Here is a 48107-nt window from a genome sequence, read left to right as displayed (position 1 = left end):
TCTGTATATATACCAGAATATATCTATAACAAATGCCAAAAGCGGAATTTATTAAAAATTATAACAACTAATATTTCAAACGTATTACTGATGTCATTTTTCAGTAATCATTTAATAAATGTAATATTTGAAACTTGCATTAATCGAAACAACACCAGGGAAAATCATTAAAAAAGGCTTATGTTTAAATAAGCTGCAGAAAGGGTTTGTATACTATGTATAGTAATATAATGTCTTCAAATGAACTGTTGGAAAATGCAAACTGTATCATTGGTAGTGAGATTGACAATCATCCCCAAAGACTTAGAATAATATCTTCCAAAAAACACTCTATACCATTTTATAACGGAAAAGAAAAATCGGTATTTCACTTAATTTCAGGTGAAATAGAAATACGTAATATCCAAAATGANTTAATTATTGTTAATGTAGATGCACCCGCTATCCTCGGACTTTCGAGTATGTCTTCAGATGAGGACTGTTACTATATTCATACTGTAACGAATGTTGAACTCACTTCCATTCCCCTTTCCGATTTTATTGATATGGCTGATCATAAAAGTCTTTGGCGACATATATCAGTAATACTTTCGTTTTATATCAATATTTATTACCTTAGAGATATGATGCTCTCGCAAGCAAGTGTCTACACTATTATAAAAAACCATCTTGAAATAATGTGGTCGTTAAAAAAGGATAAGCTTGAAGAAATATCAGTATTTGACTTCATCCTGAACAGAACCCCAGTTTCAAGAAGTTCACTAAATAAAGTATTGAAAGATCTTTCTGCCGGTGGTTATATTGAAATAAAAAGAGGGCGACTGGTTTCAATGAATAAACTACCATTGGGTTACTGATGAATAATGTCTATTTTTAGAATGGGGGTAGATCGGCTAAGAACAATATCACTGACGACATGGTATGAACCACGATGTCAGATACAAAGCCGACCGTCAGACACTGGCAAATTAATGAATAAATCTAATAAACCATAGCTAATTAGCCTACCTAACCAGATAAATCAGTATACGTTATGCTTTTCCCCGACAATAGCGGGAGGAAAACATCATGCAAACAGTAAATCGACATAACGGTATTGTGAAATGCCCCTGCTGGGCTTTGGTGTCTTCCAGATGACGGATGCTGCGGAATGCGAAAGAGCCGTTATTGATACCATCGAAACGGGATAAGCCGACGCAGAAGGCTTTCATTGAGCGCTTTAACCGGGCATACCGTACGGAAATACTCGATTTTTATCTGTTCAGAACGCTGAATGAAGTGCGGGATATCACGGAAAAATGGTTGTCAGAATGTAACTGTGAACGCCCGCATGAATCACTGAACAATATGACGCCGGAGGAATATCGACAACACCATTATTTGGCCGGGATCTCAAAAAATGCATGGAACTAATACGGGTCTATTTACAGAAACACCATCAATAAGGCGCAGCGCACGATGCCCTGTAGCGCTCTGTAAGCAGGGCCGCGGCAACTTTAATAGTTGGTATCTTTACCTGAATTATCACGCTTGTTTCTCTTGTCTCATGTATTATTGCTGCGGTTCAATTATTAAGAATAAATACAAAAGAATCAGGAGAAATTTCAGAAATAATTTATCTACAATGTTAACTATTAATGAAATTAAAGTAACATTTCGTAAAGCTGGAGTTTTTATTTCTCATAGACGAGAATTTACATATCATGATATAATGTGACAGAAAAACACGCAGATTATTAATCTGCCAGTAATGTAAATAAATTTTTGAGGAGACTATTCCAGTGGGACGTAAATGGGCCAATATTGTTGCTAAAAAAACGGCTAAAGACGGTGCAACGTCTAACGTATATGCAAAGTTCGGCGTAGAAATCTATGCTGCTGCTAAACAAGGTGAGCCAGACCCTGAATTAAACTCATCTTTAAAATTCGTTATTGAACGTGCGAAACAGGCACAGGTTCCAAAGCACGTTATTGATAAAGCAATTGATAAAGCCAAAGGTGGCGGAGATGAAACGTTCGTGCCAGGCCGTTATGAAGGCTTTGGACCAAGTGGTTCAATGATTATCGCTGAAACATTGACGTCAAATGTTAACCGTACGATTGCTAATATACGCTCAATTTTCAATAAAAAAGGCGGGAATATCGGTGCGGCAGGTGCTGTCAGCTATATGTTTGACAATACCGGAGTGATTGTATTTAAAGGAACAGACTCTGACCATATTTTTGAAATTTTGCTTGATGCTGAAGTTGAGGTTCGTGATGTAACCGAAGAAGAAGGCAATATCGTTGTTTATACTGAATCTACAGACCTTCACAAAGGAATTGCAGCGCTAAAAGCAGCTGGAATTACTGAATTTTCAACAACAGAATTAGAAATGATTGCTCAATCAGAAATTGAACTTTCACCAGAAGATTTAGAAATCTTTGAAGGACTTGTTGATGCCCTTGAAGATGACGATGATGTTCAAAAGGTATATCATAACGTTGCTAATCTCTAATTATAAATTAAAAGAATCTGTCATTATGGCAGATTTTTAACTTGTGAAATTGTTATAAAAACATATTTAGCCAGGTTTTTTGATTATGAAAATAGTTAAAAATACCATCTCCAAAAAGAGATTACATTAATTGGAATTCCTGGCCATAGCCATCTAATGGTAGACGGAAAAGGCGTGTTCTCTACTCCTGACTCCAGTGTTAGCATCGGCAGTTCGCTTAAAACGGCCAGTTTACCCCTGGAGTGGCTTGATTTCATTGGCATGTGGGGGATTTTTACATCGGTAGTAACATCGATGAAAATAATCCACAGCCGTCCGATTACGGGACTGCTGTGGATTCAGTGAGCCGTTATTTACGCAATACCGCGTGTGAAGGTCAGTATGCTGGTAATTTCAGTCGGTTGATCCGGTGTGGTCAGATTAACCTGGTGGCTGTTAATGCCATTGGGTCGATCCGTCAATGTATTCACGCAGGTCGCATCAGGTTGTTTATCAAATACCGTCAGATAATGGCCAGTGCTGGAGATATTGAGGGTTAATTTACTTCCCCAGTATAATGAAACATTAGCCCCGCAATTAAATCCAAAAGTATCATCCCACGGCCCATTTCCTGGTGCTACCCGGTTTCCGGTCGGGACTTCATTGTTTCCAGGCTCTTCCTGCCAGTCGGCACGGAAATTTACCAGCAACTGATTTTCTTCAGCGCCATCCAGTTGTTTTTTGAACCATGGATGCCAGCCAGCACTGGCAGGGAACGCACGCTCAGCGGTAAAAATACTGAGTTTCATGATGACGTTATTGCCTTCCAGACGAACTTCATACAATACGCTGCCTGTAAACGGCCATGGGTCACTCAGTTCAATACGGAACAATGCTTGTGTTTTTGTTGCGTACAGGACTTCCCAGCGCTGCATACAAGCGATACCGTGCATCGCATGCGGAAATTTATTCTGCGGTAATTGATAGCGTATGCCTTCGTGGTTAAAAACCCCGTTTTCTACACGACCGACCCAGGGAACCATAGGGAAACATCCATACTGGAAGGCACGCTTTCCCTGCTCCCAGGGACGCAATGTTTCCATCCCAAAGGCCTGCATGGAGCGGATACGACAACCATCATCCGGATAAATACTCAGTGTCAGATCCTGGTTACTGAGTGTGATGACAGGACCAACAGGGCCTGGCCAATCGGTCGCAAAATCTTGTTGAAGGCGGGTAAAATGTTCAGTCATAGGGCTTCCTGTTATATTTTCGATTCAGAAATATGTCTGTTAATTAAATGGACGCACATAAAAGAGATTGCAGAAATACTGACGACAAAGGCAGCAATGAGCCACGGTTGTCCATTATTTTGATTAAGCAGCCAGGTACAGATAAAGGGCGTCATGCCGCCAAGAATGGCAGAAAACTGATAGGCAACCGAAAGCCCAGAATATCGGACGCGGGCGCGGAACATATTCGTAAACATCGTTGGCTGGACAGCGAACATCATTGTTGGCCCAAGGTTATAAGCCAGAATCATGGCCAATGTGATGAGCATGGCATCGCCGGTATGCAGCATATAAAAATACGGGAACATTGCGATAACTAAAAATCCGGCCCCCCATTTATATATGCGTCGTTGACCGTAATGATCAGACAACCACCCCGCAAGTGGGCAAATAATTATCCCCACCGCTGAAGCGATCATGATGGCCTTTAAGGGTAAATCTTTCCCCATCGCTAATTGAACAGCGACATAAGAAATCGCGAATGCATTCACGGTATTTGAAGATACTGTTTCAGCAAGACGGGCGCCAAAGGCAAGAAAGATATTTCTGCGGTGATGCTTGAATAGTGCGACCAGCGGTTTGGCATCGTCCGGATGCGGCGCATCTTTACACAGATTCAGGGTTTCAACCGAATGAGCACGTATATACATGCCGGCGATAGCCATGACAGCCGAAAGTAAAAAGGGAATACGCCATCCCCACGCCATCATCTGCTCGTCAGTCAGGAACTGATACAACAGCCAGAAAATGGCGGTTGCCAACATGATCCCGGCGGATGCCGCGACTTGAGGCAATGAACCGATAAATCCGCGACGGTGCTCTGGCGCGGCCTCAATGGAAATCAGCGCCGCACCACCGTATTCGCCGCCAAGGCCAAAACCCTGAACAAGGCGCAATACGACCAGCATTATCGGAGACAAAATTCCGATTGCCTCATAGGTCGGGATCAGGCCAATCAGAAACGTGGACAAACCCACGATGGAGAGCGTCCAGATGAGGGTGACTTTTCGTCCAACTTTGTCACCGAAATGACCAAATACAACGCCACCCAGTGGGCGAGCCAGAAAGCCGACGCCAAAGGTTGCAAACGAGGCCATTGTCCCGAATATCGGATCGGATGTGGGAAAGAAGATTGGGCCGAAAATGATACTGGCTGCAGTTCCGAAGATAAAAAAGTCATACCACTCCAGCAGTGCACCAACAAAGCTACCTGCAACGATTCTACGCAATTTGAGGTGACTAACCGGACTATGTCTCTTGTTATTGTCATGCATATGTAGGGTCTCACAATGGATGGCTAATCCAGCCGGGGTTGCCCCCGGCTATTGAGATCAAGATTTATGGAGGTAATTAATCACTTCTTCATCTTCAGAATCGACATTGGCTTTTTCATAATCCCAGCGAACGAAAAAGCAGGTTATAGCGCCAATGAAAGGGATTGCTGCCAGAATAAAGAAGGCATCCGTACGCCACGCGCCCCAGGCCATTGGCCAAAGTACCAGCCCTGCAATTGCACCTGCACGCATGATAGCTCGTGTAAAACCAATCGCTGCGGTACGAATGCTTGGCGGGAAGGATAAGGTTGCAATGGTCATTCCCAGTCCGCCTGGCCCGGCTGAATGGCAGAAAATAATCATGCCGAGCAGCATCAGTGAGATCCATGGGTTGGCTCCGGCCAACAAGCCCAGTGCGCATAACGCGAAGGTTACGAAGGCAAAACCCCATCCAGCCTGAAAACGAGCGCCAAATTTAGCGACCAGAATGGAACCCAGCCCGCCTCCTGTGACACCACACAGCAGGTTCACCAGTGCCGACCCCCCCAACGCATACGAAAGACCACCAGAGAAAATACCCGCCAGCGTTAGCGGTAGATAAACCCCAACGGCGTTGTATTGCCATGCCTGCATCGTCGCGACGACACAGCCGAGCATAGTGCGATAACGGTATTTCGGCGTGAAGAGCACACCATACGCCCCTTTGATTGACTGGCTTTTCGGCGAGGTGGTCATCGCAGTCGCGTTTGGCGAGATAATGGCGTTAATGTTGTATTGTTCGCGCAGTAGCTTTTCAGCAAGAGAAAACTTACCAACGCGAGCAGCCCAGGTGGCAGATTCGCCGATAATGAAATATCGCAGGACCATGACCAGAATGGCGAATAGGCCGCCAGCAAAAATCCCGTACCGCCACAGATGCGGCTGATCGATAGCCGCAGCATTGAGCAGCATCAGCACCAGATAAACTATTGTGGTGGAGACATACCAGCCCATCTGCCAAAGGTTAACGGAACTGCCCGTTTTCTTAGATTTTGCGCCTTTTAACTCGCTAACTGCGGTCGTGGCCAGCGGGAAATCAATCCCCAGTCCCACCCCCATCAGGATACGGCATAACAGTACAACCCAGATATTCGGGGCAAATGCGACGGCCAGAGCACCGACAGTACACAGTCCCATACCGATCAAAAACGTTTTCTGCTGACCAAAGCGGTTTGCAATGGACTGCGCGTACAAGCCGGCGATCAACGCAGAGACCAGTACAGACGCGTTGACCAGCGCAGCAAACCCAGGAGAGATCCCAAATTGCTGAGCAATGTAACTGTTACCAAAACCCACCATTGTCGCCTGATACGCATCAACCAGAATCCCGCCAAGCGCGACAAAAATTATAAACAGATTAGATTTACGACTGCCTTTATCATTGATTGCATTGACGACATCCTGAGATGTACTGATATGCACTGCTGCTGTAGACATCATAAGACTCCTTTGGAGGTCAGCGAGCATTGCTGACCTCCGGATAAATGATCAGAACTTAATCAATACTTTGATTGAATCAGCGTCCTGCGCACGCTGATAGGCACTGGCGGCCTCATCAATTGTGAATACATCCGTGATCATATCTTCGGTTTTAAACAGACCCTGCTTTAACCACTCAACAGCAGTATCCCAGTCCTGCGCCACATACATCCCGGAGCTACGGATATCGCGTTCGAACCGCTGAACCGGACCAAGATTAAGCTCTACCGGTTTGCTGGGAACGCCCATAATCACGACAGTTCCACCTGCGCGCACCTGGGTCAGCGCCTGGTTCAGGGTGACCTGAGCAGAAACCACATCAATGACGGCGTCGAAACGCTCGCTTTCAGGTAATTCACCGATACCGTATGTCGCAACAGCACCGTATTTTTCAGCCAGCTTGCGTTTACCTGCGTCGGGTTCAATCACATGGATCTCATTAATACCCTTGATAAACGCGGCCTGGACTACGGACAATCCAATGGTACCGGCACCAATGATTAACAGCTTGCCGCGGTTCTCTGGCGGAATTCGATCAACGCAATGCGTTCCGCAAGCAATGACTTCAGCCAGGGCCAGTTGCTCCAGAGGAATGGTTTTACAGGCTACATGCACGTTATGCGCTGGAACAATTAACTCTGATTTGCCGAAACCCGGCGCGCGGAAGCCGGCGACCTGAGGAGGTTCGCACAGGTTATATTGACCACGCAGACAAGCCGGGCAACGCATACAGGCCATGATGGGATCGAGCACCGCATGATCGCCGACAGAGATCCCTTTTACGTCAGCCCCTACTTCCAGAACTTCCACACAAACTTCATGCCCTGGAACCATTGGCGGTTTTGCAAACGGGTGACCACCGTGCAAAACATGAATTTCTGAACCGCAGACGCCCATAAAGCGGGTTGCGACTCGTACTTCATGAGCTTCAAGCTCATGCGGCTCGAGAGTAACCATCTCCATTCTGACCGAATTGATGGCGTCAAATTTTACTTGTTTTAGGATAGTCATAAGGTTGCCCTCAAATTTCGGCGTCAGAGAGTAAAGAAGCGGCCTGATTTTCACTTCCGAACAGTTTGATTTTTTCGATAACGGTTTCTTTCATACGGGTTTTTCCTGTATTCATCAGGAAAGCCAGGGTGAAGTCCTCAGGGTTTTTGCTCATGAATTCGCCGACGCCGCCGATAAAGGCCTGTCTTAACTCGGTATCTACGTTCACTTTGGCAATACCGGCCTTAATCGCTGCTTTTACCTGATCGTCCGGAATACCAGACCCGCCATGCAGCACCAGTGGTGTGCCAGTGGCTTCTTTGATATCAGCAAGGCGCTCCAGCGCCAGTTTAGGTGCCTGGGTGTAAACGCCGTGCGCTGTGCCGCAGGAAACCGCCAGATAGTCCACACCGGTGGCATCAACAAAGGATTTAGCTTCTGCCACGGTGGTGATCAGGGCATCTTTTTCATCCACACTAAGATCATCTTCAGTGCCGCCGATCTTGCCAATTTCGCCTTCAACACCCAGGCCCAACGCATGACCGATTTCGACTACCTGACGGGTAATTCGAATATTTTCCTGATCATCAAGTTGCGAGCCATCAAACATGACCGAATCAAATCCAATACTTACTGCTTTCACGATTTGCGGATATTTGTGGCAATGATCCAGGTGAATACAAACCGGAATGTTGTAATTCGCAATAGCCGCATCAAAAACCCGTTTTACCGTTTCGATACCGTGGGTATTAATAACCCGCTGGCCAATCTGAATCATGACCGGAGACTGAGTCTCCTGAGCTGCGTCTAAAATAGCCTGTGCAGTTTCTAAATTATGAGCACTGAAAGCACCGACTGCGTAACCGTGCTTAACTGCATGGGCGATCATTTTTTTACCGGAGACGTAAGACATGGTTTTCCTCTATAACGGATTTTACTGAGCTAATGATTTAATTAATTTTTGAAGGAACGGCTGCGGCATCGCGGATTTCTTCAACGATGGCGGTCCAGTCCTGTTTTTCACGGCCATGAGCTTTGGCCTGGGTGTATACCATAGTGGCCGCGGCGCCCATCGGCATCGGCATATTCAACTTGTTGGCGACATCCATCACGATGCCCAGATCTTTTTGCGCCAGACCGAGCATAAATACCGGCGACAGATCGCCTTTCAATAATTTATTCGGCCATGTGGTGGTGAAATGCCCTTTACCAGCAGGTGTTCCGGAAAATACTTTTTCTACAATCTCGTATCTCAGCCCTAATTTTTCGGACAGGACGACAGCTTCTCCCGACAGCGCATTAAGTGCCGCTGACATAAAATTGTTAACCAGTTTGATAGCGATCCCCATACCCGGCCCACCGGCGCGAATCACTTCATTGCCCATACACAGCAGCACATCGTTTGCACGATCAATCTGCTCATCGGTTCCACCAGCCAGAATTAATAAATCGCCGGTGACGGCATGTTCTGAAGTGCGGCCAACCGGGGCATCCATAAATTGCTTGCCGTTGGTTTCGAGTCTCTGGCGGATTTTTTCTGACTCAAGCGGGTGGATCGTGGACATATCAATTAACAGGGCATCGTCGCTCAGGGTATGAATTACGCCCTGCTCATCAAAAATCACACTTTCCACTAATTGCCCGTTAGGAAGCATAGTGATCACGAAATCAGCACCTGAGGCAGCCTCGCGTGGACTGCTTTTTGCCACCGCACCGAGATTTGTAACTTTTTTTACAACTTCGCAATCAATATCGAAAACTGACACCGCATGGTTTTTTTTCAACAAATTGCACACCATGGGAAATCCCATCTGACCAAGACCGATAAACCCTATGTTCGCCATGTAAGCCTCTTTACCAGGATGTATGATTTATTACATTGGAAAATCATATATGAACAAATTTGTAATTTTGGTGACATTGATCTTCTTTTTGAAAATCAGCTTTTCTTACAATGTCAGCATCATCTACAGGAGAGAGTTATGAACAAAGTTGCCTGCGTGGGGATTGCTGTACAGGATCGGATTTACAATGTGATGCAGTTACCGAGCGAGGGAGGGAAGTACATTGCCCACCATTATCATGAAGTGGGCGGTGGGCCGGCAGCCACGGCCGCAGTCGCCGTGACCCGACTGGGTCTTCCTTGCGATTTTATCGGTCGACTGGGTGGCGATGATGTGGGTGCATCATTACTCAAAGAGCTCAGCGAAGAATCCGTTGGCACCAACTATGTAAAAATGTTTACAGGTGGCCGATCAACGCAATCCGCGGTCTTAGTCGATAGCCAGGGCGAGCGTATCATTATCAACCATCCCAGCCCTGATTTGGCGCCAGACACGGACTGGATGGAACACATCGACTTCAGCCAGTATGGTGTTCTTCTGGCGGATGTTCGCTGGCATGAAGGCGCAGTCGAAGCGTTCAAACAAGCAACCAAATATGGGATCCCGACGGTATTAGATGCGGATCTGACTAACCAGGATATTACCGAACTGGTCGCCATGGCCGATCATGCTGTTTTTTCTCAACCTGGTCTGAAAAAGTTTTCCGGTTCAGATAACTATCTTGAAGGTCTGCTTAAGGCGAAAGAGGTTTGCCGGGGGCGGGTGTATGTCACGCTCGGCAGCGCCGGTTGCGACTGGCTTGAGGACGGGGAGTTACGGCATTTCCCTGCGTTTTCTGTCGAAACTGTTGATACCACCGGTGCCGGAGATGTATTCCACGGAGCCTTTGCCGTTGCCGTTGCCCGTGGTCTTGATACCCGCGCCACGGTTGAGTTTGCGTCTGCGGTCGCCGCACTCAAATGTACCAGACCAGGAGGACGTGCCGGTATTCCTGATTCTTCGCTGGTGGAAGAATTTATCAATAAGAGCGCATGATTTAATTTTAATTAATTGATTAATATAATAAATGTTGTGCATTTTGAGGGCGGTTGACGACGTTAAAACCTCCCTCTCATTCACTGCTTGGAAGGCAAATAGCACGCATCATTATTGCCATCCGATTTAAAGAAACAGTGTGATGCGCGCCTGTATCGGGCACCGGTGCTACATTGTCTGAACGCGCTTTTTTATCGGTTGCCCCGACAGCGAGGAGTGAAAGACGTAACTCTCTGACTGGTTTTGGATGCAGAGGTTATGACGCCAAAGACGGCGTTATGGATGACCGTAGAAATGTCAGCGTTCTTAGTTTATAGAATGCGATCAGAGTATTAGGATCTGGCGGGAGCTAGAATGAGAGTGTTAATCTACAGGCTACGCTATGCGTAACCACGTGATTCAGGAAACAGAACAACGTATATGAACGATAAAAAAATCCACAACGCCCCCCGTCTGAACAAAATTCTGGCGATTATAGAAGAACATGGCGCGTGTAGTCAGGATGAGTTAGCGAAACTGTTTGATGTTTCGGTACAGACCATACGTCGCGACTTTGCTACGCTCAGAAATAGCAATCTCATTAATGTCAAAAGTGGCGTTGCTTACATCAATCACGCCGACACCATCATTAATACCGATTTTTCGATGCGTCAGACCACTCATATGGCTGAAAAAGAGGCCATAGCGCTACGTATCGCCCGTGATATACAAGATGGTTCAACTATTTTTCTGACTGCCGGCACTACCATCGAAAAGATAGCGGCTGCGTTATTGAATAAAAAAGATCTGACAGTCATTACCAGCAGCATTCGCGTCGCCAATATTTTATGTTCATCCGAAACAATAAATGTGTTCATCCCGAAGGGAAAAATCAGAAATAACAATGGCGCCATCATCGGTTCCAGCGTTGTTGAAGATATCAGTCAGTTTCATGCTGATTACACCATCACCAGTGTTGGTGCGATAACCGAAGAGGGAGTGCTGCTGGAATACAATATTGATGATGTGGCGATCGCCAGAACAATGATAGGGCAAAGTGAAAAACTGATTGTGGCGACAGATTATTCAAAATTCAGCAGAAAAGCCGCCGTCGTGTTGTGCAAGCCATCTTCGATTGATGCGATTTATTGCGATCAATACCCTTCAGCAGAGTTACAACGTACTTTAGAGGATAATGGCGTCGTTTTTAATAAAGTGGATGTATTGATAAACATGGACGGTGTTGATAGTTAGGCTTGCCAGTCAACCACCGGGCATTGCGCTGTCTATAATCCATGGCAGATGCAGCATGACAAAGAAGGATGCTCCCACAGTGAAGGCGAGAGCATCGGGAAAGTTTACTGTTCTTGCGCGTGCTCAACGGATATCTGAGCCTGAAGTTGCTCACGCATATAGGCGGAAAATATTCAGGTTTTTTAATCAGTAGACGCTCTCCGGATGCGATTTTTTTCAGCCCATCCGATCAATTTTTCCGTAAACCCGGCATTCCATCCCTCATGCTTATCTCTCGCCGCTACCTCTGCTGCACTTGTAATCCCACCCTTTTTAGTTCCACGCATTTTTTGTGACCCCGGCCAGATTGAGAAACCATTACCGTACTGCGCCTTTGTTTTTTAGGCGATCAGCGAATTCAGCGTCTTACCTTGTGACTGCATTTTCTGCGAATAGAAAGCGGTGCTCAGGCGTTTACTCCTTGTTCACCTGCCACACTCATCCAGGAGTTGAAAATGAACGCAAACGCTTTTTCTCGTCGTCATACCCCTTTTATGGTCCTTCCTCTGTTGCTCATTTGTCTGCAAACGCCACAGGTGCTGGCGATGGGCAATAATGATAGCAATAGCAAAACGCCTGACTGCCCGTCAGGGCAGGTCTACGACAGTGTCAGCAAGCAGTGTGTGCCCGAAAAGTCCGGTAGCCTGAGTGACGAGGATAAAACGAATTATGCTTATCATCTGGCGAAAAAAGGCGAGTATCAGGCGGCGTTAAACCTGCTGGATACGCTCAAAAATGGCAATACGGCGGAGGCCTGGAACTATCGCGGTTACGCCACGCGTAAACTTGGTCGCACGGATGAGGGCATTGGCTATTATCAGCGCTCGCTGGCGCTTGAACCCAACTATGCTAAAGCACGGGAATATCTCGGCGAGGCCTGGATGGTGAAGGGGCGTCCGGATCTGGCCAAAGAGCAGCTTAAGATGATTGCCGGTATTTGCGGCCAGGGTTGCGAAGAGTATCGCGATCTTCAGGCCGCGATCAACGGTCATCCCGAATCCTGAACATTGAGGGCAAAATCATTACCACCAGCGACGTTCGCCAGCAGCTTGCCGCTCATCTGACGCGTCTTTGGCGTTATGGCCTGGTATTGTCGCGCGACAGAGATCTTGCTGAAGAACTGGTTCAGTCCACCTGCGTACGCGCGCTCGAGAGGGGCGCGCAGTACACCCCGGGCACACGTATCGACAGATGGCTGTTTTCTATTCTTCATTCAATCTGGATCTCTGAACTGCGCTCGCGGCATGTGCGAATGGGGAAGGGGTTCGTCGCCAGCGAAGAGTTAATTGCCCCGGATTACCGTGAGCAGGATGACGCTCGTCTGCATTACCAGACCATCATGCGGCGGGTAAATGCGCTGCCGGAAGCGCAGCGCAATACGGTATTTTTAGTCTATGTTGAAGGATTTACTTATCAGGAGGCGGCCCAGACGTTAGCGGTTCCTGTTGGCACGATAATGAGCCGACTGGCGGCGGCGCGGGCAACGCTGGCTAAACCCGCCGAGGCGCAGTCTCCGGAAAGGGAGAAACGTTCATGAAGCATCCTCCGTATAACGACGAGACGATTGTTGCCTGGCTTGACGGAGAGATGAGCCAGGACGCTGCGCGTAAGTTCGAGGCGCAGTTGCGCAGTGATGAGCAACTTTCCGAACGTACCGCGGAACTGATGAAAAGCAATCAGGACTTTAAACGCGCGTTTGCCCCCTTGCTTGATGAAGCTCCGCTCGCGCGGATGCAGGATAATCTGGAAAGGCATCTGGATAAAACCCAGGCGCCAGCGTCCGGTATCAGTCGACGCGCACTGGTGGCCGCTTCTGTCAGTTTTCTGGTGATGGGCGCGGGAGTGGGTTATCTGGTGCGTCCGTTGAACAGCGAACAAAGTGAAAACGAACATATTCGCGATCTTGAGGCGCAATATATGGCGCTTTACAGTGCTGAGACGCTGCTGGATATGGACAGTTCAGCGCCGGTTTTACAGCGCGGAATTGCCCGCGTCGCTCAGGATATCGGGCTGCAACTGCGTGAGCAGCAGCTTGAACTGCATGGCGCGGAGTTGAAAATGGTGCGGATGCTGCGTTACGACGCGATGCCTATTGCTCAGATAGCCTGGGTGCATGTCGACTACGGCCCGATGGCGCTGTGTATTTCACCGCAGGAAGACGGGAATTCGACGGAGATTACCCGTGAGAAACGCCACAGCATGAATATTGCCTGGTGGAGCCGAAAGGGATATCAATTTGTCCTGATTGGTCGAAACCCGGAGTCACAACTACAGAAAAGCGCGCGTCAACTGTACGCAGCGCTTTCTCAATGAGGCCATTAAAACGCGGAAGTCCGTTGTCTCTGTGCGGTGCTTTTGCGCCCCGCGTTCAGCTGAATCCCTTAAACCGACGCGTAAAATTGTCTGGCGAAATCCTCCATGGGGATAGGCTTACCGTATAAATATCCCTGCAGATAAGTCACGTTACGCGCTTTCAAATACGCGGCCTGAACGTCATTCTCTACCCCTTCCGCCACGGTTTGCAGATGTAATCGGGAGGCCAGATCAATGATATTGTCGATGATATGGACTGAGTGCGAATCAATGCCAATATTGCTGACAAAGCTCTTGTCGATTTTAAGGACATCCACGTTGAAGCTTTGCAAATACTTCAGGCTGGAGTTCCCCGTGCCGAAATCATCAATGGCGATCAGTACTCCCAGTTTGTGCAGCTCGGCCACCAGTCTTTCTGTCGCGCCATCAGTGACCAGTAATTCCCGCTCGGTGAGTTCCAGAACCAGCTTAACTGGATTGTCACTGAATGCCTGGATGAAGGCCCGGCAGTCCTCCACCAGATTGAAGTCTTTTAATTGGCTGGCGCTGATATTGAAAGCGAAATGGAAATCCTTCGGCAGCAAATGGACCAGCGGTACAAACTGTTTGCGTACCTGGGCCATCAGCATCCGGGTCATCGGCATAATGAGATTACAGCTTTCAGCCAACGGGATGAAACGGTCCGGTGGAATAATGCCGAGTGTGGGATGTGACCAGCGCATCAAAATCTCGCAGCCGATCCAGTGGCTATGCTCTCCGGAGACCACTGGCTGGAAATAGGGAACAAACTCCTGGAGTTCCAGAGCCTGACGCAATTCATGTTCTGGCGTGATAAATCGACCTGACCAGCGAAAGACGCCAAAACCGACAATAACGGCCAGTAAGAACCAGGCGAAAAGCGTGAACCGGGAGAAAATCCAGAAGTAGTGGGCATAATTTGCAGGGGAAATCACGGTTACTATCTGGAAAGGATATCGGGTTGAGGCCTGCTCCAGATATCCCGACATGCTGGATGAGAACTGAGGAACCGTAGATGTCTGCCACTGCTGTTGGCCCACTGCCAGGCCCAGCGGTAAATTGATGCTCATCACATTGAGTTCGGAAAGAATATGATCGCCATAGAGCCTGACCACAATACTGTCAGTGCCAAGGACCATCCGGTAGATAATTAATGGCTGCCCTTTCCTGACCCGGGTGTCGCTCATCAGATAGAGCATCCCGTTGGTATAATTATCAAAACTGATATTTTCTTCATTGCTACCATACAGTGATGAGCAATAAATTTTGTTTCCCCGAACCAGATTGACGCTACGCACGTCTTGCGAGTAGGCCACCTGCGTTCTGAGCTGGAACTCCACAGGTTCAAGACAGGGTTTGCCGAGATTGTCTTTTACGGCTAAAGCCGCATATTTGGCGCTGTCCAGCGTCCCTTCGACCAGTTGCCGGGCATGGGTCATCCGCAGGAGGGTGGTTCGTTTGAGGTTGGATGTTGTCTGCCAGAAGGTACTGATTAACCCTAACAGGATACAAAATAAACTCACCAGAATGGCGCGAACCAGTCGGTATTTGAATCGACGCTTCTTTAACAGACCAAACGGCATAATATTGCCTCTGTACCTCAAGTTAACCGTATAGTTTTACCATTTTGACAGCAAAAGCAGGTGACAGAAGCTGTTATTGCTGAACAAACATCATCAGTACGAACCTACAGTGGCAAGAACGCTGCCACGCATACGACGGTATGTGAAAATGCCAGCATATCAGTAACGTCAGCAACGAAAAAAACATGTTTTGTCCTTTAACGGACAGCTCCTTCGTTAAATTCAACGAATAAGGGGGGAGCCACTCTGCTCCCCCTTATTCAAACGATAGCGGTACCTGACGGCTTTTAATGTCTGGAATAGTCAAATTGACGTGGGTTTTCAGGTGAAGAGGGTAGTGGCCAGGATGAAGCGACACGCTTCAAAAACCACCAGAATAAGAACGAGTTAACCGATACCGGCAATTACTTTTTTATCATCGTCTGCGTTTTTTCAACATCCTTCAGACCGCCTTCATTCACAACATGGGTATAACCCATATCTTTAAGCATGACTTCGGCTTTGCTGGAGTTATTGCCCGTATTGCAATACAGATGCAGGGTGTCGTTTTTATTCTGAGTGACTTCACTGATGCGGTGGTCTATCTGGGAAAGGGGAATATTCACTGCACCACTGACATGGTTTTCCTGAAACTGCGAGGCATCACGAACATCTATCCAATGCTCAGCCGCGTACAAGGAAGTGGACGCTATCAGTAGCGTGCTGGCAAGCAGCAGTTTTTTCATCATTCGAGTCTGGTGAACCATTTTAACGGGTTTCCTTATTGTTCAGGTGACATATTGTCATCATATGCAATTGTTAAGCCATGACAACTAACGGGCTCAATTCTGACGATGAAAACATTACAGGAACAAAAAAGAAAAAACGTTGCCACTACCCGGATTATTTTAAATCACTTTTCTGGGCTGGACTGACCCACGACGGCAGACATTTTTTCTCCCCACATCAAGGCCACTTTTTACCCCCGGAATAAAAAAATCACATTCCGTACAGCTCCTGTTAGGCATGTGTAATTCAGAATTTATCGATTTTAATATTGCAAGTTGCACCCAAGGCATTGCGTGGTGGTAGGTATTTTGATGTGTTTTTTATCAGTTCAATCACCTGACATTGTTCATGTACAGGGCCCTAAGCAATAAACATTTCTTAAAAGACAGAAACGCCCTGCCGAATGAGGTTCACAAGGCAGATTTGCGTTTTTAAACCGTCCCGCGTCGAACTCAACAGCTTCTGGTTGCAGAGCGACGCGCGGGTTTGCTGTAGCGCCTGTACATGAGGCTTCAAAGTCAAAGAGGAATGGGAGTGTGTATTCACGTCTAAAACAGCGAAAACTCGCCGGTTATCCTCCTGAATTTATGGGTATTGCAGACTCATTGTTAATGATAAGTAAACTTCATGGCTAACAAGACACAAAAGAAGAAAGGTCACGTCATTGCACCTGAGCAAGGCAATCTTTACCCCACGATAGAGTTAGGGCTGGTACAGGAATTCCGCTTATTGCACACCTATGTCGACGGCACTATGGAGAGGATTTCAAGGCTACTGGAGCAATTTTTGCGATCCGTTGGCTGTCTTCGGGTTGAACCGCTTGAGCTGGCGTTTCGTGAATTATCCCCCGCCGAGCGAGAGCAGTGGGTGTGGTGCGCCGCACTCGCGCCGCACGGCGGCCGTGCCAGAAAAATGTTTCGCTTTGGCGTACATCGGTCAGCAGTCACCGCGATGACGGAAACGGCGCTGGGCCTCAAGCCGGGAACGCAGATTGAGGTGAACGGCGATCAGCCGCCCAGTGAAACTGAGCGACGTTTTCTGAATCGGATGGGACAGGCTCTGACCCAGGGGGTCAAAACGGAATACCCCGCTTTGCACGATCTGGACTGGCAGCAGCAACCTACGGACGCCCCGGAAAAAAAAGGGTTATGTCTGACGTTGCGCCTGGTTTTTCAGGAGCAATCCTGGCCGCTGACTCTCCACTGGCACATGGCGTTTTCTGAACTTCTGGAGAAGGTGACTGACCAGAAGCCGATGGCATCTCCCATTACCAGAGCGCAACTGGAAGCATCATTGCGAAAAATCCCGGTCCAGCTCAGGACGACCTTATTCAGTACCAAACTGACGATGGTCGAGCTGGAGCAATTCCTGCGCGGGGAGGTGCTTCCCATTGCGCCGCTGGAGCGGGTGTCGCTGGGCTGCGGGAGTTTCTCAATCGGTGGCGGTCAACTCTATGACCGCAATGGGCACCTGGCATTTCAACTGCATGACGTGTCTCAACAGACACCTTAAATACCCTCTGGAGGTTTTGAATGGCTAAAGAATCGAAAATGGATCTGGATATGGCCGGATTGGATGTTGAGGGATTTGACGATCTGTTTGCCAGCGAAGGCGACGCGCTCAACGAGAGCGAACCCGAAGAGAAAGTCATTGAAAAGCGCCCTTTATCTTTCTTCCATCGCTTGCCGGTAACGCTTTCTCTCGAAGTCGCAAGCGTTGAGATCTCGCTGGAAGAGTTGATGACGCTGGCGGAAGGGGCTGTCGTTCAAATGAATAAGTTGAGCCACCAGCCTCTGGACGTGAAGGTCAATGGAGTGTTGATTGGCGCCGCCGAAGTGGTGCTCGTCGAGGGGCACTACGGATTACGAATGACCGAGTTGTTTGATGACATCAACTGGTCAAAGCTGGCGTGACGTAATGAAAACAGCGCTTCTCCTGTTGTTCATCCTGGCGCCAGCGTCAGCCTTTGCCAGCGACGTCCCTCTCCTGACCATTACCGGTGGCGAGGGGCAGCAGGATTTTTCGGTCAAGTTACAGGTCCTGCTGTTGATGACCGTGTTGGGGTTGCTCCCCTCCATGCTGTTGCTGATGACCTGTTTCACCCGAATCATTATTGTGTTGGGGATCCTGCGCCAGGCCATTGGTTTGCAGAGTTCTCCACCGAATCGTCTGCTGATCTCTATCGCACTTAGTATGACGTTGTTGCTGATGAAACCCGTCTGGCAGGATATTTATCAAAATGCTTTCGTCCCTTACGACGAAGACAAGATGACGCTGATGCAGGCGGTCTCCAGAGCTGAGCAACCGCTGCGTAAGTTTATGCTGGCGCAGACGAGAAAGACCGATCTGGATCTGATGCTGAGGGTGGCGGGAGAGTCGCGTACGACCTCGGCACAAGAGGTCAATTTCTTTATTCTGATGCCCGCATTCGTATTGAGCGAATTGAAGACGGCATTTCAGATAGGGTTCATGCTGTTCATTCCGTTTGTGGTTATTGACATGGTGGTGGCCACAGTACTGATGTCGATGGGGATGATGATGCTTTCGCCCATCATCATCTCTTTGCCGATCAAATTGATGGTGTTTGTCCTTGCTGATGGCTGGAGTATGGTGGTCAACACCCTCTCGATGAGCTTCGGGGGGATTCAGTGACGCCCGATAACCTGATGGCGATGATGGTGGAAGCAACCTGGACTATCATCATGCTGGTCTGCATCATTGTTCTGCCGGGCATGCTGGTGGGGCTGTTGGTGAGCATTATTCAGGCGGTGACCCAAATCCAGGAACAGACCCTGAGTTTCCTGCCCCGCTTTGTTGTTACGATGCTGATGATCGTCTTCGCGGGACAGTGGATGGTCAGACAATTGCTGGAGCTCTTCTCCAGTATCAATCAGTACATTCTTTATTCCCTGCGCTGACCATGCTTGAGATATCTGCTGCGGAATTATTGCAGGCATGGGGGCGTGTCTGGTGGCCATTCTTACGGATAGGCAGTGCCTTTGCCGTCCTGCCGTTGCTGGGATACCCACTGATCCCCATACAGGTTCGCGTCTTACTGGCGTTTCTGATAGCCGTACTGGCGGCCCCCTTGTTGCCAGCCATGCCCGCAGTCGATCCTCTGTCGTTGAATGCCGTTTTGCTGAGCCTGGAGCAGATCTTTCTCGGGGCAATGATGGCGCTCTTTCCGGTGTGTCTGATTCAGGTGCTGGTCATGGCCGGCGAACTGCTTTCCATGCAGATGGGCCTGAGCATGGCGCGGATGAATGACCCCGTGAATGGCCTTGCCATACCAGTGCTGGGGAGTTTTTTCAGCAATATGGGGTTGCTGCTCTACGCCAGTATGAATGGCCATCTGGTGATGCTGGAGGTGCTGGTCGAGAGTTTCAGGGTCTGGACGGTCGGTTCGGGTCCGTTCAGTGTGGATTCTGCCAGCGTGATCCAGCTGTTTTCCTGGCTGCTGGCGGCTGCGTTGATGTTGTCGTTGCCCGCGATGGTGGCGATGTATCTGGTCAACTTCACCTTTGGGGTGCTCTCAAGGGTCGCGCCGTCCCTCAATATCTTTGTTCTGGGTTTTCCGATGGCCCTGTTATGCGGCTTATTTTGTATTTTGTTAATTATCAGTGGATTACCGGATCGATTTGCCGATCTGGCGCACAGCATATTCCTCAGCGTGCGTCACTATTACGGGGGTGAAGGATGAGTGCGGAAAAAACCGAAAAACCCTCGTCGCACCGGCTTGGCAAAGCCCGCGACAAGGGGCAAATCCCACGCTCCAAAGATTTGGGTATGGCGATCATCCTGATCGTCATCGCGTCTCTGGCGCTGCCGCTTTTTGCCCGGTTGGGTAACGCGTTGAGTCAGATCCTGACGTTTAATTTGTCTCTGACCCTTGAAGAGGTGAACGACCCCGCTCAGATGCTCAGCCACCTGGGTCAAAGTCTCATTGAAACACTGCTGGCGTTGTTACCCCTTGCGGGCCTCATTATTGCCGTCGGCATATTGGCTCACATCGTGATGGGCGGATGGAATTTTTCCCTGGAACCTCTGCTTCCCCAATTCTCCAGGATAAGTCCAATAAAGGGATTTAAACGGATCTTCGGTGTGCAGTCGTTGGCCGAATTTACCAAGTCGGTACTGAAGATAGTCGTGATTTCCGCCACCATTTTGCTGTACGTCAGGACCGAATCCGACACCATAACCGCCCTCTATTATATCGGGTTGAAGGATTCCGTCAGAATGGGAATGGAGATCCTGGTCGATGGCATCTTTTATATGGCGCTGGCGATGTTGGCGATCGGCGTACTGGATGCTCCCTACCAGCAGTGGAACCACCTGCGCGGCCTTCGGATGAGCAAACAGGAGCTGAAGGAGGAGCACAAAAATCTGCAGGGGAACCCGGAAATCAAAGGGCGTATCCGGCGGATCCAGATGTCGATGGCGATGCGTTCAATGCGTCGAACCCTACCGGATGCCGATCTGCTGCTGATTAACCCGACCCACTATGCGGTGGCTATTAAATACGATCCGGCGCGTTGTGATGCTCCCTTTGTGATTGCCAAAGGGGAAGACTATATGGCGCTACAGATGAGAGCGCTGGCTCAGTCATTGGGTGTGGAGGTCCTCGAGATACCGGCCCTGGCCCGTTCCGTGTATCACACAACCCGTGTGAATCAACAGATCCCCCCCGGCCTTTACGTCATCATGGCGCAATTGCTGCACCATGTATTGCGTCTGAAAGCCTTTCGTCAGGGCAAGGGCGACCAGCCAGCACCGCTCTCGTCAGTCGAGATCCCTGACTCATTAAGATATTGATGGTGACCCCGTGAAACGTTTGATCCCGCTTTTTTCCGGTACATCGCGCAGTTTTATTGCGATACCGCTGCTTATTCTGTCGCTGATGGCGATGATCGTGCTGCCATTGCCCGCGTTTTTGCTGGATGGTTTTTTCACCTTCAATATCGTGCTTTCCATCATCGTGTTGCTGGTCGCGCTGTCTGTCCGGCGACCGCTCGATTTCTCGATCTTTCCGACCGTACTGCTGATTGCCACGTTGCTGCGTCTGTGTCTGAACGTGGCATCAACCCGCGTGGTGTTGCAGTTTGGTCATGAGTCTCCCGATGCCGCCGGTAAAGTTGTTGAGTCTTTCGGTAAGGTGGTGATTGGCGGTAACTATGTGGTGGGGATGGTGGTGTTCTTCATCCTGATGATCATCAACTTTATTGTTATCACCAAGGGCAGCGAGCGAATCTCGGAAGTCGCCGCCCGATTTACCCTTGATGCTTTACCTGGTAAACAGATGGCCATCGATGCCGATCTGAATGCCGGGATGATTGATCAGCGCCAGGCCAAGGAGCGCCGGGACGAGATTGCCAGCGAAGCCGACTTCTATGGCTCAATGGACGGTGCGTCTAAGTTTGTCAAAGGGGATGCGATAGCCGGTCTTTTGATCCTGTTTATCAACCTCTTCGGTGGGGTTGCCATCGGGGTCTTTCAGCATGGACTCAGCTTCTCTGAGGCCATGGGCGTTTATAGCCTGCTCTCCATCGGTGATGGTCTGGTCGCGCAGATTCCTTCGCTGATGCTGGCGGTGTCTGCGGCTATCGTCGTCACCCGCGTCTCCGATTCTGACGAAGATATCACCGTCCAGTTCGGTGAGCAGTTGCTGGCTTCTCCGCCGGTGATCATGACTGCCGCCGCCGTGATGCTGGTGATGGGGCTGGTGCCGGGGATGCCGACGCTGGTCTTCTTGTTGTTTGCCGGTATCCTGGGCTATGCCGCCTGGCGAAGTCGAAAACAAAAAGCCGAAAAAGTCTCACCCGCCGACCAGGATCAGATGGAGCGCTTTACCCGCCCCATCGAGAATGAGCTGGGGTGGGGAGACATTCCTTATACCGATCTGCTCAGGCTGGAATTGGGTTATCAGCTGATCTACCTCGTCGACCGGGATAAAGGGGCTGAATTACTGCAACGCCTGCGCGGCGTACGTCAGACGCTTTCCGAGCAAGCCGGTTTTCTGCTGCCCGAAGTCCGGGTCAGGGACAACATGGGGCTCAAACCAAACCAGTACTCCATCTATCTCAATGGGGTCAAGGTCGCTGTGGCAGACGTCATGCTGGACAGACTACTGGCGATAAGCTCCGGTGAGTTGCTGGGGGAGATCCCAGGCTATCTGGCTAAGGAACCGGTTTATGGCATGGATGCGGTCTGGATCCAACCTGCCGACAAGGCCAGAGCGCTCAACTTAGGCTATTCCGTCGTCGATGTTGCCACCATCATTGGTACTCACATCAGTAAGGTCATTCGCAGCAATATCGGCGTCCTGTTGCAGCTCGACGATGTGCACCATCTCCAGCAGCGACTCAGCCAACTGGCCCCCAAACTGGCCGAGGATCTTAGTGCTAAATTGACGGCGAACCAGCAGTTGAAGGTCTATCGCAATTTATTAACCGATCAGGTTTCCCTGATGGACGTGCGGACGATCGCCCAGAGCATGGTGGATGGGGCCGAAATCACCAAAGATCCGATGTTACTTGCCGCCGAAGTCCGCTGCGCCCTGCGCCACACTATCCTGCACGGTTTGATCGGGACGACGACGACGGTGCAAGTCTTCACCCTTTCTGACGAACTGGAGAACATTCTGCTCAATGCCGCGACGCAGGCGCAGCGTAACGGTGGCGTACCGGCTGACAGCTTCCCCATTGAGCCGCAGTTGCTGGCGCAGTTGCAAAACCGTATGCCCAGCGTGAAGGAGCAGATGTCGTTACAGGGGTGGTCGCCGATCTTGCTGGTGTTACCACAATTACGCCCTCTGCTCGCCCGTTACGCCCGCACCTTTGCCAAAGGGCTGCACGTTCTGTCATTTAACGAGGTTCCCGATGAACTCCATATCGAAGTCAAAGGGATCCTGGGTTAAGGCGATACTGGCCTGGGGGCTGTTTTTCCTGTCAGCCCCGCTGATGGCGCAGGAAGTTCCCCCCCGACAGGGGGAGGGAACAGCCATGAACTGGCAGTCACGTCACCCGGATGTGGCGTTATATGAGAGTCTTTATCGCAAAGAAGCGGTCAGGATCCAGGGGCTGATGACGCGATCAGCCCCCTCCATTCGCTTTATCGTCACCCAACTCCAGCGGCGAAAACTGCCGCTGGAACTGCTGTTTGTGCCGCTTGTCGAGAGTGGCTACGACCCGTATGCCGAATCGCCTGCGGGGGCTGTCGGTCCCTGGCAATTGATGCCAAAAACGGCGAAACAGTATGGCGTGATCCGCCATGACTGGTTCGACGGGCGCAAGGATTTAATGTCCTCCACCCGCGGGGCGCTCAATTATCTGAGTTATCTGTATAACTTGTTCGGACGTGACTGGTTACTGGCACTGGCTGCCTACAATGCCGGGGAAGGGACGGTGCAGGATGCCATTGAGCAAAACAAAGGGAAGGGCAGACAGACCGATTTTTGGTCCTTGTCCTTGCCGGATGAAACCCGACAGTATGTGCCCCGGTTACTGGCGTTGGTACGCTTATACCGGAGCGGTCATCTGCAGTTGCCCGCGGTGCCCGAGGCCTCCCGCCTGGTCGCTCTGCATGTTGAAGATGGTATCAGTCTGGCGTGGCTTGCCAGAAAACTCGGGCGCAGTACGGAAGATCTGAGTTACTACAATGCGGGGCTGGAAAATGCGGTCGCCCCTAAGGGCAGCCGCATTGCCCTGTTGCTGCCTGCAGGATGGGGTAAACGGGCGCGCCAGGTACTGGGGACGCGCAGTGACGCACTCCCCCAGCCACAAGAGAAAGCGCCTCCCCGGATGGCGAAGCGGCGAGCGCTCCCCGACAAGGATCTGGAAACTCTGGGATGGGGCGTGGGGCTGTGGCAGAAAACGCCGGGAGCGGTGGATCTCTATTCAGCGCGTCAGGCAAACGACAACAAGAACGCTCAGGATAAGGCGGCGAAGAAAGAGACCCCGGCGCAGACGACCTCTCTGCCCTGGCGTTCCAGCATTGAACCCCTGAGCCAGTGGAATCGGGTGACGCCGGAGAACCCCGAAAAACCTGAGACCCTGTCGCCCTGAGTCATCGCGGACTATTTTTTCTCGCTGGCGGATGCGCCGAGGGTCTCAAAGACTTGCGCAAACTCCGCCGGGGAAGCTTGAGGGTTTTCCCGGGTCAGGTTGCTGATCAACGTGATCTGTTGTGGCGTGATCCCGAGCAGCAACCGTTGATCTTCCACCTGCACCAGCACCAGTTTCTCTTTCATACCTAACGACAGTACCGACTGGATCCGCATCTCTGCGCCGCTTCGCCAGTTCCCGCGAGCTCTTTTCCTTGCCAGCAGAAAGACCACGGCGCCGATCAGCAGAACGGCCAGGCAGGTGATGAACCAGGGTTTGAAGGCGGAAATATCCTGGTTCAGGGGCGCTGCCAGCGCGGGCAGTGGTAACAGCAACAGACAGAGTAGATACATGATGGAACTCCGCAACAAATGAGGGTGAGTAGGGCAAACATCGTGAATAACACAATGTTTGCCCTGAGCATGGGGTAAAGCGACATCGGCGGGGGTCAGAAGATGCCTTTCGCCCTGACTTTGCGCACTTTGGCTGCCGTTTCTGACAGATCATGTCGCTGGACCACCCCGGAAACCTGAGCAGGCAAGGGAGGATTCTGTGTCGGCTCGGACTGAACCTGCCCGCCAGCCTGCGTCAGTTTTTCAAGCAGCAGGGCCTGCTGTTGTAAAAGCTTGTTCTGTTTCTGTAACTGCTGCGCCAGCTTAGTGACCTGGGTTTGCAACGCCTCACGCTGTTCATGTTGACTCGTCGACGTATCCAGCGCGCTGAGCAAAGGGGAGAGTTTATCGGCAATCTGGGTGGCCAGCTCGTCCGGCGTGAACGGGCCGGACGGCTCCGTCGCTGGTGCCCTGAGACCCGCGATGAGCTGGTGCTCCTCCAGACTGTGCTGGAGGAACTCGCTGTTCAGGTTGTGGGATTGCAGATGTCGGGCGAGATATTTGACCAGATTGGGTTCCAGCAGGCACAGCAGCAACCCTGACAGATAGATATCTTTGTGCAACGGCAGCCTGAAGAAGTCAAAATTGTCCGTCTCTTTGTTCAGGATTTCAGCGCGCTGATACCAGCGCTGTAATGTCGCCAGCGCCAGATTATCACTCGTCTGCTGTGGATCCAGCGTGAGGGTGACCTGGACTTCCCTGACTGAATTAGTCATTGCTTGCCTCTGACTCGATCGGCGTTTCGCTGAACACTTTATCTTCATCGCTAATGTAGAGGCAGATTTCGCGTGAGAGCGCGAATTGGGACTCTTCGACCAGGATCACGCGTTTGCCCAGGGTGGGATAGCTGGCCTGAATGGTGGGGTAGATCAGGTTTGCGCCACCGCCGACCAGATAGACCCTGTTAGGGTTGCGGGCAAATTTTTTCGCCTCTTCGGCAACGAAGTGCCCCAACTCCTCAATTTTGCGCTCAAGTTTCTCCAGAATTCGCGGGATCTGCGACTCATCGTTAATGACTTCACGCACAAAAACATCATCGTGGCGGTGTTTGATCAGTTCGTTTGCCACCAGATAGCTGGAGTCGCTATCGGCGGCGGCCAGCGCGGTGCGGGCGGCATCCGTGATCAGAGAGACACCGAGCGCGCGGTTGCCGTAGACCTCGGAAACTTCGTCAAATTCGCCGACGATCAACCCCATATCCAGGGTCGTTCCGCCACAGTCGATGACCAGTGTTTTGGTGTACGGGTTAACCCCCGAATTGACCAGTCGGGTCAGGATAGCGGGTAGGCTCTCGGGCATCACATCCACGCTGACGATGTTGAACAACTCCCCTTTATTCAGAGTGATAGGGCGCATCAGGTTCTGCTTTTTGCGCTCAATGTTCGCTTCGTTGCGCTGACAGTCATCTTGCTGATAGTACTCGGTAATGGGCAGCGTCACGGTGATCGCCACATCGCAAGGCGGAAGACCGGTCTGTAGCAGGGCGTGATGCACCGCCAGCAGGTTCAGGTCGCCATACTGATAGTCGATGTGGGTGGTGGAGAGGGACTTCTCTGACGTCGGATCGTAAGTGTATTTGTTGATCCCGATTTCGTAGTTGTAGACCATCTTACCTTTGAGCAAGGCGGCGCTCTTCCAGTCTTTGCGAAAGGAGTTGGGCGAGATGATGCTTTTCAGGGTTTTGTTGGCTATCCAGCTGACCTTGACGTTAGTCGAACCGTCATCAATGGCGATCTTAAGTGGCTTACGCATAATGGTGTCTCAATAGGGTGCAAAAAGGGTTGTGATGGGGTTATGGCTTAGCGCTTATCCCGCGCAGCGAGCCGTACCTGGTTGAGCGCCAGCTCATCCAGGATCTTTTGTTCTTGCCTTTGCGTTTCAAAGGACTGGCGGATCCGCTGTCGTTCGAGAATGATCTCGCTGCTTTTTCTGGCGACGAAAGCATCCAGCACGACTTTCTTCTGTTGCGCGATGGAGAGCTTGAGCGCGACCTTTTCTTCGTGCTGCTTATCAATGAGGTCGCCCAACTGGCGGTGCATGATGTTGCGGTTATGCAGGGCAAAGGCCGAACCGTAGGTAGGCAGGCGCGACATTTCGCGGCGATACTGCCCGAGGATGTCCAGCGAATGCTGGAGTTCGACGCTGCGCGTCTCCAGCGTCGTCAACGCCTTGCTCTCATTGTCCAGTTTGTGGCTTTGCAGTCGGTGCAATGTACTCAAGGATTTCATCGTTTATCTTCCTCCATTAGCGCCTGTAGCAACGTCTGGGTTTGTTGCAGGTTTACCCCCTGTTGGGCAGGCTGCTGTAAATACTCCAGCATCTGCGGAAACAGGGTCACGGCGGTGTCCATTTCGTCGTCGTGACCGGCCTGATAACCGCCCAGTGGGATCAGCTCGCGCACCTGTTGATACAGGCTGTAATAGCGGCGAAACCGTTGGATCTGCTTGACCTGGGCGGGGGAGCAGATCAACGGTATAACGCGACTGGCCGACGCGGCGACATCGATGGCCGGATAAATTCCCTGTTCGGCGATGTCACGGCGCAGGACAATGTGACCATCGAGGATCGCCCGCGCCGCGTCCGCGATTGGATCGTTATGGTCATCCCCTTCGACCAACACCGTGTAGATGGCGCTGAGGCTGCCTTGCGGGTGATAGCCGTTGCCCGCCCGCTCCACCAGTTGCGGCAGTTGGGTGAAGACGGAAGGGGGATATCCTTTGGTGGCAGGCGGTTCACCCAGCGACAGGGCGATTTCGCGCTGGGCGATGGCATAACGGGTCAGGGAGTCCATCAACAGCAACACGTGCTTGCCCTGATCGCGAAAGCTTTCGGCAATCCGGTGACAGACCTGAGACGCCCGGAGTCTGAGCAGGGGAGAGACATCGGCGGGGGCGACCACGACAACCGCCTTGCGGCGTCCCTCTTCCCCCAGCGTATGTTGCAGGAATTCGGCAACTTCGCGTCCGCGCTCCCCAATCAGGCCGACCACCACCACGTCGGCATCGGTATAACGGGTCATCATACTGAGCAACACGCTCTTGCCCACGCCGCTGCCAGCAAACAGTCCGATGCGTTGGCCGCGACCCAGCGGCAATACGCCATTGATAGCCTTCACGCCGACATCCAGAGGGGTGGTGATGGGCTGGCGTGCGAGCGGATTCAGCGGCGGCTGATGCAAAGGGATGCGTTCACCCGTCAGAGGGCCAAGACCGTCCAGAGGGCGACCCAGACCATCCAGGATGCGACCGAGCAGCGCGGGCCCGACCACCAGTTCGCTGTCATCTTGTAGCGGCGAGACGCGGGCGCCGGGGAACAGACCGGTAACCTGTTCGACGGGCATCAGAAACGTGCGCTCCTGATTAAAACCCACCACTTCCGTCTCTATCCAGGTGCTATTCCCGGTTTCAACGAGCGCGCGTTGACCAATGGAAAGCGGGCACCCTGTCACCTCCAGCAGCAGGCCAGTGACGCGCACCAGCCGCCCGTAAATCTGGGCGGGAGGAACCCGATACTCTTCCTTTTCAAGTTGATTAAGCAACGTTTGCAGGGCGCGCATGGGCTCAGGCTTTTAAGTCTTCGTCGCTGAACTTGTCTGCGGGCAGCGAAAGGGAAGAGAAGGTCTCTTCCTGACTCCACGGCAAGTTATGCGGCGTGATCGTTGAGGATATCGTCGGGCTGTCCGCCGCGATGGCAGGAGCCTCCAACGCATGCAGTTCAGGGGTATCGGCCAGTTGACGACGCAACTGATCGACACACTGATCGATGCGGGAATCCAGTTGGCTTTCTGCTTCAGCGAGCCCCGTCTGAATATGGAAGCTGCCGGTGGAAAGCAGGGGATCGGGTTGCAGATCCCAGTGGTTTAGTGACTCCGGGGCAAATGCCTTGAGCTGCGCGTGGGTGCCTGGGGCCAGGCGGATAGAAACAGCGCCCTGCGGTTTCGGTAACATCGCCAGGGTCTCTTCGATAAGCCCAAGGATCTGCGTCGGATTGAGCGCGAGTTCGGCGCGCAGTACCTGTCGGCAGATCTGTGAAATCAGGCGGCAGAGCGTTTCCCTTTGTCCGGTCAGCGTCTCTTGCAGTGTGGCCTCAAGGGCATCATAGAGCTGGCCGACCTGATGAAACGCGTCATCCAGTTTAGGTTTGCTCTCTTCGTAAGCCTGCTGGCTCCCGGCTTCTCGCCCTTCCTGCATGCCCACCTGAAATCCACGCTCTTGTCCCAGAGGATGGCCTTGCTCCAGCCCCTGGCGCAGACCTTCAGCGAAACCGGCATCGCGACCCTCTTCCATCAGAGCCTGATATTTGACCGCGATCTGTTGTGGGGAGGCATAGGGTTGCTCCTCCGGCAGGGGCTCCTGCTGGGATAAGGGCGGAAAATGGTAGCGATGGACACTGCGTGGCGGTCCGTCTTTTTTGCTATGCCGTGGCATGGGTTACTCCAACACTTTCTCTTCAAAGAGGCGAAACTCGAAAGTCTCTCCTCCTTCTGCATTTTCATTCTCTGCGATGAGCTCACGCACTTTGGCCATGATCTCCGCTTCTGCGCCTCTGACCACACTGGCCGGGAGGCCGCCCATGACCTGCATCTGCTCCTGAATCGCATTGGCCTGGCGTTTCGGCAGGCAGCGCAATATGGCCTGGCGCAGGGATGGCGACGCCCCTTTGAACGCTCTGGCCCACACCTCTGGCTCCACTTCCTGGCAGAGTCTGACAATAGTGGCCTCTGACTGGCGCTCCAGAATGGAGAAGCGATACATGCTGTTCTCAATTTCTTCGGCCAGTCCCTGGTCATGCTCGCGCACGGTCTCAAGCAATTTGGCGCTGTTGCCTGGGTAACGGGAAATCAGGCCCGCCGCTTGTTCGACACCGCTCACCGACGTCTGAACGCCCTGCTGGACCATGGTCAGGCACTGCTGAATGATTTTCTCCAGCTCCGCAACCATGTTTTGGTTAATTTCCCGCAGGTTAGCCATGTTCAGAATCAACCGGTCATGCTGCGCCTGCGGCAGAAACTTCATGACCTCGGCAGAGACGTCCTGCGGTAACAACGCAAGGAACGTTGCCTGCAACGGCAGCATTTCATGTTGCAGGTTGGCGGCGATCAGGGTAGGGGAGATCCACTGCAACTGATGCATGGTTTCCCGAATTTGTTCTCCGTAAACGTCGTTGATCACCCCTTTCGCCAGTTCTGGCCCAAGGGCGACATCGAGCGTTTTCTCAAGAAAACCACGGGAGGCGCGAGAGATGCCGCTAAGTTCGCGATAGTCGATGAACATCCGCTGCAATGCCATGTCCAGATGCTGATTCTTGACATGTCCCACTTCCGCCATAGCCCGGACGATTTCCTGTACATGTTCCCGACTCAGGCTGCGCAGAATGTTGCCAGCCTGGTGCTCGCTCAGTGTTAACAGCAGTAGACCTGCCTGTTCGGCACTTTTGAGCGGTTGTTGCTCGTACTCTTCATTCATGGCTGGTAATCACCTGCTATTCATCCACTGTTCTAAGACTTCGGCGACGCGTTTGGGGTCATGGTCCGCCAGCAGTTGCAAGTGGGCCAATTTATCCCGCAAAGGCGAATTGGTGTCAGGAAGTTCATTTAAGCGAACTTTATCAAACGCCAGATTGCGGTTGTGCTTTCTGAAATATTCGCTCTCTTCGCTTTCTCTCTTGTCGGACGTTACCCGCGTGGCAGACTCGTTATCCGCGCCATTCGTCGGGGAGCGCTGGATCAGGTGCTGCATCAACTTGCGGATAACGAAGAAGATGAGACACAGACCGAGAATGGTAGCGACCAGATAACGGGCGTAGATCAGCAACACCGGCTCCTGCCACCATGCGCTATCCAGCGCAGGATTGATGCCATCTTCCGAGAAAGGGAACACATTCAGGCTGAGCTGATCGCCCCGCGCCTGATCGAAGCCCACCGCATCCAGCGCCATCTGACGGATATTGCTCAGTTGCTCAGCGCTCCAGCCTTTTTCCGGTGAAACGGTCTGATTCAGGACCACGGAGACACTGAGATTATTCAGACGACCCTGCTGGTATTTGGTGTGGGTGATCGTGCGTCCCACGTCATAGCGGCGCTGCTGCTCATCTTTCTCATTCACCAGACGCTCAGCTGTGGCGGGGGGCGTTTGCGCCTGATTGCCCGGTTGCTGTGGATCGGTGACCGGTGGTCGATTGCTCAGGGCGCCAGGGATACCGCTCAGTTGGCCTCCCTGTGAGGCGTCTTTCTGCAAACGCTCTTCGCGTACGACAGGACTCTTGTCGAGAGACTCACGGGTCTCTTCCACGCTGTCGAAAATCAGGTGTGCCGTGACCTGCACCTTGTAATTGTTGGCGCCGAGCACAGGTTGCAGCATTTCACTGACGCGACGTTCATAACTGCGCTCGACCTGCTTTTGATAGTCGAGCTGATTGCTGGTCAACCGGGTTCCGGAAAGTTCATCGTTGAGATCCTGTGTCAGCAGATGACCATACTGATCGACAACAGAGATGTTTTCGACGGTGAGATTGGAGACGCTGCCTTTAACCAGATTCACGATAGCGAGCACTTGCCCTGGCTCCATCCGGGAGTTTGCAGCGGAAAGCTCAAGCATAACGGAGGCGGAAGGTTGCTCCTCATTGCCACGCAGGAAGATCATTTTATCCGGGATAGCCAGATGGACCCTGGCATAATCAACGCCCTGCATGCTCATGATGGTACGCGCCAGCTCTCCCTCTAACCCACGACGGTAACGGGCATTTTCAACGAACTGACTGGTTCCAAGCGTTGACTCTTGCTCCAGTGACTCCAGCCCCACCGGCAGTTTGGCTTGCACCCCTTTTGCCGCCAGCAACATTCGCGCCTGTGACAGGTTATCTTCTTCAACCAGCACCTGTCCGGTTGTTTCTAACAGACGATAAGCAATGCGCTCCTGATCGAGAATGGCCATGATTTGAGCACTGTCGAAGCGCTCCTGCTGACCATAGAGGGGCCGATAATTCCCCTGGGAAGACCAGAGAAACAGTACGACGAGTACCGCTATCAGACAGGTCAACATGCCCAGTAGCATAAGCTGGGGAACTTTATTCCGTAAGGTGGTGATGGCGGGCAGCGGTTTGCTGATATTTTCCCAAATCGTTTTGAATTTTTGCCTCATTTGTTACTCACTACGTCCCCGACCTTACAAAGGCATCTTCATGACTTCGTCATAGGCCGTCATCAGTTTGTTACGGACCTGGGTAAGGGCCGAAAAACTGAGACTGGCTTTCTGACTGGCGATCATCGCACCCGTCAGATCGTCGCTGGCGCCGGTTTCGATTTGCGTCGCCAGGTTGGCCGCGTTCTGCTGGTGGCGGTCCACCCCATTTAGAGCTGCATGAAAGACACTCTCAAAGGACGTGTTTTGCGTGTTGTTTTGCTGTTGAGAGGCAATCAGTGGCTGCTGAGCCGCGGTTTGCATCGTCGTCATCCGCTGCATCATTGCCTGCTGTGTGTCATTTATTGTGTTCATAGCGTGACCAAATAAAAAAAAACGGGTTACGCATCATCAGTGATGATGCCTCGTTGTCGCATCTCGGCGAGTTTGTACCGCAGCGCTCTGGGTGTGATGCCAAGGGCTTTGGCCGTCATACTCCGGTGTCCGCGGCAATGGCGTAGCGTGTCTAAAATGTGTTGGAACTCACCGTGTTTGCGGCTCTCCTGTAGGGAGGCCGAAGGGGTCAGTTCAACCTGAGTTTGTGGGGCAGCAACAATAATTTCCTGCGTGGATGGAACAGAAGGTAAATCGAAATCAGCAGCGAGCAGCACCGTGCTGCGACACATCACCAACGCACGTTGTACGCGGTTCTCCAGTTCCCGAATATTGCCCGGCCAGTTGTGCGCCAATAAGGCTTTCTGCGCGCACGGACTCAATTTAATGGCGGGTGCAAATGCCTGATCTCCGTGTTTTTGCACGAAGTGAGCGATCAAACGCTCCAGCTCTTCCCGGCGCTGGCGCAGGGGAGGAATGACCAGCGGCAGGATATCCAGACGATAGAGAAGATCCTCGCGAAAACGCCCCTGACTCACCGCGTCCCGCAGATTCTGGTTGGTCGCCGTGATGAGTCGGATATTAAGGGGAATGACCTTGTTGCTTCCCAGACGTTCGACTTCCCACTCCTGCAACACGCGCAGCAGTTTGGCCTGCAAAGGAGGGGGCATCTCTGCAATCTCATCCAGAAACAGGGTGCCGTTGTTGGCCAGTTCAAACTTACCGGCTTGTCCGGTGTAAGCGCCGGTGAACGCCCCTTTAACGTAGCCAAACAGGATGGCTTCCAGCATATTCTCGGGGATCGCGGCGCAGTTGACGGCGACAAAGGGACCCGTTTTCCGGCTGGAGTTGGTGTGGATAAATTGGGCCAACATCTCCTTGCCCGTCCCCGTTTCGCCTCTGATAAGCACGGGAGCTTCGGCCAGGGCAACCCGATGCGCCATCGTCAGCAGACGGCGGGAGGCCGGCGAACTCATGATCATGCCGCGGGTCTGCAGCGAGTTTGCATTAAGCAGACTGGTTATCTGTTGGGTCAGTTGCTGGAGACTAAAGGGATAGAGCAAATAATCACTGACGCCGTTGCCTAACGCTGTGCTGGCCCATTCGGCTTGATCCATTGGGCTAATTAACAGGATAGGTATCGCGTGCAACTGGCGAATATAGCTAAGGGCCTGCACCTGAGAAAGACCGCGGCCCAGAATGACCAGACTCGGGACAGTGGTGCTGAGAGTGGCGATGTCCTGCAAACCTGGCTGCCAGACAACGCGACGAGCATATTCTTCACTGAGATGAGTGAGAATTTCGTCTGCGCACACTTTATCTGATTCAAGCAGCAAGATCATTGAACGAATACATACCTGTTATGAGCGAATAAAACGTCAGTGACGAGAAGGGAACACAATAAAATTTACGAGAAATTAAAGCAGAGTTAACTTAACTGAAGCTGTACATACGAGAGACATGACGTCTTTCTCAGGAACTTACCTGAGCATATCTATGCGGTTGGGTGATTTTTAAACAATTTATAAAGATTAAATGATTATTTGTAGTCGATTATGCTGTTTCATAAGGCGCACAAGAGGGAGAGCTTAGGGGATGGGGCGACAGAAACGGGAGAAGCTCCTCTGTCGCAGTGACGGGCGTCATCAGGTCGCTGGCTGGTAGAAGTCTTCTTGCGTGTTAAGCAGTTTACGGATCAACAGTTGTTGATTCGCCAGCAGTCGGCCATTGTGGTCATTGAGTTTTTTGCAGCGAACGACGCTGGTTTCCAGGGTTTGCCACTGATCGATCAACTTCGCTGAAATGGTCGCTGGCAATTTGTTGGCCAGCCGTTTCAGATCGTCCGTACTGGCCTGTAATCCGAAGGCGTGCAGCAACTGTACACGCCGTTCGGCCCGGCTACGCAGAGTATCCAGCAGCTGCACTTGCTGTTCATTGTTGTGATGGATAGCCGGATTATTGCGGCGAATCAGGTTGCTGTGTTGCTCCTTAAGCAACAGTTCCATCTGCTGCCAGGAGACAACATCCTGATTGATGTCCACAATCAACTGGCGGACGCGATCGGTAGCGTTGCTCACCTCAGCTTATCTCCCACTTTGATAGAAGTTCATCATGGCGTCTGCGAGGGCATCGGTGCTCACGGCAAACTTATCGCTGTTGAGCTGCTCCATGACGCCAGCCACTTTGGCATGATCAATATCGGGAAACTGGCGAAGCTCATCGGCAAGCGCCCGGGCCAGTGCTGCGGAGACAGGGGCATTCACTGGCACCTCGGCAGGAAACTCTTCGGACGGCAGGGTGAATGGCGCGTCAAGCGATCCCTGTGTTCCGAGCTTTTGATTGTTAGCGACGTTTGCTGGCGCGTTGACCTGCTGCGGCACGTTCTTTTCACTTGCCGCGATCTCAGACGCTACCTGCGTTGGTTTAGCGTAGGCACTCTGAAGTGAGTTTTCGGGAAAGCTCCCGTTTGGTGATGTAATGTTCATAATCAAGCCACTCTGAACAAGCTGACGAAACGATATGCTGGTTGGCCCCGACAGAACCCACGTAGCACTCTGGTTAAGTCAAATAAGCGACCGTTTTACGGCCAGACTTTAGCCATGATCGCATTTTTTACGAAAAATATTCAATTTCTCATTCTGCGGGGGGCTGCGTTGGGCCTGACAGAACGTGGAGTAATTCATATTCCAGCCAGTCGGCAAGTCCCAGCCAGTCTTCGCGTTCCTGACAGGCGAGGACAGCCTGCATTATCTGCGGTAACTGACGCTGCGCCGTTGGCGAAAGCGAAGGGAGCAGAGGAAGCAACGATTTCATCAGGGGCGGAAGCGCCATTGCCGCATCCAGTGACATGCCCAGGCGGAACTGCTGTGCAAGATTCGTTATCTGTGAGGCGATTGTCATGCGGTGAACTCCGGATGGTAACGGCAATCCGCAATCCTGGCGCCTTCCCGACTGCCGTTCCAGAAGCAAACCTCAGGATGTGCGGCAATATAGCGTTCAAGCTGAATACGATAGCCGGTAAAGCTGATGTTGGTTTTGATGCGCTGACCATGCCCATTCAGCACCCAATGTTTTGCCTGATCCAGCGTGGTATTCAGGGCGCCGACTGCCCAGCCCGTATGGGTTTCCCCGCCAGGAAAGGCAAAGTCCGCACCCAGCAGGGTAACGTCCCGACAGCCCATCTGCACCGCGAGATCGACGGCGGGATGAATAACGCTTCCTCCCGAATAGAGCAGCGCCTTCGGCTGCGACTTACGCAGCCCTTGATAAAGGGGGCTGCTGGAATAAGCCGCCAGCCGTTTTCCGCGCCAGGCCATCAACGTTCGGGTGGGGACCAGCGGAAAATACACCAACCCGCAGTCCGCAGGCGGAAGTTTCTCTTCATCAATCAGGTGGTCGATGGAGACCACCCAGTCCGGCTGGATGTCATGAGCAAACAGCGCGCGGCAGGCGGTGTCGACGGCAATCAGCAGCGGTCGTTCCGCCAGGCATTGCAGCGCCTGTAATCGGGGCAGATGCGACTTCAGGGTGGGGCCAGCCCCGATGACGAGCGCCTGGCGATTTGAGGCGCTGCCAAAGAGCGAGGCCACATTACCGTCTCGCTTGAGCAGATGACGGTTGTCGGCAAGCCGTTGTCGCAGCGCAGGGAGATGTTGCTCGTAACGACGATTGGTATGAGGAAGTGAGATTTCCCTGATCAGGCGATCACGTATCCCATTTGACGCCTCTTCCGCCAGGCGCAACTCGCCAGGCAAGGCAAAGAAGGGCAGGCGAATCTCGTCTTCGTCGGCGGCCAATGCCAGGCAGACTCTGGGGTCCTGTAGCCAGTCCTGGTTTTCCAGCAGCGTCAGGGTCAGCAGGAACAGGGCGCGATTCATAATGAAGACATTGAGTTGCGTCAACGTGGAACGTTGCAGCAGGATGCGCGGCAAATCGCCAAGCCCGACGCCATAGACGTTGAGATGCGGCTTTACGGGCAGGCTATTTGCCTGTTGCTGCGCCTCGCTTATCCGGTTGTGGCGACTGGTGAGTTGGATCCCGTCGACCAGCAGGGTTCCGCAATGCCCTTCCATGATGCTTGCCGATGACAGTGGCTGCGTCTGGCTAAGCATTGCTGCCAGCGCTGGCCAGCGACTGGCGATGATGGCGAGGTGTTGGGTCAGGCATGTGTCAGACATCGTTTATTGCTCTCTTTAAAACTATGTTCCCCGGGAGAGGACTCCACCCGCCGACGAGTGGGCGATGAGATAAGCAATAAACATGCCGTTTTAATGTTGAGGGTTTGCCACCGGTGCCTCATTGAGGATCAGCAATTGGCCGGGACCCGAGACCGAAGCGGAAATAACCTTTCCGCTTTTTTCGTTTTTAATGCTGATGGTTTCCCCTTTCTGTCCGTCCTGCAGGGCCGTCCCCTGCATGGAAATAGCCATCTCACCTTCTGCCAGCGTCAGATTCACCTTGTCGCCTTTGCGTACCAACATCGCTGCTTCAAGCATCCTGTTTCGCACGGGCTGACCTGCTCGTAGCGAGCGCTGGGGGCGACGCCCAATGGCCTGGGCAGGGGAGGTCAACACATCGTCCATCTGGGGCGTGAGCAGAACCTGGGTAACGGCCAGGTCGCTTTCCTGCAGATAGTGCTCTTGTCCAGTCGCTACCCGTGCAACGACGACGGGCATCAGAACAGAGATTTGGCTGCGGGTCGTAATGACCCAGCCTGGGGAGTCCGGGCAGCGCAAACGCAGGGAGTGTCGGCCAACGGGGAACTTCACCTGGGAGTCTTCGGGCTGGTATGGCTGACGGCAGGGAGGAAGTTTACTGACCGCATCGGGGATGCTGACCTCGATTTGCCACTGGTAATCACGCCAGTTGACGCGCTGTGCATGTTGGGTAAAGCGCTGTTGCCAGTAATCGTGAACAAATTGCTTCAGGGCCGTGGGATCGACGCCGGGCGTCGGCGATTTGCGCGGGGCGGTCGAATCGACAGTCGTGGGCTGTGCTGGCAATGCCGTTGAAGCAAGGCTCTTCCCACAGAATAGTAATAACGCAACGGCGAGAAAAATCCCCATCAGGCGTGAGGGGAATTGCGCCCCCCGCTGGCGGGTGCGACAAAAATTAAATGTTGGCCCGATAATTGCTAAGTGCGTATGTCGTTTCATCTCTACTGAACTGTAAGGAGGAGGATGGATGGGAATTAGCTTCGAAAAAGCGCTTGGCATTCATCCAGAGGCGCTCAATTTTCGCGTCGAGCGTAGCAGGGTCCTGGCCAGTAATCTAGCCAATGCTGATACCCCCAACTATGCGGCACGGGATCTGGAGTTTCGACTCGCTGTCCCCGAGGGACAGGGTTCCTCCCCGGATGACATCGTCGCCCCTATCCCGGCCATGAGCATGACGCAGACCGGAATGAACCTGAAATATCGCCAGCCGTATCAGGTGAGCCGTGATGGCAATACGGTAGAAGCAGGTATCGAACAGGCGAGGGTTGCCGAGAATTCGATGGATTTCCAGACCAGTCTGGAGTTTCTCAACAACAAGTTTAACGGGCTCGCGACGGCCATCGACGGCAAATAATCATTCAACATTAGACAGATAAGACGAGACAGAAACACGCCATGTCCTTCGGAAAAATTTACGATATTGCGGGTACGGCCATCAACGCGAACAGCCTGAGGCTCAATACCATTTCGAGCAACCTGGCCAATGCCGACGCAGTCAGCGGCAGCGAAGCCGGGGCCTATCGCTCCCTGAAGCCCGTGTTTAGCACGATTTACAATGATCCCACGCTTAACGTCACCGAGCGAGCCGCCTCTGCTGGCGTCGGGGTTATGGGGATAGTCCAGGCCGATCAGCCCGTCCAGAAGCGTCACGAGCCGGATAATCCGCTGGCAGACGCCGAGGGCTTTGTGTACTACTCCAACGTCAATGTGGTGGAGGAGATGGCCGACATGCTTTCCGCCTCGCGTAACTACGAAGCCAATGTCGAGATGCTGAATCAGGCTAAGAGCATGCAACAAAGCCTGCTGCGTCTGGGAGATAGGGTCTGATGAATCTGGCGGGTCTCAACCCTGTGAACACCTATCCGGGTAATCGCTTGCCGGGCGCTCAGAACATGCTGTCGCAGGTCAACGGCATGGTCGCCCCCATGAGCGCACCGGGCACCCAGGGCGCAACGCCCCCGCCAACGGCGGCTGTCACTGAATCCACGACGGAGACCCCGTCTGAGCCTGATGATGACACCGGCTCGGAGGAGACGACGCCGCCTCCTCAGGTGGCCAACGTCTTCGTCGACCTGATGCTCGCGCAGTTGACCTATCAGGACCCCACCAACCCCGTCGACAGCACCGAGTTCGTCACCCAGATGGCGATGTTCGCCCAGGTGACCAGCATGGAATACATGCGCATGACGATGAACGCGCTCTATGCGGTGGCGGAAAACAACCTGGTGGTCTCGACTGAGCAGTTGATCGGCAACACGGTCACCGCGCCTGATGACACCGTCACCCTCGGTCCCGATACCCTGCTGGAAGGGGAGTTGGTGCTGGATAAGGACTACGACAACGTCAGCATCCGGATTTATGACGAGTTTGATGCGGAAGTGGGCACCGTCACGTTGGGACCACAGACGGCGGGCGAGAAACAATTTGTGCTGGATGGCAACGTGCTGGGTCTGCCCGAAGGCGAATATCGTATCGAAGCCGAGACGGTGATCGGCGATGAAATTAGCACAACACCGACCTATTTCAGTGGCGTCGTGAACTCTGTGACCCTCAAGGGTCAGGAAGGCTTAATGCTGGATGTTGAGGGTGTCGGCATGGTGCCGTTGTTTGATATTTCGAAGATTAGCGCTCCCCCCACGCAAGGTGGAGACGAAACGACAGAGGGTAAAAGACTATGAGTTATGCAATCTCGGTAAGCGGTCTGAATGCCGCCAGCCAGAGCCTGAACACCATCAGCATGGATATCGCCAACGCCGCAACCGTGGGCTACATGGAATCCACCACCACCTTCTCGGCGCTTTACGCGGGCGGTCAGGCTGCGGGGGTCTCGTCGGGCTATACCACCCAGAACTTTTCCGCGCTGGGCACCACCACCTTCACCGGGCGCGACCTCGATATGGCGATTACCGGGGATGGTTTCTTCATCACCCAGGGGAGCGACGGCCAGGTCTACTACACCCGCGCGGGCAACTTCCATCAGGATGAAGACGGCTACATCGTCGACAGCAACGGCAATCGGGTACAGGGCTACCCGGTCGATGCAAACGGCAACGTAATGACCGGTCAGTTGGGCGATCTGCAACTGGATAACGGCTCAATGCCTCCCCAGTCAACCAGCGAAGTGGATCTGGGGATGAACCTGGATCAGAACGCAGAGCCGATCGATCGTGCGGCCACCACTTTCGACCCTTCCGATCCTAACAGTTATCACAGCACCAACTCGACGGTGGTCTATGACTCGATGGGTAACCAGCACACCGTCTCTCAGTACTACACCAAGACGGCAGACGGCACCTGGGAAGTGCAGGTTTATGTGGATGGTCAGGATGCGAATAGCTATTGCACGCCTGCCGGACCACAAACCCTGCAGTTCGACGCGAACGGCAACCTGGTTTCCGGCGGCAATTTTACCCTGAGCATTCCCGCCGGCGATCCACTGCTTGAGGGGGCCAATACGCTGACCATCGATGTCGATATGAGCGAAACCACCCAGTATGCGGGGGCGTTCAGTAACCAGTTGAACTCCTCCAACGGTTACCCGTCGGGCGAGCAGACCGGTGTGACGGTGGATGAGTACGGCAATATTTATGCGACCTACTCCAACGGCGAGACGATGCTTCAGGGGCAAATCGTGCTGGCGACGTTCCCGAACCCGGAAGGACTCGCCGTGGCAGACAACACCAGCTGGACGCAATCCTCGACCTCCGGTATGCCGCTGTACGGTACGCCAGGCACCGGCGTATACGGGGGTATTGAGTCCCAGTCGTTGCAGAACTCCTCTACCAACGTCACGGGCGAATTGGTTTACATGATGGAAGTGCAACGTAACTACCAGGCCAACACCAAGGCCATCGCGGTGCAGAGCCAGCTTGATCAAGTGTTAATGCAGGCCATCTGATGGATAAGCTGATCTACACCGCCATGAGCGGGGCGAATCGCAGCATGCTCTCTCAGCAGGTGCACGCCAATAACCTTGCCAACGTCAATACCACCGGGTTTCGCGCCGATTATGAGCGGGCCCACAGCTACGCGGTGGGCGGCGACGGCTTTTCCACACGCCATATCGCGGTCCCAATGGGCGTGGGAAGCAAGTTTTCGCCTGGGGTGCTGGAGCACACGGGTAATGAGCTGGATGTGGGTATCCGGGGCGAAGGACTGCTGGCTGTGCAGGTCAATGGTCAGGAGCGTTACACCCGCGCTGGCAGCATGCATGTCAATGAGCAGGGCACCCTGATGCTGGGTCAATTCCCGGTACTCGACATGGATGGCCAGCAGATTGAGATCCCCGATTACCGGTCGATCAGCATCACCGAGCAGGGACGGGTCAGCGTGGTTCCCGATTCCGGGGGAGAGGTATTGCTGGAAGTGGCAACGCTCAAACGCGTGAAGCCGGAAGTGGCGAATCTGGTCAAAGACGCGGAGGGGTTCTTCCGTCCCCGGACCGCGGCGGCGACCCTTCCCGCTGATGATACGGTGGCGGTCGCGAGTGGTTTCCTGGAAGCCAGTAACGTCAATCCGGTCGAAGAGATGGTCGCCATCCTCACCACCAGTCGACAGTTTGAACTTCAGGTCAAGATGATGAAAACCGCCGAAGAGCTCAGCCAGGCTTCGACGCGTCTCATCAGACCCGCCTGATAACTAATTAAGTGAGAAAGTAATGCAAGGTACTCTTTTTGTCAGTCAGACAGGTCTGACGGCCCAGGACGCCAAGATGACGGCGATTTCCAACAACCTGGCCAACGTGAACACCATCGCCTTTAAGAAGGATCGGATGGTATTCAACGATCTCTTCTATCAGAAGCAGTTCCAGGCAGGCGCGCAGATGGACGCGCAGAACCAGCGTCCAAACGGCTTGCAGATCGGGACCGGTGTCCAGGTCGTTGGAACCCAGAAGATGTTTGTGCAGGGGACGGCCCTCACCACAGGGGCGGAAACCGATGCGTCCATCATCGGCAAGGGCTTCTTTCAGATAGAGATGCCGGACGGCACCACGGCTTACTCGCGTGATGGTCAGTTCCATATCAACAGCGATGGCATGTTGGTGAATGCCTCTGGCTTGCCGCTGATCCCGCAGATAACGATCCCCGAGAATGCCACCGGTATCAGCATTGGTACTGACGGAACTGTTTCGGCTGTCGTGGCGGGTTCTGCCGAGCCAGAAGAGTTGGGGAACATCCAGTTGGCCAGTTTCATCAACCCAGGCGGTCTGGAGCCTATCGGTGGGAACCTCTTCATCGAGACGCAGGGCTCGGGTGCGCCCAACGAAGGTGTTCCGGGCGAAGATTATTTTGGGATTATCAAACAGGGGACGCTGGAAGGCGCCAACGTTAACGTGGCGCAGGAGATGGTCGACATGATCGCCACTCAGCGAGCCTATGAGATGAATGCCAAGGTGATGACAGCGGCCGATGAGATGCTGCAAACCCTCAACCGGATGCTGTAAGGAATAACATGAGTAATAGGCCAAAATGGTGCGCCATAGCGGTAGCGGTGTTGTTGATGCAGGGCTGTACATTGCCCTCGCTTGACAAAAAAAAACAGGTGGAAGAGGAGAATTACGCGCCTCCTCAACTGACGCCCCAGCCGGTCACTTATGCGAGCCAGGGCACCCTGTACAACCGTAGCTACGTGATGACGCTGTTTCAGGACAGGCGTGCCTACCGGGTCGGCGATATGCTGACCGTCACCCTGGATGAAAAAACATCGTCCAGCAAACAGGCCGACACCAGTTATGGCAAAAACAGTGATGTCTCCGTAGGGGCCGATGCGAGCAGCAGTTCGTTTAGCCCGAAGAATTTCAAGGGCAGTCTTAACGCGAATCGCGACTTCGATGGTAGTGCCCAGAGTTCCCAGAAAAACTCGTTACAGGGCGCGATCACCGTGGTCGTCGCCAGCGTATTACCTAACGGCAATCTGCATGTGCGGGGCGAGAAGTGGCTCAAGCTTAATCAGGGTGACGAGTATATCCGTCTGAGTGGCCTGGTGCGCGTTGAAGATATTGATGGCTTGAACCGTGTCTCCTCCCAGCGTCTGGCGGATGCCCGTATCAGCTATTCCGGTGAGGGCACCATGTCCGACAGCAACAATCCGGGTTGGCTGACCAAGTTTTTCTATAGTCCTTTGAGTCCATTCTGAACATGAGACAGAGCATACGCATAGTGCTGTTATGTTGGCTGGCCCTGTTGCCCACGTTCGCGCAGACCAAATCCACGCCGCTGCTGAATCTGGTTGAAATCGGCGGGGAGCGAAAAAACCAGCTGGTGGGTTACGGACTGGTCGTCGGTCTCGACGGGTCAGGGGATCGCAACCAGGTGACCTTCACGGCGCAATCCATGAGCAACATGCTGCGCCAGTTTGGGATCCAGGAAGAGGATCAGGCCAAAACCAAAAACGTCGCGGCAGTGTCGATCCATGCGGAGATCAGCAATGTGACCTCGCCCGGTCAGGTCATCGACATTACCGTCTCCTCGGTGGGGGATGCCAAGAGTCTGCGGGGAGGCACGCTGTTGCTGACACCGCTCTACGGTGTTGACGGCGAAGTCTACGCCTTTGCGCAGGGTAACCTGGTGGTCGGGGGCGCTTCTGCAGAAGGCAGCGATGGCTCCAGCGTCACGGTGAATGTGCCGACCGTCGGCAGAGTTCCTGGCGGTGCCGTGGTGGAGAAAGCGGTGCCTGCCAGCCCCGCCGGCAATGCTTACGTCAGCCTGAACCTTAAGACGCCGAGCTTCAATTTGGCTCGCAATATCGAAAGCGCTATCACCGCCCGCTTTGGTGGTGGGATCGCCTCGGCCTACAACGCCGGTTCGGTGCGGGTCAAAGCACCGAGTGACCCCAGCGCCAGGGTGAATTTCCTGGCGATGCTGGAAGAAATTCAGGTTAAGGAAGGGCGCCAGCGTCCCCGCATTGTCCTGAACAGTCGGACAGGTACTGTGGTGATGAGCGATACCGTCTATGTGAAAAAGGCGGCGGTCACGCATGGCAATCTGACGGTGGCGATCAGTGAAGATACCCGGGTCAGCCAACCGAATGCGTTGGCGGGTGGAACGACGGAGAAGGTGCGCCGCTCTACGGTGAATATGACCGAAGGACAATCACGGATAACCGTGATGCCGGAGGGGACATCGCTGGATAAGATTGTTAAATCGTTGAATGAACTGGGTGCTACCGCCAGCGATTTGATGTCCATATTGCAAGCGCTTGATAAAGCTGGCGCGTTAGATGCTGACCTTATCGTCATATAACAAGGTGAACAAAATGAAGTCTATCGAGCAATCCGAGAGAGCCTACTACGACCTGCAATCCCTCAATAAGATCAAGCAGGAGAATCCGCAGGAGGCTCTGGAGCAGGCGGCTTCCTTGTTTGAGACGCATTTTCTCAAGACGGTACTCAAGCATATGCGCGATGCCACCGATGCGCTGGCGGCGGAAGAGTCGCCGTTTTCAAGCGACACTCAGCGTTTTTATCGTGAACTGGGTGATGAACAACTCGCTCAGCAACTGGGTGCTCAGGGGCAGTTTGGTCTGGCCGAGATGCTCGTCAGGCAGTTCAGCCAGAGCCAGCAGCAGGGCGAACTGACGGCGGAATTTAAGTCGGCAGCGAATAATGTCGCTCTTAAAGGGAAAGAGGACACAACTGGCAGAGTTGTCGAAGAGGGTTTGAATGACTATGCCAGCGTGTCTCTCATGGATGCCAGCCAGGACCATCCCTTTATCAACCGAGTGGACAGCGAGAGTAAAACATCATGAGCAACATGACGCAGATCGGGATGTCCGGCTTGCAGACATCCCAGGCCTGGCTGAACGTCACCGCCAGTAATATCGCCAATGCCAGCACGCCGGGTTACAGCCGGCATACCCTGGCGCTGACGTCCAATGCAGACGGTACCGTGAGTATCGATGGCGTACAGCGGATCTCCGATCAGTATCTGGTGGCGCAGGCCTGGGATGCCGGTACTGAAGTGGGCTACAGCGGCGCGTATGCGAGCTATATGCTGGCCCTGGAGAACACCTTCGCGACCGACGGTGGAAACCTGGGCATGGGATTAGACGGCTATTTCGCCGCGCTCAGCGCCTGTATGGCGGACCCCGGCAACACGGCGCTGCGCGAGGATGTGCTTAATGCCTCCCGTGAGCTGTGCAACCAGATGCATAACATTAATGGCAACCTGGAAAATCAGCTCGAACAGGTCAACAAATCGATGCAGGCGATGGTGAATGAAGTGAACTCGCTCACCCAACAAATTGCCGATTTAAACATGCAGATCCAGGAAGGAATGGCATCAGGGCAGGATGTCAGTGCCTTACAGGATAAGCGCGATGTCGCGGTGCTACAGCTCTCCGAAATGCTCGATGTCAGCGTGGTTGACTGTGGTGACGGCACCATCCAGGTCACGTTGCCTCAGGGACAACCGCTGGTCAGTCAGGGGGAGGCCGCGACCCTCGGTTTTACCTCCGGCACTCAGCCCTCCGATGGCAAGCTGGAGCTGCATTTTGGTGAAGATGTCTATTATCTCAACCCGGATATCGGTGGCGCTCTGGGCGCGACCTACGAGTACTATCAGGAAGAGTTGATTCCCGCACAGGCCTATGTCGACGAGTTTGCTCAGGAGTTCGCGGACGCAATGAATAGCTGGCAAGTGGTTGGCTATGATCTCAACGGCAATCAGGGTAAACCGATGTTCACCTATGATCCGGCAGATCCGGCAGGAACCATCGCCCTCGCCGAAGGATTTACCAATGCGGATCTGGCCTTTGCGTCCTCGCCGACCAGCGGCGCGGGTGACAACAGCAACCTGCAAAATATGCTGAACGTACAGAACCAGGCCTTTGTGTTTGACTCACTGGGGGGCGGCTCTTACACCTTCAACGACAGCTATAACGCGGTCTACAGTCATATCGCAAGCGCGGCGTCCAGTGCGCGTGAAGCCTACGAAATGGCGCTAACCACCATGGAACAGGCCTATTACTCCTGGTCGTCGGTCAGCGGGGTCAATATGGATGAGGAGGCGATGAGCCTGATGACCTATCAGCAGAACTATGTCGCCAATGCTCAGGTGATTGCCACCAGCGATGAGTTGTTTACCACTGTTCTGAACATGTTCTAATGGCGGTCTCTCCGGCCTGACGGCGGGAGAGGCGTCCGACTATCTTGTGAGAAACTCCTATGCGTGTCAGTACCAACATGATGAACACGACCATGTACAGTGCGATGGTCAAATCAAACGTCAGTTACTACGAGACAGCGGCGAAGATGGCCACCGGCAACCGCTTGTTGCGCCCTTCTGATGATCCTCTGGCGGCCCGCGCCATTCAGGACTTGCGCCACAGTGAAAACCAGATCAACACCTATATGGACAACCTCAACAATCTGGAGTCCATTTTCATGTCGGCCGACAGCTATCTGACCCAGATGAACTCTATCTGCGATCGGGTCACTGAGATAGCGATCAATATTGGTTCTGGTACGGCTTCACCGGAAGAACTGGAAGCGTATGCGGCCGAACTGGAAGAGCTCAACGAGGCGCTGGCGATGCAGTTCAATGGCACCTCGCCGACCGGTTTCTATATGTTTGGCGGCAATGTCACCGATCAACCCCCTCTGGTTGAAGAGACCGATCCGGTGACCGGTGAAACCACCTGGGTCTATAAGGGCGATAACGGATCGCGTCCGGTGCCGGTGGGTGAAGGCACCAGTATCGACGCGGCCTTCAGCCCGTTTGATCACCTTTTCGGCAGCGGTAATGACATCTTCAACACCATCGACGATACGGTGGAGGTGCTGCGCGATCCTAACGCGACTCCGGAGCAGATTGCCCAGGCGTCTGATGATCTGCTGACCGCCGTCGGCGATTTTCAGGATGCGATTAACATGCAGCTTGCCGAGCTGGGGGGACGCATGAACATGGTTGACGACATGCAGCTTTCTCACACCGATGTTTTGATGTTTAACCAACAGCTACAGGGACAGTTTGGCGACCTCGACTACGCCCAGGCGGCGATGGAACTCACCGAATCGGCGGTCGCGCTGCAGGCGGTACAGAAAACCTATCTGGACATGTCTCAGATGAATTTATTCCAGATGATGTAATGCATGAAGGTTGCTAATACTTCCCCACGTACCGGTCCGCTTGACGGGCTTCAGAGGCGGCGTTTTACGACGCCTCTGGGTTCTCCTGTTACACAATCCCAAAAAGGCCCGGAACTGGAGCAACTGCCCGCTCCGCTATTACGCCCCCTGCCGGGACGCTATGATTTACACCGTTTTTGGGCACAGGTGGGTTCCCTGCAACAGCAGGCGACGGCGGTGCAGATTACCTTACGCGCGCTGTTGTTGGTCAGACAGGGGCTGCGCGACATGTTGCAGCTCTTCGCTGCCATCAAAGAGGCAGGCACCTTCAAGGGCTGGACGAACCAGCTGCAAGAGCAAAAGCGGTTAGTGGCCCGCATCCCGTTCCAGACACACTATCGCGGTCTGCGTCTATTGACGCAGGAGATTCGCCCGGCATTACTCGGTTATCAGGATATCCGGGAGTTCTCCATTCCTGGCCTGAACCTGCTGACGCCCGCGGGGCGTGATGAGCACCTTGAGCTGATATTGTTGGGGGGACGCCCGGTGCGCGCCGGCCTTAGCATTAAGGGAGATTCGTTGCTGGATGTGCGAATCCGCCAGATTGGTCGCGCATTTGCGCGACTGGGTATCCGCTCGCGACCCGGCGAAGAGGGCGGGCTGGTGTTTAGTGTGCCGATCGAGCAGTGGAAGGCGGTCAACGGACAGCTGTACGTCCGGGGGGGAGGGGTGCGTATTCCGACCGGGGAGCCGATTAAATTGCAGCTGGAACCCGATATCTCCTGGCGAGAAATTGGCCTCTGGAAGTTAGGCAATGAAGAGGATCTCGCACTGGCGGAAGGGCGAATCGTCCGCCTGGGCCGCGAGATAGAGTCGCACTTCTTTCTGTTGCAGCAGATGCAGAGTCAGTGGATGGGGCAATTGCAGGCGCAACCCAACGATTTAGGAACGAAAGAACTCGATTCCCTGATGACTGAAGTGATGTCCTGCTTTGCAAAGGAGTCATCGCATCCGCTGGTGCTGTTTACGACCCAGGCTAATGTCCAGCGGGGAACCGTCCAGAACATCCTCGCCGTCGGGGAGCGCTGGCAAGAAGAACCCTGATGGGGTGCGGAAATAAAAAGCCGTGAGATATTACCCTATAGAGGCAACATGCTGGTTTTGCGAATAATTTCGTCTTGAATCAGCAAAATGGATATACCTGAAAGTCAGGGCGTTGAAGCGGCCCCTGAGTCCGGCTCGAAAATCGATGAGGCGTTGACGGCTGACCGGGTCCGCCCGCAGGGAGGCGGGCGGAGGGGACGGCCTGCCGGGACGCAGGCTCGACCCCGACCCGAAAGGCAGACGGCATAAGGCGAATGTATCGCGAAGCGACGATTTTCCCGCCGGGAGCCTGGGTTGCAAGGGAGGCGGCGGCGAGCCTCCCTTGCACGTTCAC

General features: G+C 53.0%; 50 protein-coding genes and 3 pseudogenes. 29 read left to right on the top strand and 24 right to left on the bottom strand.

The annotated features are described in order from the left end of the window. Positions 1-215 precede the first annotated feature (215 nt). The 4 genes and pseudogenes from NNO04_RS14950 to NNO04_RS14935 all read left to right on the top strand — a co-directional run bounded on the left by NNO04_RS14950 (position 216) and on the right by NNO04_RS14935 (position 2498). The gene (locus tag NNO04_RS14950) at positions 216-857 is read left to right on the top strand and encodes a helix-turn-helix domain-containing protein (protein ID WP_271445343.1); all 642 of its coding nucleotides are present in this window, start codon (positions 216-218) and stop codon (positions 855-857) included. 211 nt (positions 858-1068) lie between these two features. Continuing rightward, positions 1069-1187, top strand: a pseudogene (locus NNO04_RS14945) (aldo/keto reductase); the annotation flags it as partial. A 1-nt stretch (position 1188) separates the two neighbouring features. Next, a pseudogene (locus NNO04_RS14940) lies at positions 1189-1413 on the top strand (integrase core domain-containing protein); the annotation flags it as partial. A 368-nt stretch (positions 1414-1781) separates the two neighbouring features. Then, the gene (locus NNO04_RS14935) at positions 1782-2498 is read left to right on the top strand and encodes a YebC/PmpR family DNA-binding transcriptional regulator (RefSeq protein WP_271445342.1); all 717 of its coding nucleotides are present in this window, start codon (positions 1782-1784) and stop codon (positions 2496-2498) included. A 353-nt stretch (positions 2499-2851) separates the two neighbouring features. Here the strand turns inward: NNO04_RS14935 and NNO04_RS14930 are convergent, their stop codons facing one another. The 6 genes from NNO04_RS14930 to yihU are packed head-to-tail and all read right to left on the bottom strand — an operon-like array spanning position 2852 to position 9395. Further along, positions 2852-3730: an aldose epimerase family protein gene (locus NNO04_RS14930; RefSeq protein WP_271445341.1), complete on the bottom strand. Its 879-nt coding sequence runs from the start codon at positions 3728-3730 to the stop codon at positions 2852-2854. An 11-nt stretch (positions 3731-3741) separates the two neighbouring features. Next, the gene (locus tag NNO04_RS14925) at positions 3742-5043 is read right to left on the bottom strand and encodes an MFS transporter (RefSeq protein WP_271445340.1); all 1302 of its coding nucleotides are present in this window, start codon (positions 5041-5043) and stop codon (positions 3742-3744) included. 57 nt (positions 5044-5100) lie between these two features. Next, a complete protein-coding gene (locus tag NNO04_RS14920) occupies positions 5101-6522 on the bottom strand; it encodes an MFS transporter (protein ID WP_271445339.1) in 1422 nt (473 codons plus the stop codon). Between the two features lie 48 nt (positions 6523-6570). Then, positions 6571-7572 (bottom strand): zinc-dependent alcohol dehydrogenase, encoded by a 1002-nt coding sequence (locus NNO04_RS14915; RefSeq protein WP_271445338.1) that lies wholly within the window; start codon positions 7570-7572, stop codon positions 6571-6573. Positions 7573-7582: 10 nt separating this feature from the next. Continuing rightward, positions 7583-8464 (bottom strand): class II fructose-bisphosphate aldolase, encoded by an 882-nt coding sequence (locus NNO04_RS14910; RefSeq protein WP_271445337.1) that lies wholly within the window; start codon positions 8462-8464, stop codon positions 7583-7585. A gap of 37 nt (positions 8465-8501) precedes the next feature. Continuing rightward, entirely contained in the window at positions 8502-9395 is an 894-nt protein-coding gene (gene yihU / locus NNO04_RS14905) for a sulfolactaldehyde 3-reductase (protein ID WP_271445336.1), read from the bottom strand. Positions 9396-9533: 138 nt separating this feature from the next. Between yihU and NNO04_RS14900 the strand changes: the two genes are divergently transcribed. After that, positions 9534-10430 carry a PfkB family carbohydrate kinase gene (locus tag NNO04_RS14900; protein ID WP_271445335.1) on the top strand — a complete coding sequence of 299 codons (897 nt, stop codon included), beginning with the start codon at positions 9534-9536 and terminating at the stop codon, positions 10428-10430. A 420-nt stretch (positions 10431-10850) separates the two neighbouring features. Continuing rightward, the gene (locus tag NNO04_RS14895; protein ID WP_271445334.1) at positions 10851-11663 is read left to right on the top strand and encodes a DeoR/GlpR family DNA-binding transcription regulator; all 813 of its coding nucleotides are present in this window, start codon (positions 10851-10853) and stop codon (positions 11661-11663) included. Between the two features lie 104 nt (positions 11664-11767). Here the strand turns inward: NNO04_RS14895 and NNO04_RS22900 are convergent. Next, positions 11768-11959: pseudogene (locus tag NNO04_RS22900) on the bottom strand (DUF1889 family protein); the annotation flags it as partial. Between the two features lie 237 nt (positions 11960-12196). Here NNO04_RS22900 and NNO04_RS14890 point away from each other — a divergent pair. The 3 genes from NNO04_RS14890 to NNO04_RS14880 are packed head-to-tail and all read left to right on the top strand — an operon-like array spanning position 12197 to position 14015. Next, positions 12197-12706: a tetratricopeptide repeat protein gene (locus tag NNO04_RS14890; protein ID WP_271445346.1), complete on the top strand. Its 510-nt coding sequence runs from the start codon at positions 12197-12199 to the stop codon at positions 12704-12706. A gap of 2 nt (positions 12707-12708) precedes the next feature. Beyond that, on the top strand, positions 12709-13239 hold the full coding sequence (locus NNO04_RS14885) for an RNA polymerase sigma factor (protein WP_271445345.1): 531 nt from the start codon (positions 12709-12711) through the stop codon (positions 13237-13239). Then, positions 13236-14015 carry an anti-sigma factor family protein gene (locus NNO04_RS14880; protein WP_271445333.1) on the top strand — a complete coding sequence of 260 codons (780 nt, stop codon included), beginning with the start codon at positions 13236-13238 and terminating at the stop codon, positions 14013-14015. The genes NNO04_RS14885 and NNO04_RS14880 overlap by 4 nt, the downstream gene beginning before the upstream one ends. A 68-nt stretch (positions 14016-14083) precedes the next feature. Here the strand turns inward: NNO04_RS14880 and NNO04_RS14875 are convergent, their stop codons facing one another. Both NNO04_RS14875 and pspE read right to left on the bottom strand, forming a co-directional pair. Next, positions 14084-15616 carry a cyclic diguanylate phosphodiesterase gene (locus tag NNO04_RS14875; RefSeq protein WP_271445332.1) on the bottom strand — a complete coding sequence of 511 codons (1533 nt, stop codon included), beginning with the start codon at positions 15614-15616 and terminating at the stop codon, positions 14084-14086. Positions 15617-16020: 404 nt separating this feature from the next. Then, entirely contained in the window at positions 16021-16344 is a 324-nt protein-coding gene (pspE, locus tag NNO04_RS14870) for a thiosulfate sulfurtransferase PspE (RefSeq protein ID WP_271445344.1), read from the bottom strand. Between the two features lie 667 nt (positions 16345-17011). Between pspE and NNO04_RS14865 the strand changes: the two genes are divergently transcribed. From NNO04_RS14865 to NNO04_RS14830, 8 genes are all read left to right on the top strand, one after another. After that, the gene (locus NNO04_RS14865; protein ID WP_271445331.1) at positions 17012-17896 is read left to right on the top strand and encodes a FliM/FliN family flagellar motor switch protein; all 885 of its coding nucleotides are present in this window, start codon (positions 17012-17014) and stop codon (positions 17894-17896) included. A gap of 20 nt (positions 17897-17916) precedes the next feature. Then, on the top strand, positions 17917-18297 hold the full coding sequence (locus NNO04_RS14860; protein ID WP_271445330.1) for a FliM/FliN family flagellar motor switch protein: 381 nt from the start codon (positions 17917-17919) through the stop codon (positions 18295-18297). A 4-nt stretch (positions 18298-18301) separates the two neighbouring features. Further along, complete coding sequence (fliP, locus tag NNO04_RS14855; protein ID WP_271445329.1) at positions 18302-19036, top strand: flagellar type III secretion system pore protein FliP; 735 nt, start codon at positions 18302-18304, stop codon at positions 19034-19036. A 14-nt stretch (positions 19037-19050) separates the two neighbouring features. Continuing rightward, the gene (locus tag NNO04_RS14850) at positions 19051-19302 is read left to right on the top strand and encodes a flagellar biosynthetic protein FliQ (protein ID WP_193568730.1); all 252 of its coding nucleotides are present in this window, start codon (positions 19051-19053) and stop codon (positions 19300-19302) included. A 2-nt stretch (positions 19303-19304) separates the two neighbouring features. Next, the gene (gene fliR, locus NNO04_RS14845; protein WP_271445328.1) at positions 19305-20084 is read left to right on the top strand and encodes a flagellar biosynthetic protein FliR; all 780 of its coding nucleotides are present in this window, start codon (positions 19305-19307) and stop codon (positions 20082-20084) included. Beyond that, a complete protein-coding gene (flhB, locus tag NNO04_RS14840) occupies positions 20081-21196 on the top strand; it encodes a flagellar biosynthesis protein FlhB (RefSeq protein WP_271445327.1) in 1116 nt (371 codons plus the stop codon). Before fliR ends, flhB begins: the two co-directional genes overlap by 4 nt. 85 nt (positions 21197-21281) lie before the next feature. Further along, positions 21282-23297, top strand: a complete 2016-nt coding sequence (locus NNO04_RS14835; RefSeq protein ID WP_442870740.1) for a flagellar biosynthesis protein FlhA — start codon at positions 21282-21284, stop codon at positions 23295-23297. Next, on the top strand, positions 23260-24444 hold the full coding sequence (locus NNO04_RS14830; RefSeq protein WP_271445325.1) for a transglycosylase SLT domain-containing protein: 1185 nt from the start codon (positions 23260-23262) through the stop codon (positions 24442-24444). Before NNO04_RS14835 ends, NNO04_RS14830 begins: the two co-directional genes overlap by 38 nt. An 11-nt stretch (positions 24445-24455) precedes the next feature. Here the strand turns inward: NNO04_RS14830 and fliO are convergent, their stop codons facing one another. The 15 genes from fliO to flgA form a co-directional block, all read right to left on the bottom strand. After that, on the bottom strand, positions 24456-24836 hold the full coding sequence (fliO, locus tag NNO04_RS14825; protein ID WP_271445324.1) for a flagellar biosynthetic protein FliO: 381 nt from the start codon (positions 24834-24836) through the stop codon (positions 24456-24458). 95 nt (positions 24837-24931) lie between these two features. After that, a complete protein-coding gene (locus NNO04_RS14820) occupies positions 24932-25591 on the bottom strand; it encodes a hypothetical protein (RefSeq protein WP_271445323.1) in 660 nt (219 codons plus the stop codon). Then, entirely contained in the window at positions 25584-26627 is a 1044-nt protein-coding gene (gene parM / locus NNO04_RS14815; protein ID WP_271445322.1) for a plasmid segregation protein ParM domain-containing protein, read from the bottom strand. Before parM ends, NNO04_RS14820 begins: the two co-directional genes overlap by 8 nt. A gap of 47 nt (positions 26628-26674) precedes the next feature. Then, positions 26675-27103 (bottom strand): flagellar FliJ family protein, encoded by a 429-nt coding sequence (locus NNO04_RS14810; protein WP_271445321.1) that lies wholly within the window; start codon positions 27101-27103, stop codon positions 26675-26677. After that, on the bottom strand, positions 27100-28431 hold the full coding sequence (locus NNO04_RS14805; protein ID WP_271445320.1) for a FliI/YscN family ATPase: 1332 nt from the start codon (positions 28429-28431) through the stop codon (positions 27100-27102). Before NNO04_RS14805 ends, NNO04_RS14810 begins: the two co-directional genes overlap by 4 nt. Before the next feature lie 4 nt (positions 28432-28435). Next, the gene (locus NNO04_RS14800; protein ID WP_271445319.1) at positions 28436-29302 is read right to left on the bottom strand and encodes a FliH/SctL family protein; all 867 of its coding nucleotides are present in this window, start codon (positions 29300-29302) and stop codon (positions 28436-28438) included. A 3-nt stretch (positions 29303-29305) separates the two neighbouring features. Then, positions 29306-30340 carry a FliG C-terminal domain-containing protein gene (locus NNO04_RS14795; protein WP_271445318.1) on the bottom strand — a complete coding sequence of 345 codons (1035 nt, stop codon included), beginning with the start codon at positions 30338-30340 and terminating at the stop codon, positions 29306-29308. Between the two features lie 9 nt (positions 30341-30349). Continuing rightward, positions 30350-32014, bottom strand: coding sequence for a flagellar basal-body MS-ring/collar protein FliF (fliF, locus tag NNO04_RS14790; protein WP_271445317.1), 1665 nt, complete (start codon positions 32012-32014; stop codon positions 30350-30352). Positions 32015-32038: 24 nt separating this feature from the next. Continuing rightward, a complete protein-coding gene (fliE, locus tag NNO04_RS14785; RefSeq protein WP_271445316.1) occupies positions 32039-32368 on the bottom strand; it encodes a flagellar hook-basal body complex protein FliE in 330 nt (109 codons plus the stop codon). Positions 32369-32394: 26 nt separating this feature from the next. Continuing rightward, positions 32395-33729 carry a sigma-54-dependent transcriptional regulator gene (locus NNO04_RS14780; protein ID WP_271445315.1) on the bottom strand — a complete coding sequence of 445 codons (1335 nt, stop codon included), beginning with the start codon at positions 33727-33729 and terminating at the stop codon, positions 32395-32397. Between the two features lie 303 nt (positions 33730-34032). Beyond that, entirely contained in the window at positions 34033-34464 is a 432-nt protein-coding gene (locus NNO04_RS14775) for a flagellar protein FlgN (RefSeq protein WP_271445314.1), read from the bottom strand. A 6-nt stretch (positions 34465-34470) separates the two neighbouring features. After that, positions 34471-34872 (bottom strand): flagellar biosynthesis anti-sigma factor FlgM, encoded by a 402-nt coding sequence (locus NNO04_RS14770; RefSeq protein ID WP_271445313.1) that lies wholly within the window; start codon positions 34870-34872, stop codon positions 34471-34473. A 148-nt stretch (positions 34873-35020) separates the two neighbouring features. Continuing rightward, positions 35021-35287, bottom strand: coding sequence for a hypothetical protein (locus tag NNO04_RS14765; RefSeq protein WP_271445312.1), 267 nt, complete (start codon positions 35285-35287; stop codon positions 35021-35023). Continuing rightward, positions 35284-36564, bottom strand: a complete 1281-nt coding sequence (locus tag NNO04_RS14760; protein ID WP_271445311.1) for a motility associated factor glycosyltransferase family protein — start codon at positions 36562-36564, stop codon at positions 35284-35286. The genes NNO04_RS14765 and NNO04_RS14760 overlap by 4 nt, the downstream gene beginning before the upstream one ends. Positions 36565-36654: 90 nt before the next feature. Beyond that, positions 36655-37542 (bottom strand): flagellar basal body P-ring formation chaperone FlgA, encoded by an 888-nt coding sequence (flgA, locus tag NNO04_RS14755; protein ID WP_271445310.1) that lies wholly within the window; start codon positions 37540-37542, stop codon positions 36655-36657. A 28-nt stretch (positions 37543-37570) separates the two neighbouring features. On the opposite strand from flgA, the gene flgB reads away from it, so the two are divergent. Genes flgB through NNO04_RS14695 form a run of 12 tightly spaced genes read left to right on the top strand, consistent with a single transcriptional unit; the run spans position 37571 to position 47773 of the window. Next, positions 37571-37957 carry a flagellar basal body rod protein FlgB gene (flgB, locus tag NNO04_RS14750; RefSeq protein ID WP_271445309.1) on the top strand — a complete coding sequence of 129 codons (387 nt, stop codon included), beginning with the start codon at positions 37571-37573 and terminating at the stop codon, positions 37955-37957. Positions 37958-37998: 41 nt separating this feature from the next. Further along, positions 37999-38430, top strand: a complete 432-nt coding sequence (gene flgC / locus NNO04_RS14745) for a flagellar basal body rod protein FlgC (RefSeq protein ID WP_271445308.1) — start codon at positions 37999-38001, stop codon at positions 38428-38430. Next, complete coding sequence (locus tag NNO04_RS14740; RefSeq protein ID WP_271445307.1) at positions 38430-39281, top strand: flagellar hook assembly protein FlgD; 852 nt, start codon at positions 38430-38432, stop codon at positions 39279-39281. The genes flgC and NNO04_RS14740 overlap by 1 nt, the downstream gene beginning before the upstream one ends. Next, a complete protein-coding gene (flgE, locus tag NNO04_RS14735; protein ID WP_271445306.1) occupies positions 39278-40501 on the top strand; it encodes a flagellar hook protein FlgE in 1224 nt (407 codons plus the stop codon). The genes NNO04_RS14740 and flgE overlap by 4 nt, the downstream gene beginning before the upstream one ends. Positions 40502-40524: 23 nt before the next feature. Next, entirely contained in the window at positions 40525-41238 is a 714-nt protein-coding gene (locus NNO04_RS14730) for a flagellar basal body rod protein FlgF (RefSeq protein WP_442870739.1), read from the top strand. Positions 41239-41260: 22 nt separating this feature from the next. Then, a complete protein-coding gene (gene flgG, locus NNO04_RS14725) occupies positions 41261-42046 on the top strand; it encodes a flagellar basal-body rod protein FlgG (RefSeq protein WP_271445304.1) in 786 nt (261 codons plus the stop codon). An 8-nt stretch (positions 42047-42054) separates the two neighbouring features. Next, positions 42055-42738 (top strand): flagellar basal body L-ring protein FlgH, encoded by a 684-nt coding sequence (gene flgH / locus NNO04_RS14720; protein ID WP_271445303.1) that lies wholly within the window; start codon positions 42055-42057, stop codon positions 42736-42738. Between the two features lie 2 nt (positions 42739-42740). Then, positions 42741-43844 carry a flagellar basal body P-ring protein FlgI gene (locus tag NNO04_RS14715; RefSeq protein ID WP_442870738.1) on the top strand — a complete coding sequence of 368 codons (1104 nt, stop codon included), beginning with the start codon at positions 42741-42743 and terminating at the stop codon, positions 43842-43844. A 13-nt stretch (positions 43845-43857) separates the two neighbouring features. Next, positions 43858-44349, top strand: a complete 492-nt coding sequence (locus NNO04_RS14710) for a rod-binding protein (protein ID WP_271445301.1) — start codon at positions 43858-43860, stop codon at positions 44347-44349. Continuing rightward, on the top strand, positions 44346-45707 hold the full coding sequence (gene flgK / locus NNO04_RS14705) for a flagellar hook-associated protein FlgK (protein ID WP_271445300.1): 1362 nt from the start codon (positions 44346-44348) through the stop codon (positions 45705-45707). Before NNO04_RS14710 ends, flgK begins: the two co-directional genes overlap by 4 nt. Positions 45708-45766: 59 nt before the next feature. Continuing rightward, complete coding sequence (flgL, locus tag NNO04_RS14700) at positions 45767-46690, top strand: flagellar hook-associated protein FlgL (protein ID WP_271445299.1); 924 nt, start codon at positions 45767-45769, stop codon at positions 46688-46690. A gap of 3 nt (positions 46691-46693) precedes the next feature. After that, positions 46694-47773 carry a hypothetical protein gene (locus tag NNO04_RS14695; RefSeq protein ID WP_271445298.1) on the top strand — a complete coding sequence of 360 codons (1080 nt, stop codon included), beginning with the start codon at positions 46694-46696 and terminating at the stop codon, positions 47771-47773. Positions 47774-48107 lie beyond the last annotated feature (334 nt).

This window comes from Citrobacter sp. Awk 4, from assembly GCF_028069725.1.
GTDB lineage: Bacteria > Pseudomonadota > Gammaproteobacteria > Enterobacterales > Enterobacteriaceae > Citrobacter_D.
This window is presented reverse-complemented; position numbering and strand designations above follow the sequence as displayed.

What these genes read in the sequence shown, in the direction of transcription:
- NNO04_RS14850 (WP_193568730.1), top strand. Translation starts at nt 19,051, where the DNA reads ATGGCGATGATGGTGGAAGCAACCTGGACTATCATCATGCTGGTCTGC.
- NNO04_RS14760 (WP_271445311.1), bottom strand. Translation starts at nt 36,564, where the DNA reads ATGTCTGACACATGCCTGACCCAACACCTCGCCATCATCGCCAGTCGC.
- yihU (WP_271445336.1), bottom strand. Translation starts at nt 9,395, where the DNA reads ATGGCGAACATAGGGTTTATCGGTCTTGGTCAGATGGGATTTCCCATG.
- NNO04_RS14930 (WP_271445341.1), bottom strand. Translation starts at nt 3,730, where the DNA reads ATGACTGAACATTTTACCCGCCTTCAACAAGATTTTGCGACCGATTGG.
- NNO04_RS14810 (WP_271445321.1), bottom strand. Translation starts at nt 27,103, where the DNA reads ATGAAATCCTTGAGTACATTGCACCGACTGCAAAGCCACAAACTGGAC.
- NNO04_RS14805 (WP_271445320.1), bottom strand. Translation starts at nt 28,431, where the DNA reads ATGCGCGCCCTGCAAACGTTGCTTAATCAACTTGAAAAGGAAGAGTAT.
- flgK (WP_271445300.1), top strand. Translation starts at nt 44,346, where the DNA reads ATGAGCAACATGACGCAGATCGGGATGTCCGGCTTGCAGACATCCCAG.
- fliF (WP_271445317.1), bottom strand. Translation starts at nt 32,014, where the DNA reads ATGAGGCAAAAATTCAAAACGATTTGGGAAAATATCAGCAAACCGCTG.
- NNO04_RS14925 (WP_271445340.1), bottom strand. Translation starts at nt 5,043, where the DNA reads ATGCATGACAATAACAAGAGACATAGTCCGGTTAGTCACCTCAAATTG.
- NNO04_RS14910 (WP_271445337.1), bottom strand. Translation starts at nt 8,464, where the DNA reads ATGTCTTACGTCTCCGGTAAAAAAATGATCGCCCATGCAGTTAAGCAC.
- parM (WP_271445322.1), bottom strand. Translation starts at nt 26,627, where the DNA reads ATGCGTAAGCCACTTAAGATCGCCATTGATGACGGTTCGACTAACGTC.
- flgC (WP_271445308.1), top strand. Translation starts at nt 37,999, where the DNA reads ATGTCCTTCGGAAAAATTTACGATATTGCGGGTACGGCCATCAACGCG.
- NNO04_RS14820 (WP_271445323.1), bottom strand. Translation starts at nt 25,591, where the DNA reads ATGACTAATTCAGTCAGGGAAGTCCAGGTCACCCTCACGCTGGATCCA.
- NNO04_RS14800 (WP_271445319.1), bottom strand. Translation starts at nt 29,302, where the DNA reads ATGCCACGGCATAGCAAAAAAGACGGACCGCCACGCAGTGTCCATCGC.
- NNO04_RS14740 (WP_271445307.1), top strand. Translation starts at nt 38,430, where the DNA reads ATGAATCTGGCGGGTCTCAACCCTGTGAACACCTATCCGGGTAATCGC.
- NNO04_RS14915 (WP_271445338.1), bottom strand. Translation starts at nt 7,572, where the DNA reads ATGACTATCCTAAAACAAGTAAAATTTGACGCCATCAATTCGGTCAGA.
- fliE (WP_271445316.1), bottom strand. Translation starts at nt 32,368, where the DNA reads ATGAACACAATAAATGACACACAGCAGGCAATGATGCAGCGGATGACG.
- fliP (WP_271445329.1), top strand. Translation starts at nt 18,302, where the DNA reads ATGAAAACAGCGCTTCTCCTGTTGTTCATCCTGGCGCCAGCGTCAGCC.
- pspE (WP_271445344.1), bottom strand. Translation starts at nt 16,344, where the DNA reads ATGATGAAAAAACTGCTGCTTGCCAGCACGCTACTGATAGCGTCCACT.
- flgE (WP_271445306.1), top strand. Translation starts at nt 39,278, where the DNA reads ATGAGTTATGCAATCTCGGTAAGCGGTCTGAATGCCGCCAGCCAGAGC.
- NNO04_RS14860 (WP_271445330.1), top strand. Translation starts at nt 17,917, where the DNA reads ATGGCTAAAGAATCGAAAATGGATCTGGATATGGCCGGATTGGATGTT.
- flgL (WP_271445299.1), top strand. Translation starts at nt 45,767, where the DNA reads ATGCGTGTCAGTACCAACATGATGAACACGACCATGTACAGTGCGATG.
- flhB (WP_271445327.1), top strand. Translation starts at nt 20,081, where the DNA reads ATGAGTGCGGAAAAAACCGAAAAACCCTCGTCGCACCGGCTTGGCAAA.
- NNO04_RS14770 (WP_271445313.1), bottom strand. Translation starts at nt 34,872, where the DNA reads ATGAACATTACATCACCAAACGGGAGCTTTCCCGAAAACTCACTTCAG.
- NNO04_RS14795 (WP_271445318.1), bottom strand. Translation starts at nt 30,340, where the DNA reads ATGAATGAAGAGTACGAGCAACAACCGCTCAAAAGTGCCGAACAGGCA.
- NNO04_RS14835 (WP_442870740.1), top strand. Translation starts at nt 21,282, where the DNA reads ATGGCGATGATCGTGCTGCCATTGCCCGCGTTTTTGCTGGATGGTTTT.
- NNO04_RS14895 (WP_271445334.1), top strand. Translation starts at nt 10,851, where the DNA reads ATGAACGATAAAAAAATCCACAACGCCCCCCGTCTGAACAAAATTCTG.
- NNO04_RS14890 (WP_271445346.1), top strand. Translation starts at nt 12,197, where the DNA reads ATGGTCCTTCCTCTGTTGCTCATTTGTCTGCAAACGCCACAGGTGCTG.
- NNO04_RS14715 (WP_442870738.1), top strand. Translation starts at nt 42,741, where the DNA reads ATGAGACAGAGCATACGCATAGTGCTGTTATGTTGGCTGGCCCTGTTG.
- flgA (WP_271445310.1), bottom strand. Translation starts at nt 37,542, where the DNA reads ATGAAACGACATACGCACTTAGCAATTATCGGGCCAACATTTAATTTT.
- NNO04_RS14695 (WP_271445298.1), top strand. Translation starts at nt 46,694, where the DNA reads ATGAAGGTTGCTAATACTTCCCCACGTACCGGTCCGCTTGACGGGCTT.
- NNO04_RS14730 (WP_442870739.1), top strand. Translation starts at nt 40,525, where the DNA reads ATGAGCGGGGCGAATCGCAGCATGCTCTCTCAGCAGGTGCACGCCAAT.
- NNO04_RS14900 (WP_271445335.1), top strand. Translation starts at nt 9,534, where the DNA reads ATGAACAAAGTTGCCTGCGTGGGGATTGCTGTACAGGATCGGATTTAC.
- fliO (WP_271445324.1), bottom strand. Translation starts at nt 24,836, where the DNA reads ATGTATCTACTCTGTCTGTTGCTGTTACCACTGCCCGCGCTGGCAGCG.
- NNO04_RS14780 (WP_271445315.1), bottom strand. Translation starts at nt 33,729, where the DNA reads ATGATCTTGCTGCTTGAATCAGATAAAGTGTGCGCAGACGAAATTCTC.
- NNO04_RS14830 (WP_271445325.1), top strand. Translation starts at nt 23,260, where the DNA reads ATGAACTCCATATCGAAGTCAAAGGGATCCTGGGTTAAGGCGATACTG.
- flgB (WP_271445309.1), top strand. Translation starts at nt 37,571, where the DNA reads ATGGGAATTAGCTTCGAAAAAGCGCTTGGCATTCATCCAGAGGCGCTC.
- flgG (WP_271445304.1), top strand. Translation starts at nt 41,261, where the DNA reads ATGCAAGGTACTCTTTTTGTCAGTCAGACAGGTCTGACGGCCCAGGAC.
- NNO04_RS14765 (WP_271445312.1), bottom strand. Translation starts at nt 35,287, where the DNA reads ATGACAATCGCCTCACAGATAACGAATCTTGCACAGCAGTTCCGCCTG.
- fliR (WP_271445328.1), top strand. Translation starts at nt 19,305, where the DNA reads ATGCTTGAGATATCTGCTGCGGAATTATTGCAGGCATGGGGGCGTGTC.
- NNO04_RS14875 (WP_271445332.1), bottom strand. Translation starts at nt 15,616, where the DNA reads ATGCCGTTTGGTCTGTTAAAGAAGCGTCGATTCAAATACCGACTGGTT.
- NNO04_RS14710 (WP_271445301.1), top strand. Translation starts at nt 43,858, where the DNA reads ATGAAGTCTATCGAGCAATCCGAGAGAGCCTACTACGACCTGCAATCC.
- NNO04_RS14865 (WP_271445331.1), top strand. Translation starts at nt 17,012, where the DNA reads ATGGCTAACAAGACACAAAAGAAGAAAGGTCACGTCATTGCACCTGAG.
- NNO04_RS14880 (WP_271445333.1), top strand. Translation starts at nt 13,236, where the DNA reads ATGAAGCATCCTCCGTATAACGACGAGACGATTGTTGCCTGGCTTGAC.
- NNO04_RS14920 (WP_271445339.1), bottom strand. Translation starts at nt 6,522, where the DNA reads ATGATGTCTACAGCAGCAGTGCATATCAGTACATCTCAGGATGTCGTC.
- flgH (WP_271445303.1), top strand. Translation starts at nt 42,055, where the DNA reads ATGAGTAATAGGCCAAAATGGTGCGCCATAGCGGTAGCGGTGTTGTTG.